At 68.6% G+C, this 45,256-nt stretch carries 40 protein-coding genes; 19 read left to right on the plus strand and 21 right to left on the minus strand.

The genetic code is table 11. The annotated features are described in order from the left end of the window. Window positions 1-137 precede the first annotated feature (137 nt). The 3 genes from H162_RS0122560 (at window position 138) to H162_RS0122570 (ending at window position 3,335) form a co-directional block, all read left to right on the plus strand. Window positions 138-476 (plus strand): hypothetical protein, encoded by a 339-nt coding sequence (locus H162_RS0122560; RefSeq protein WP_026354957.1) that lies wholly within the window; start codon window positions 138-140, stop codon window positions 474-476. Between the two features lie 257 nt (window positions 477-733). Next, window positions 734-1,855, plus strand: coding sequence for a PEP-CTERM sorting domain-containing protein (locus H162_RS0122565; protein ID WP_229452201.1), 1,122 nt, complete (start codon window positions 734-736; stop codon window positions 1,853-1,855). A gap of 328 nt (window positions 1,856-2,183) precedes the next feature. Continuing rightward, window positions 2,184-3,335, plus strand: a complete 1,152-nt coding sequence (locus tag H162_RS0122570; protein ID WP_020655761.1) for a PEP-CTERM sorting domain-containing protein — start codon at window positions 2,184-2,186, stop codon at window positions 3,333-3,335. A 101-nt stretch (window positions 3,336-3,436) separates the two neighbouring features. Here the strand turns inward: H162_RS0122570 and H162_RS0122575 are convergent, their stop codons facing one another. Then, window positions 3,437-4,330, minus strand: a complete 894-nt coding sequence (locus H162_RS0122575; RefSeq protein WP_026354958.1) for an HTH-type transcriptional regulator ArgP — start codon at window positions 4,328-4,330, stop codon at window positions 3,437-3,439. Window positions 4,331-4,487: 157 nt separating this feature from the next. On the opposite strand from H162_RS0122575, the gene H162_RS0122580 reads away from it, so the two are divergent. Both H162_RS0122580 and H162_RS0122585 read left to right on the plus strand, forming a co-directional pair. Beyond that, window positions 4,488-5,132, plus strand: coding sequence for a trimeric intracellular cation channel family protein (locus tag H162_RS0122580; RefSeq protein WP_020655763.1), 645 nt, complete (start codon window positions 4,488-4,490; stop codon window positions 5,130-5,132). Beyond that, entirely contained in the window at window positions 5,132-6,892 is a 1,761-nt protein-coding gene (locus H162_RS0122585) for a peptidoglycan D,D-transpeptidase FtsI family protein (protein WP_020655764.1), read from the plus strand. Before H162_RS0122580 ends, H162_RS0122585 begins: the two co-directional genes overlap by 1 nt. Window positions 6,893-6,894: 2 nt before the next feature. Here H162_RS0122585 and H162_RS0122590 read toward each other — a convergent pair whose 3' ends face one another. Genes H162_RS0122590 through H162_RS0122625 form a run of 8 tightly spaced genes read right to left on the minus strand, consistent with a single transcriptional unit; the run spans window position 6,895 to window position 15,008 of the window. Next, complete coding sequence (locus H162_RS0122590) at window positions 6,895-7,839, minus strand: PDR/VanB family oxidoreductase (protein WP_020655765.1); 945 nt, start codon at window positions 7,837-7,839, stop codon at window positions 6,895-6,897. A gap of 28 nt (window positions 7,840-7,867) precedes the next feature. Continuing rightward, complete coding sequence (locus H162_RS0122595) at window positions 7,868-9,004, minus strand: FAD-dependent monooxygenase (protein ID WP_020655766.1); 1,137 nt, start codon at window positions 9,002-9,004, stop codon at window positions 7,868-7,870. Window positions 9,005-9,038: 34 nt separating this feature from the next. Continuing rightward, window positions 9,039-10,073, minus strand: coding sequence for a 4-hydroxy-2-oxovalerate aldolase (gene dmpG, locus H162_RS0122600; protein ID WP_020655767.1), 1,035 nt, complete (start codon window positions 10,071-10,073; stop codon window positions 9,039-9,041). Window positions 10,074-10,085: 12 nt separating this feature from the next. After that, window positions 10,086-11,036, minus strand: coding sequence for an acetaldehyde dehydrogenase (acetylating) (locus tag H162_RS0122605; RefSeq protein WP_020655768.1), 951 nt, complete (start codon window positions 11,034-11,036; stop codon window positions 10,086-10,088). A 21-nt stretch (window positions 11,037-11,057) separates the two neighbouring features. Next, window positions 11,058-11,849: a 2-keto-4-pentenoate hydratase gene (gene mhpD / locus H162_RS0122610; RefSeq protein ID WP_020655769.1), complete on the minus strand. Its 792-nt coding sequence runs from the start codon at window positions 11,847-11,849 to the stop codon at window positions 11,058-11,060. Continuing rightward, a complete protein-coding gene (locus H162_RS0122615) occupies window positions 11,846-12,679 on the minus strand; it encodes an alpha/beta fold hydrolase (RefSeq protein WP_020655770.1) in 834 nt (277 codons plus the stop codon). Before H162_RS0122615 ends, mhpD begins: the two co-directional genes overlap by 4 nt. Further along, on the minus strand, window positions 12,676-14,043 hold the full coding sequence (locus H162_RS33480; RefSeq protein WP_020655771.1) for an alpha/beta fold hydrolase: 1,368 nt from the start codon (window positions 14,041-14,043) through the stop codon (window positions 12,676-12,678). Before H162_RS33480 ends, H162_RS0122615 begins: the two co-directional genes overlap by 4 nt. Then, entirely contained in the window at window positions 14,040-15,008 is a 969-nt protein-coding gene (locus tag H162_RS0122625; RefSeq protein ID WP_020655772.1) for a VOC family protein, read from the minus strand. The genes H162_RS33480 and H162_RS0122625 overlap by 4 nt, the downstream gene beginning before the upstream one ends. Window positions 15,009-15,220: 212 nt before the next feature. Here H162_RS0122625 and H162_RS0122630 point away from each other — a divergent pair, with 212 nt between their 5' ends. The 11 genes from H162_RS0122630 to H162_RS0122680 all read left to right on the plus strand — a co-directional run bounded on the left by H162_RS0122630 (window position 15,221) and on the right by H162_RS0122680 (window position 29,184). Next, window positions 15,221-16,129 (plus strand): LysR family transcriptional regulator, encoded by a 909-nt coding sequence (locus H162_RS0122630; protein WP_026354960.1) that lies wholly within the window; start codon window positions 15,221-15,223, stop codon window positions 16,127-16,129. Window positions 16,130-16,243: 114 nt separating this feature from the next. Beyond that, window positions 16,244-17,254: an ornithine cyclodeaminase family protein gene (locus H162_RS0122635; protein ID WP_020655774.1), complete on the plus strand. Its 1,011-nt coding sequence runs from the start codon at window positions 16,244-16,246 to the stop codon at window positions 17,252-17,254. 21 nt (window positions 17,255-17,275) lie between these two features. Beyond that, on the plus strand, window positions 17,276-18,295 hold the full coding sequence (locus H162_RS0122640) for a dihydrodipicolinate synthase family protein (RefSeq protein WP_020655775.1): 1,020 nt from the start codon (window positions 17,276-17,278) through the stop codon (window positions 18,293-18,295). 10 nt (window positions 18,296-18,305) lie between these two features. After that, entirely contained in the window at window positions 18,306-19,775 is a 1,470-nt protein-coding gene (locus H162_RS0122645) for an NAD-dependent succinate-semialdehyde dehydrogenase (RefSeq protein WP_020655776.1), read from the plus strand. A gap of 78 nt (window positions 19,776-19,853) precedes the next feature. Continuing rightward, the gene (locus H162_RS0122650) at window positions 19,854-21,506 is read left to right on the plus strand and encodes a DUF1302 domain-containing protein (protein WP_026354961.1); all 1,653 of its coding nucleotides are present in this window, start codon (window positions 19,854-19,856) and stop codon (window positions 21,504-21,506) included. 23 nt (window positions 21,507-21,529) lie between these two features. Beyond that, a complete protein-coding gene (locus H162_RS0122655) occupies window positions 21,530-22,885 on the plus strand; it encodes a DUF1329 domain-containing protein (protein WP_020655778.1) in 1,356 nt (451 codons plus the stop codon). A 14-nt stretch (window positions 22,886-22,899) separates the two neighbouring features. Next, window positions 22,900-23,982: a WD40/YVTN/BNR-like repeat-containing protein gene (locus H162_RS0122660; RefSeq protein ID WP_020655779.1), complete on the plus strand. Its 1,083-nt coding sequence runs from the start codon at window positions 22,900-22,902 to the stop codon at window positions 23,980-23,982. Next, window positions 23,979-26,417 (plus strand): efflux RND transporter permease subunit, encoded by a 2,439-nt coding sequence (locus H162_RS31640; protein WP_020655780.1) that lies wholly within the window; start codon window positions 23,979-23,981, stop codon window positions 26,415-26,417. The genes H162_RS0122660 and H162_RS31640 overlap by 4 nt, the downstream gene beginning before the upstream one ends. After that, window positions 26,414-27,205, plus strand: a complete 792-nt coding sequence (locus H162_RS0122670) for an alpha/beta fold hydrolase (RefSeq protein WP_026354962.1) — start codon at window positions 26,414-26,416, stop codon at window positions 27,203-27,205. Before H162_RS31640 ends, H162_RS0122670 begins: the two co-directional genes overlap by 4 nt. Before the next feature lie 24 nt (window positions 27,206-27,229). Next, entirely contained in the window at window positions 27,230-28,360 is a 1,131-nt protein-coding gene (locus H162_RS0122675) for an FAD-dependent oxidoreductase (RefSeq protein ID WP_020655782.1), read from the plus strand. Between the two features lie 14 nt (window positions 28,361-28,374). Next, a complete protein-coding gene (locus H162_RS0122680; RefSeq protein ID WP_026354963.1) occupies window positions 28,375-29,184 on the plus strand; it encodes an SDR family oxidoreductase in 810 nt (269 codons plus the stop codon). A gap of 51 nt (window positions 29,185-29,235) precedes the next feature. Here the strand turns inward: H162_RS0122680 and H162_RS0122685 are convergent, their stop codons facing one another. The 8 genes from H162_RS0122685 to H162_RS0122720 form a co-directional block, all read right to left on the minus strand. After that, window positions 29,236-30,462 (minus strand): MFS transporter, encoded by a 1,227-nt coding sequence (locus tag H162_RS0122685; protein WP_051109978.1) that lies wholly within the window; start codon window positions 30,460-30,462, stop codon window positions 29,236-29,238. A gap of 83 nt (window positions 30,463-30,545) precedes the next feature. After that, window positions 30,546-31,082: a VOC family protein gene (locus tag H162_RS0122690; RefSeq protein WP_020655785.1), complete on the minus strand. Its 537-nt coding sequence runs from the start codon at window positions 31,080-31,082 to the stop codon at window positions 30,546-30,548. A gap of 19 nt (window positions 31,083-31,101) precedes the next feature. After that, a complete protein-coding gene (locus H162_RS0122695; RefSeq protein ID WP_020655786.1) occupies window positions 31,102-31,614 on the minus strand; it encodes an aromatic-ring-hydroxylating dioxygenase subunit beta in 513 nt (170 codons plus the stop codon). Further along, entirely contained in the window at window positions 31,611-32,975 is a 1,365-nt protein-coding gene (locus H162_RS0122700; protein ID WP_020655787.1) for an aromatic ring-hydroxylating oxygenase subunit alpha, read from the minus strand. Before H162_RS0122700 ends, H162_RS0122695 begins: the two co-directional genes overlap by 4 nt. Window positions 32,976-33,045: 70 nt before the next feature. After that, a complete protein-coding gene (locus H162_RS31645; RefSeq protein ID WP_020655788.1) occupies window positions 33,046-34,077 on the minus strand; it encodes an FAD-dependent monooxygenase in 1,032 nt (343 codons plus the stop codon). Next, on the minus strand, window positions 34,074-34,439 hold the full coding sequence (locus H162_RS0122710) for a Rieske (2Fe-2S) protein (protein WP_040787969.1): 366 nt from the start codon (window positions 34,437-34,439) through the stop codon (window positions 34,074-34,076). Before H162_RS0122710 ends, H162_RS31645 begins: the two co-directional genes overlap by 4 nt. A gap of 14 nt (window positions 34,440-34,453) precedes the next feature. Then, window positions 34,454-35,398: a VOC family protein gene (locus H162_RS0122715; protein WP_020655790.1), complete on the minus strand. Its 945-nt coding sequence runs from the start codon at window positions 35,396-35,398 to the stop codon at window positions 34,454-34,456. Window positions 35,399-35,515: 117 nt separating this feature from the next. Then, window positions 35,516-36,139: a TetR/AcrR family transcriptional regulator gene (locus H162_RS0122720; RefSeq protein ID WP_026354964.1), complete on the minus strand. Its 624-nt coding sequence runs from the start codon at window positions 36,137-36,139 to the stop codon at window positions 35,516-35,518. Window positions 36,140-36,405: 266 nt separating this feature from the next. On the opposite strand from H162_RS0122720, the gene H162_RS0122725 reads away from it, so the two are divergent. Both H162_RS0122725 and H162_RS0122730 read left to right on the plus strand, forming a co-directional pair. After that, on the plus strand, window positions 36,406-37,371 hold the full coding sequence (locus H162_RS0122725) for a Bug family tripartite tricarboxylate transporter substrate binding protein (protein ID WP_026354965.1): 966 nt from the start codon (window positions 36,406-36,408) through the stop codon (window positions 37,369-37,371). A gap of 267 nt (window positions 37,372-37,638) precedes the next feature. After that, entirely contained in the window at window positions 37,639-39,273 is a 1,635-nt protein-coding gene (locus H162_RS0122730) for an MFS transporter (protein ID WP_051109981.1), read from the plus strand. A 9-nt stretch (window positions 39,274-39,282) separates the two neighbouring features. Here the strand turns inward: H162_RS0122730 and H162_RS0122735 are convergent, their stop codons facing one another. Continuing rightward, window positions 39,283-39,489, minus strand: coding sequence for a hypothetical protein (locus H162_RS0122735; RefSeq protein ID WP_020655794.1), 207 nt, complete (start codon window positions 39,487-39,489; stop codon window positions 39,283-39,285). A gap of 238 nt (window positions 39,490-39,727) precedes the next feature. Between H162_RS0122735 and gudD the strand changes: the two genes are divergently transcribed. After that, complete coding sequence (gene gudD / locus H162_RS0122740) at window positions 39,728-41,083, plus strand: glucarate dehydratase (RefSeq protein ID WP_020655795.1); 1,356 nt, start codon at window positions 39,728-39,730, stop codon at window positions 41,081-41,083. 316 nt (window positions 41,084-41,399) lie between these two features. Here gudD and H162_RS0122745 read toward each other — a convergent pair whose 3' ends face one another. From H162_RS0122745 to kdgD, 3 genes are all read right to left on the minus strand, one after another. Next, window positions 41,400-42,482 carry a porin gene (locus H162_RS0122745; RefSeq protein WP_020655796.1) on the minus strand — a complete coding sequence of 361 codons (1,083 nt, stop codon included), beginning with the start codon at window positions 42,480-42,482 and terminating at the stop codon, window positions 41,400-41,402. A gap of 198 nt (window positions 42,483-42,680) precedes the next feature. Beyond that, window positions 42,681-44,264 carry an aldehyde dehydrogenase (NADP(+)) gene (locus H162_RS0122750; protein WP_040787972.1) on the minus strand — a complete coding sequence of 528 codons (1,584 nt, stop codon included), beginning with the start codon at window positions 44,262-44,264 and terminating at the stop codon, window positions 42,681-42,683. 108 nt (window positions 44,265-44,372) lie between these two features. Then, window positions 44,373-45,256 (minus strand): 5-dehydro-4-deoxyglucarate dehydratase (kdgD, locus tag H162_RS0122755; protein WP_020655798.1); only part of this gene is annotated, 884 nt, incomplete at its 5' end.

Consider the following 45,256-nt stretch of genomic DNA (forward strand, 5'->3'; position numbering starts at 1 on the left):
GCTGGCAACGGGTGCTCGACGCCGGTGTCCTGTCGACGCCGGCGCTCCTGCTGCGCGCCGCCCTGCGGCGAACTCAGCAGTAAGCAGTTGGCCGAATCCACAGCCAACGCGAACAGAGCCTTGGGTATAGTAAGGCCATGCCATCCCGAAGCTATCCACGCACGCCGGACGGACGCTACTTCGTTGTCGCGGGCCGTCTCTGGCGCATGAGTAATCCCGCGCTTGCGCCGGAAGAGCGGCAGAAGCTGGTCGACCAGCTCATGCAGGCGCGACGGCAGGTCGGCGCCGCCGTCAAGGCTGGCGATGCCGATGCCGAACGCAGCGCGCGCGCTGCGGTCGATGCGACCAAGCGCGCCCTGGGAGAGCGCGGACCCGTGTGGTGGAGCGATGGCGCTCCGGATTTCAACCGGCGGATGGTCGCCAGCACGCCCTACGCACAGTGGCACGCGACACTGTCGACGAGCGGCTCGACGTGATTCCCGCTTGCCCGATGAGCTTGGCGCACCGGCATCGGCACGCTGTCACGATGTTGCAATTTGGAAAATAATCTTAATGTCGAGAAATTTTACACTACGCACATAAAATTGCTTTGTGTTTACTGATGTTTTCCAAAAGATCAATGAGTTAGCAAACATGGCACAGTCCTTGCATTATTCTCATCAAAACCAAAACACTCGTGTCTTGACGAGATTCTCCGAAATTAATGAAAGTGGCCGCCATGTCCAAGAAATCCATGAATCCCCTCATCCTGGCCGCTGTCGGCGCACTGTTCGCCATGCCGGCGCTGGTCCACGCAGCACCGCAAACGCTGACCACCAGCAACGTCGCATTCAATGTCAACGACCAGCTCTCCGATACGAGTAGTGCGGGCGGTCAGACGGCACTGGACCTGCTGAGTACTGCCCAGATCAGTCAGTTCAACGCGAGCACCGGCGTGCTGACCGGTGTCAAGGTCAACCTGCAGTCCACCCATACGCAGAAGACCGAGGTCAAGACTGTCGCCGGCGGGAACGGTAACGGTGGCGCGGTCGCCAGCGGGACCGGCAGCAGCCATGTCAAGGTCCACCTCGCGCCGACCAGTCAACTGGCCTACAGCGCGGCACGGACAGCGACCGATTCCTGCAGCGGCCCGAAGAAAAGTGCCTGCTCGGATGGCATGACTGCCGCGGGAACGAATACGGGCGCCTACAACCACACGATCATCGCGAACTCCCTGTCGTCCTTCGTAGGCAACGGCACCTTCGGCGTGAATCTCCTCGCGGCGACCTCGGCCACCACGACGCAAAACCAGTTCAACGGCACGGCAACCACGAACTCGACCGTGCTCTGGAATGGCTTCCTGAACGCCAGCTATACCTACCTGCAGCACGCCGCCCAGTCCTTCGACGGTTCGTCGTCGACCAATGTCCTGAACCTGGACTTTGGCTCGATCTTCCTGGGCGATACGGTCGATAGCCAGGCCTTCTCGATCTTCAACCTGGCAGCGGGCGCGGGAGGCGAGCGCGTCGGAATGAAGCTGACGAACATTGCCGAAACCGGCGACAGCAACAACCTGTTCTCGACCAACCTGGCGGGCTTCAGCAACCTGGCCGCCGGCGGGAGCAAGGACTTCAGCGCCTCCTTCCTGGCGAGCATGCTCGGCAGTTTCAACGCCTCCTACGAGCTGACCCTGGCCGACGTGGCGCCGAACGGTTCCTATGCTGCGAATACCTTGGGCTCGGGCTACAAGCTGATCCTGAACCTCAGCGGCAATGTGCTCGAGCGTCCGGCTGAAGTGCCGGAACCGGCTTCGCTGCTGCTGCTGGGCCTGGGCGCCGCGGCCTTCGGCATCAGCCGCAAGCGCCGCCAGGCGTAAGCGCAGGGACCTTCGCAGGCCTGGCCTGCCGGGGCTGTAGTAAAGAAAGGGTTGCATGCTTGCATGCAACCCTTTTTTACTGTGGTGCCGTTCCCATCAGATGGATAAGCCGGCGCAGCAGGGGATGTCACATTGCTGCTCTCAGGAAAGTACACTTATTGTCGAGAAATTTTACAGTATGGCAGGAGATTACTTTTGCATTATTGATATTTCCCAAAAGATCAATCAGTTAGGAAATGTGGCATGGTCCTTGCATAACTATTATGCAAACAATAATACCCAACTCGTGTATTGACGAGATTTTCCAAAACTGATGAAAGAGTCTGCCATGTCCAAGAAATCCATGAATCCCGTCATCCTGGCTGCTGTCGGCGCACTGTTCGCCATGCCGGCGCTGGTCCACGCAGCCCCGCAAACGCTGACCACCAGCAATGCCGCTTTCGATGTCGGCGGCTGGCTCCCCGACACGCTGATCGGGAACACGAATAGTTCGAACAGCGGCGTGTCGGGAACGGGGACCCTCGGCACCGCCCAGCTCAGTCAGTTCAACGCGAGTACCGGCGTGCTGACCGGTGTCAAGGTCAACCTGCAGTCCACCCATACGCAGAAGACCGAGGTCACGACTGTCGCCAGCGGCAACAGCAACGGCAACGCGGCTGCCAACGGTACTGGCAGCAGCAATGTCCGCATGCAGGTGACGCCGAGCAATCAAACGGGCGCCTACAGTGCGACGCGGACGGCGGCCGATGTCTGCAACGGCACCAAGAAGAATGCCTGCTCGGATGGTGTCGCGGCAACGGATGCGGCCGCCTTCAACCAGACGATCATCGCGAACTCCCTGTCGTCCTTCGTCGGCAGCGGCACCTTCGGCGTGAATCTCCTCGCGGCGGCCGCGGCCACCACGACGAAGAACCAGTTCGCCGGCACGGCAACCACGACCTCGACCGTGCTCTGGAATGGCATCCTGAACGCCAGCTATACCTACCTGCAGCACGCCGCCCAGTCCTTCGACGGCGCGTCGTCGACCAATGTCCTGAACCTGGACTTCGGCTCGATCTTCCTGGGCGATACGGTCGCCAGCCAGGCCTTCTCGATCTTCAACCTGGCAGCGGGCGCGGGAGGCGAGCGCGTCGGAATGAAGCTGACGAACATCGCCGAGACCGGCGACAGCAACAACCTGTTCTCGACCGACCTGTCGACCTTCAGCAACCTGGCCGCCGGCGCGAGCAAGGACTTCAGCGCCTCCTTCCTGGCGAGCATGCTGGGCAGCTTCAACGCATCGTACGAGCTGACGCTGGCCGACGTGGCGCCTGGCGTCGCCTTCGCTGAGGGCACGCTGGGATCGGGCTACAAGCTGATCCTGAACCTCAGCGGCAATGTGCTCGAGCGTCCGGCTGAAGTGCCGGAGCCGGCCTCGCTGCTGCTGCTGGGCCTGGGCGCCGCAGCCTTCGGCATCAGCCGCAAGCGTCGCCAGGCGTAAGCGCCGGGGCCTTCACGGGCCCTTGCCGGCCGCGGTGGCAGGGAAAAGGGTGACATGCAGGCATGTCACCCTTTTTTCGATGTGAACGACAGGCCCGCGCACTACGGCCGCAATATCCGCCGCGCGGCCTCGACGATATGCCGCGACATCCCTTCCATGCGCGGCGACTGCACCTTCCAGGTATGCCAGTAGAGGGCCACATCGGTCGGGTGCCTGGGCGCCAGGTCGACCAGGGGATCGTCGCCGCCGGCGGCGGACGGCAGCAGCCATTCCGGAATCATCGCGTAGCCCACGCCGTAGCGGACGGCGGCGAAATGGGCTTCGATTCCGGGCACGTAGTGGCAGGGATAGGCGCCTTCCGGCAATCCCAGGTAGTCCAGCAGGAAGCTCGACTGCAAGGTGTCCTTGCGCGTATACGCCACGACCGGCGCCTGGCGCGCGGCCTCGCGCGTGAGCCCGCCGGCCAGCCAGCGCTGGCGAAACGAGGTGCTGGCCATCAGCCGGTAGCGCATGGTTCCCAGGACTTCGGCGGTACAACCGCGCATCGGCTGCGCCACCGTGCTGACGCAACCGGCCGCCATGCCCGTCTTCAGCAGCTCATACGTGTGGTCCTGGTCCTCGACGATCAGGTCCAGGATGAACTGGTCTTTCACCAGCAGGCTTGCCAGGGCCGGGAAGAACCAGGTACCCAGGCTGTCGGAATTCAGGGCCAGCGCCACCGTGGTCGGGCCGGTCTCCAGGTTCAGCAGGTCGGCCTGCAGGTCGGTCTTCAGCAGCAAGGCCCGGCGCAGGTATTGCAACAGCCGCTGTCCCATCTGGGTCGGACGGCAGGGGCGGGTGCGCAAGACCAGCGCGGCGCCGAGCGCCGTTTCCAGTGCCCGCACGCGCTGCGATACCGCCGATGGCGTCACGCTCAGCCTGGCGGCGGCGCGGTCGAAGCTGCCCAGCTCCACGACTGCCTGGAAAGCATCTGTTTGCTTTGGGTCAAGGTCCATCTCGTACCATAAAAAAGTTTAACTGTAGCGGAGAAATGCTTCAGTTTATTCATGAACGTCCTCCAAGCGGTCAAGATCGGACGTTTCTTGCGTGCCACACCACCGCTTCCTCGCGGCAGAGGGCACGCAAGCGTTGATCACATCTTCCGACCTTGTCATGACCCTGCTTTATATCATCTACCTGATCGCCATCTCCGCCGAAGCCGCATCCGGCGCCCTGATGGGCATGCGCCGCAGGATGGACCTGTTCGGGATCGCGGTCCTGGGAACGGTGACCGCCCTGGGCGGCGGCTCGATCCGCGACATGCTGCTCGGGCATTATCCGCTGGGCTGGGTCGCGCATCCGGAGTACCTGCTGTTCACGACCGGTGCGGCGATTGCCGCGGCCCTGCTGGCGCGCCTGGTGCATCGCCTGAAATCGGCTTTCCTGCTGCTGGACGCCCTGGGCCTGGTGGCGTTCTCGGTCATCGGCTGCGACATCGCCGCCACGACCGGCGCCCACGTCGCGGTCGTCATCCTGATGGGCATGATCACCGGCATCGCGGGCGGCCTGCTGCGCGACGTCCTGTGCAACCAGGTTCCGCTGGTGCTGCGGCGCGACCTGTACGCCACGGTGGCGCTGGTCACCGGCGCGCTGTACATGGGGCTGCTCCACCTGGAGCTCGGCCAGAACCTCGCCACCATCGTTGCCCTCGGCGTGGGATTTTCCCTGCGCCTGGTCGCGATCCGCCTTGCGCTCGCGCTTCCGGTGCTCGAGGCCGATACCCCCGCCTTCGACGAGCTTCCAGGCCGGCGGAGCTGATGGCCAGGCGTCCAGGTTCCCGCACTGCGACCGGCAAGGGCGTGCAGTTCAGCACGAGTCCGGTCCTCGCGCCGGCGCTGCCCGCCTGGCGCTCGCGGCTGCTCATGCTCGCGCTGTTCGCCATGTTCGCCGCACTGGCCGGCCGCGCGCTCTGGCTGCAGGCGATTTCGGATGAGTTCCTGCAAAAGCAGGGTGCCTCGCGCTATGCGCGCACGCTGGAGCTGCCGGCGACCCGCGGCCGCATCACCGACCGCAACGGCAAGGTGCTGGCCGCCTCGCTGCCGGTGAAGGCGGTATGGGCGATCCCGGACGAGGTGACCAGGGCGCCGCCGGAGAAGCTGCGCGAGCTGGCCCGCCTGCTCGCGCTGAGCGTGCACGAGCTGGACCGGAAGCTGGCCTCCGACCGCGGTTTCGTGTACCTGAAGCGCCAGGTCGGGCTGGACCAGGTCGACCGGATCGTCGCGCTGGGCATCGGCGGCATCCATACCAGGAAGGAAAGCAAGCGCTACTACCCCTACGGCGAGGTCATGGCCCACATCGTCGGCTTTACCAATGTCGAGGATGCCGGGCAGGAGGGCATGGAACTGGCCTGGCAAGACAGCCTGGCAGGCAGGAGCGGCAGCCGGCGGGTGATCCGGGACCGGCTCGGCCGCATCGTGGAAGACCTGGGCGCCACCAGGCTGGCGCGCGACGGCCAGGACCTGGCGCTGGCGATCGACCGCAACATCCAGCACATCGCCCATGCGCACCTCAAGGCGGCGATCGACCGGCACCAGGCCAAGGCGGGCGGCATCGTGGTGCTCGATGTGCGGACCGGCGAGGTGCTGGCGCTGGCCAACCTGCCCGACTACGATCCGAACGACCGCCGCCGCCTCACCGGCGCCCAGCTGCGCAACCGCGTGCTGACGGATACCTACGAGCCGGGATCGGTGATCAAGCCGTTCACGATCGCGCTGGCGCTGGAGAGCCGGCTGGTGACGCCCGCGACCCTGGTCGAGACCGCGCCGGGCCGGCTCGCCATCGGGCGCGCCACCATCGGCGACGCCAGGCCGCACGGTACGCTGACGGTAGCGCAGGTGCTGGAAAAATCCTCGAATGTGGGCGTTGCGAAGCTGGCCCTGCGGATGAAGCCGGAGCAGATGTGGACCCTGTTGACGGGCGTCGGCTTCGGGCAGGCGCCGGTACTCGGCTTCCCGGGCACGGCTGCCGGACGGCTGCGCCCCCACGGCTCCTGGAAACCGATCGAGCAGGCCACCATCGGCTACGGCCACGGCATGTCGACCTCGTTGATCCAGATGGCGCAGTCCTACCTGATCTTCGCGCGCGACGGCGACATGATTCCGGTGTCCCTGCTGAAGACCGGGGAGCCCGCGCCCGCCAGGCGCGTGATTTCCAGCAGCACGGCGCGCGCAGTCCGCGCCATGATGGAAATGGCCGCCGGTCCCCAGGGAACCGCCCCACGCGCCCAGGTGCCGGGCTATCGCGTGGCGGGCAAGACCAGCACCGCGCACAAGCCGGTCAACGGCCGCTACACCAATACCTACGTCTCCGGCTTCGTCGGCTTCGCGCCGGCGTCCAGTCCGCGCATCATCGTCGCCGTGATGGTGGACGAGCCGACCGTCGGCGGATACTTCGGCGGGAAGGTCGCGGCGCCGGTGTTCGCCGCGGTCACCCAGGATGTGCTGCGGACGCTGAACGTCGCGCCCGACTCCCCGGTAACCGACATCATCGCTCCGCTCGACGGCCAGCTGGAGGGCTAGCACTACAGGTCGAGCACCAGCTTCTCCGAGGTGCATCCCGAGCAGCACAGCATGATCGCATCGCCGGCGCTCTTCTCGCGCGGGGACAGGTAGGAATCGCGATGGTCCGGCGTGCCTTCCAGCACCCTGGTCTGGCAGGCGCCGCACACGCCTTCCTTGCAGGCGTGACCCACGTCGAGGCCGTCCGCGAGCAGCGCGTCCAGGATGCTGGCGCCCGGCTGGATGCGCAGCGAGCGGCCCGAGCGCGCCAGCACGACCTCGAAGCCGCCCGCCAGCGCGGCGTCCTGCTGGGCGCTGAAATACTCCACATGCACCGTTCCCGGAGGACGAAGCGAAGCCGCTTCCTCGAAGGCATGCAGCATCGGGACAGGGCCGCAGCAGTACAGGTGCGCTCCCGCCGGACTGGCGCCGACCAGCGCAGCGAGATCCGGCAGGCGGCCGCCGCACTCGTCCACGACATGGAAGTCCAGGCGCCCGCAGGGCTCGGCCAGTTCGCGCAGCACGCCGAGGTAGGCGGCCTTGGCGCGGGTGCGCGCGCTGTAGTGCAGGGTCCACGCGCGGCCCAGCGCGTTCAGGCGCCGGATCATGCACAGCAGCGGCGTGATGCCGATGCCGCCGGCGATCAGCACCACGTGCGGCGCGTCCTCGACCAGCGGGAAGTGGTTGCGCGGCGCCGACACCTCGAGCGCCTGGCCGGCCCGCAGCGCCTCGTGGACATGGCGCGAGCCGCCGCGGCTGGCGGGATCGCGGTTGACCGCGACCACGTAGCGGTGGCGCTCCGCCGGGTCGTTCACCAGCGAATAGCTGCGTACCAGCCCCTTGCCCAGGCTGAGGTCGATGTGCGCGCCCGCCGTGAAGGCCGGCAGGGCCGAGCCGTCGGGCGCGGCGAGTTCCAGGGACACGATGTCTTCGGCCTCGGTGGTCTTTGAACGGATGATCAGTTGCATGTTTCCCTCGCTAAGCTTGTCGCCGGTCTCAGATCGGTGCGGCCAGGATCTGCAGCGCGCGCTGGACCACGGCGGTCTGCTCGGCCACCGGCGCGCGCGCCTGTTCCAGGCGTCCGATCTCGATCGAACTCTCCACGATCAGGCGGCAGCGCTCCTCGCGCCGCGCCATGAAGGCCAGCAGCGCTTCGGGAACGCTGGCGGCGCGCGCCACTTCCTCGGCCAGCACCAGCGCGTCCTCGACCGCCATGCCGGCTCCCGACGCCAGCTGCGGGGTGGTCGGGTGGGCCGCGTCGCCGATCAGGAGCACGTGGCCGCAGTGCCAGGGGGGCGGCAGGAAGAAGCCTTCCAGCGGGCGGAACACGATCTCCGATGCTTCGTTCAGTCCGTCGCGCACCTTGCCGACCATGCCGCCGTAGTCCTTCAGCAGCGCCGCCAGCGGTTCATGCAGGCCGGTCTTCTGGCGCCAGACCTTGGGCGACTTCTCGAGCACGAACAGGTACATCTGCTGGTCCGACACCGGCGTGAAGCCGACCTTCAGCGGTCCCCCGAGGTAATAGTGGCGGCGGTCGATCTCGGGCGAGCGCTCGAGGGTGACGCGCCACGAGTTCTGGCCCGTGTACTCCGGCGTGGGGGCGGCCGGGAAGATCAGTTCGCGCACGCGCGACCAGACCCCATCGGCGCCGACCACCAGGTCGTAGTGGCCGGTGCGGCCATCGCTGAAGGCCACGTCGACGCCGTCGCGCCGCTCGTGGAAGCCGTCGACCGTCACGCTCAGGCGCACCTCGACGCCGGCCTCGCGCACCCGCTTGGCCAGGATCCTGTGCAGGCCCGGCCGGGTGAAGCCGCCGCTGCCGGGCACGCCCGCTTCCGGGGGCATGGGCGTATCCAGTTCCTGCAAGGTCCGGCCCTCGACGTCGCAGACCCGGATGCCGTTGCCGGTATAGGCGTTCGCCATGATCTCGTCGAGCACGCCGAGCTGCTTGAAGGCGCGCAGGGTGGGGCCGGTGATCGTGATGCCGGCTCCCGACACGCCCCAGGACGGGTCGATGTCGACCAGTTCCACGCTGGCGCCGATTCCGCGCATCGTGATCGCCGCGGACATGCCGCCGATGCCGCCGCCCACGACCAGTACCTTCAGCGGCTTGTTTTCCAGTGCTGCATTCATGCTGTTGTCTCCTGTTGTTCTCTATCCGGACTGCCTACGCCGCCTGGCCAGGCTGCCGCCCGCGCGCCGCCAGCAGGTCGAGCGCCACGTCCACGATCATGTCTTCCTGGCCGCCCACCATGCGGCGCCGGCCCAGCTCCACCAGGATGTCCACGGTCGGCACCCCGTACTTCTTCGACGCCGCCTCGCTGTGGCGCAGGAAGCTGCTGTACACGCCGGCGTAGCCCAGCGCCAGGGTCTCGCGATCGACCCTGACCGGCCGGTCCTGGAGCGGACGCACGATGTCGTCGGCCGCATCCATCAGCTTGAACAGGTCAGTGCCGTGCTTCCAGCCCATGCGGTCGGCCGCCGCGATGAACACCTCGAGCGGGGCGTTGCCGGCGCCCGCGCCCATGCCGGCCAGGCTGGCGTCGACGCGGTCGCAGCCTTCCTCCACCGCCACGATCGAATTCGCCACTCCCAGGCTGAGGTTGTGGTGGGCGTGCATGCCGGTCTGGGTTTCCGGTTTCAGCACGTCCTTGAAGGCGCGGAAGCGCTCGCGCACGTCATTCATGCCCAGGGCGCCGCCCGAATCCACCACGTAGCAGACGGTGGCGCCGTAGCTCTCCATCAGCTTGGCCTGCCGGGCCAGGCCCTGCGGCGTGTTCAGGTGGCTCATCATCAGGAAGCCGACCGCTTCCATGCCCAGGTGGCGCGCATACTCGATGTGCTGGCGCGCGACGTCGGCTTCGGTGCAATGCGTCGCCACCCGGACGATGCGCGCGCCGGCATCGTAGGCGGCCTTCAGGTCGTGCACGGTGCCGATGCCGGGCAGGAGCAGGGTGGCGATCTTCGCGTGCTTCACCACGCTGGCCACCGCCTCGATCCATTCGAGGTCGGTATGGGCGCCGAAGCCGTAGTTGAAACTGCCGCCCTGCAGGCCGTCGCCGTGCGCGACCTCGATCGAGTCGACCTTCGCTTCGTCGAGGGCGCGCGCGATCCGTTTCGCCTGCTCGACGCTGTACTGGTGCCGGATCGCATGGCTGCCGTCGCGCAGCGTGACGTCCGAGATGGTGATTTTCTTGTCCATGTCTGTGGTTCCTCAGGCCGCCATCGCGGCGCTGGCGAGCAGGCGCGCGGCCATGCGTTCGGCCGTGCGCAGGGCGGCGCTGGTCATGATGTCCAGGTTGCCGGCATAGGCGGGCAGGTAGTGGGCGGCGCCTTCGACCTCCAGGAAGATCGAGGTCTTCAGGCCGGTCATCGAGCGGCCCACGCCGGGAATGTTGATGGGCGTCTCGATGCGGTCGAACTGGACCCGCTGCTTGAGGCGGTAGCCCGGCACGTAGGCCTGCACGTCGGCGACCATGCGCGCCACCGACTCGGCGACTGCTTCTTCCGGCACGAACTCCGACAGGGTGTACACCGTGTCGCGCATGATCAGGGGCGGCTCGGCCGGATTGAGGACGATGATCGCCTTGCCTTTCGCCGCGCCGCCGACGGTCTCGATGGCCTTCGAGGTGGTCTCGGTGAACTCGTCGATGTTGGCGCGGGTGCCGGGACCGGCGCTCTTGCTGGCGATCGAGGCCACGATCTCGGCGTAGTGCACTTTCGCGACGCGCGCCACGGCGGCCACCAGCGGAATCGTGGCCTGGCCGCCGCAGGTGACCATGTTGACGTTGAGCGCGTCCAGGTGCGCGGCGCCGTTCACGACCGGCACGCAGTAGGGGCCGATCGCCGCCGGGGTCAGGTCGATCATGCGGATGCCGGGCCGGGCGGCGCGCAGGAAGGCGTCGTTCCTCAGGTGGGCGCCGGCGCTGGTGGCGTCGAACACGATGTCGATCTCGCCGAACACGGGAAGCCGGGCCAGGCCTTCGGCGCCCTCGTGGGTGGTGGCGACGCCGAGGCGGGCCGCGCGCGCCAGGCCGTCCGAGGCCGGATCGATGCCGACCATCGCGCCCATCTCCACATGTTCGCCGTGGCGCAGGATCTTGATCATCAGGTCGGTGCCGATATTGCCGCTGCCGATGATGGCAGCCTTGAGTTTCTTGGTCATGGGATCTCGCAGTCTGTCGTGTCATTCCTCGCCGAACACCGCCGTCACACTGCCCAGGCCTTCGATCTGGGCGGTGTAGCGGGCGCCGGGGCGTACCGGGGCCATCGGGCCGAGGGCGCCGGACAGCACCAGGTGGCCGGCCCTGAGCGGGGCGCCACGGCGCGCCATGGTGGCGGCCAGCCAGGCGACCGCGTTCAGCGGATGGCCGAGGCAGGCGCTTCCCTGGCCGGACGACACCGGCTCGTCGTTGCAATCCATCTGCATCGCGCAGTTGCGCAGTTCGAGGCCATCCAGCCGGCGCGGCGGGCCGCCGAGCACGAAGGCCGACGAGGAAGCGTTGTCGGCCACCGTGTCGACCAGGCCGATCTCCCAGTTGCGGATGCGGCTGCCGACGATCTCCAGCGCCGGTACGGCGTACTCGATCGCGCGCAGCACATCGGCGATGCTGGGGCGCTCCATGTCGAGGTCGCGCCCCAGCACGAAGGCCACCTCGGCCTCGATCTTCGGCTGCAGCAGCTGCGCCATCGGGATCGGCAAGTCCTCGCCGTAGGCCATGTCGTCGAACAGCATGCCGAAATCCGGCTGGTCGACGCCGAGCTGGCGCTGGACGGCGGGCGAGGTAAGGCCGACCTTGCAGCCGACGATGCGCGCACCCGACGCCAGGCGGTGTTTGGTGTTCAGTTGCTGGATCGCGTAGGCGTCGTCCAGGTCGAGGCCCGGGTAGCTGAGGCGCAGCGGCGCGATCGGTGCGCGCGTCTGGGCGCTCACGCGCAGCGCGACGGCGGCCGCGGCGAGGTCATGGGGCTGGTTCATGCCGCCTCCGGTCGGGATGCGAGGAAATCGCGCACCAGGCTGCAGAAGCGCGCGCCGTGCTCGATCTGGGTCCAGTGCCCGCAACGGGCGAAGACGTGCAGTTCGCTGTTGTCGATCCAGTCCAGCAGGGTCATCGAGGACGACAGGGGGATCACCTTGTCGTCGCGGCCGTGCACCAGCAGGGTCTGGTGGGGCAGGGCGCGGATCGCCTCTTCAGGATGCGACATCGCGTCGACCCAGCGCTGGCGCGGGGCCGGGAACATGGAGGCATAGGCTTCCTGGACGCCGGGCCGGGCGCTGGCCTCGTGGCGCATGCGCACCAGCGCGTCGCCCACCAGCGACTGGTCGTAGGCGAAGACGCGCATGATCGCCTCCATGTTCTCGACCGAGGGCTGGTAGCCCCACACCGCGTCCAGTCCGGGCGTCAGCGCGAAGGGTACGCCGACGCTGCCCATCAGCACCAGCTTGCCGACCCGCTCCGGATGGGCGATCGCCAGCGCCAGCGCCATCGAGCCGCCGAAGGAATTGCCGATCACGTCGACGCGCCCGATATCGAGGGCGTCCAGGAAGCGCACGATCTGCTCCAGCCAGGACTGGCGCGTATGGACCGTGCCTTCCGGCGCCTGGCTGTAGCCGAAGCCGGCCAGGTCCGGGGCCAGCAGGCGGAAGTCCCCCTGCAGGGCCTGCAGCGCCAGGCGCCAGTTGGCCCAGGCGCTGACGCCGGGACCGGAGCCGTGCAGCATCAGCACGGGCCTGCCCTGGCCGACGTCGTGGTAGTTGGTCAGCACCGCGCCGGTGGCGATGGTCTTGCCGATTTCGGGATTGCTCATGCGGCCTCCGTGGCCTTGCCGTCGTGGCGGCGCCATGCCAGGCGCGCGGTGCGCGCCTGCGGCGTGTCGTCCTCGAGCCGGGCCTGCAGCACCAGGGTGCCGTCGTCCTGCAGGGCCCAGCGGCGCTTCTGCACGCCGCCGATCCAGTTCGGGAACAGGCTGGCTTCCACGCTGTGGGTGATGGTGTCGCCCTCGACGTGGTAGCGGCCCGCATAGCTCAGCATCGAGTCGTAGGCGCGCGCCTTGTCCTCGACCGGGGCGTGCCATTGGCCGCCCTGCGCGAAGGGCTTGCGGTCGGCGCGGCTGATCATGCACACCATGTCGCCGTCGGGCAGGTAGCGGATGAAGCCGGACGGCTGCTCGCCCAGCGGCAGTTCGCGCCGGCCGTCGTCGTAGAGCTGTTCCCAGGACACGATGTCCCAGCGCCCCGCCAGGTTGATGGAATCTGTCACACTCTTCTCCTTGTCGTCGTTGTCGGCGGCGTCCTGCAGGAAGCGCAGCACCACCGCGTTGTGTTCGTCCGCGCTCTCGAACTGGGCCCAGTGGCCGGTGTCCTCGGCGCAGTGGAAGCGGCCATCGGGCGCCTGCTGCGCCAGCCTGCGGCCCAGCGCGGGCGGGGTGCGGTTGCGGTCGCCCCAGTACACCAGCACCGGCTGGCGGATGCGCCGCACCTCGGCATCGGTCACCAGATACTTGCGGATGGTCTCGCCGGCCAGGTATTCGCTGATGAATTCCTGCTGGACCGCCGCCAGCGCCGGGTCGAGGTACAGGGCCTGGCGCACCCGGATGGCCTCGTCGGTCAGGCGCTCGGGATGGGCGAGGATGCGCGCCATGCGCGAGCGCACGTTGTCCATGCCGGGATCGCGCAGGACCTCGAGCGAGCTGGGAAGGTTCTGCGACCAGTCGGGTTCCACATAGCCCTCGATGGCGCCCTCGTCCGGCTGGTAGCCCATGGTGGTGGCCAGCACCAGGCCCCGCACGCGCCGTGGATGCGCCAGCGCCAGCCGCATCGCGACCCAGCCTCCCAGCGACTGCCCCTCGACGAAGGCGCTGCCGATCTCCAGGCTGTCCATGACATCGATCACCTGGTCGACCAGCAGGGGAATGATCTCGCGGTCGAAGCCTTCGGTCTGCGAGCGCCCGTGCCACAGGAAGTCGAGGGCGATGACGCGGAAGTGGCGCGCCAGCGGCGCGATGTTGCGGGCGTAGTTTTCCAGGTGGCCGCCGGTCCCGTGCAGCAGGACCAGCGCCGGTCCGCTGCCCGCGCTCAGCACGCGGCTGCGGTAGCGGCCTGCGACGGTCCTGACCTCCGCGCCGAGCAGGTCGACCCAGTAGCCCGGTCCGGTAATGGCTTGCTCGTTCATGGCGTCTCCGTTTCCTTGCTCTGCGAGATAGGCCCGCGCAGGCGCCCGTCCGATTTCTCGAGGCCGAAGGTCCATTCCGAGAAGATGTGGGCGGTGGCCGCGAAATCGGTCGATTCCCAGCTGCCGGTGACGATGTCCTCGTCGGCGGCGTACTCCCAGGCGCAGCCGAGCGGCGTGTTGAAGTACCAGAAGCAGGCGGAGGACACCGCATGGCGTCCGGGGCCGGCGAAGGTCTCCCAGCCTTTCGCGGAGATGGTCTGGCCGCCGCCGATCACTTCGTGCACGTCGCGCACCTTGAAGGCGAGGTGGTTCAGGCGCGTGCCCGGCGCGCGGCCGTTCATCAGGAACAGGTGGTGGTGGTTGCCGGCCGGGGCGCAGCGCAGGAACAGGCCGCGGTTCGCATAGCGGTCCGAGACCAGGAAGCCGAGCCGCTCGAGGTAGAAGGCGGCGGCATCGGCCGCATCGTCGACGCCGATGGCGATATGGCTGATCTCGTGCGGACAGGCCTGGTCGTAGCGCGCCCCGCGGCGGTCGATGCGTTCCGGGTGGCCCGGGCTGTTGTAGCGGGTGGGTTCCAGCGGCAGCCTGTGGCGGCGGGTCAGCCGGAAGGCGATGCGGATGCCGAGGTCGTCGCTGCTGTGCAGGGTGCCCTCGGCGTCGACGCTCACGGCGCGGTCGCGGCCGAGTTCCTCGGCCAGCTCGTCCAGCGCGGCCGGGTCGGTCACGCCCCAGGTGATCTCGCACAGGCCGCTGCTGTTGCCGATCGGGCGCCGCGCCGGATCCTGGTCGTCGGCGCGCAGGATCTCGATTTCCGAGCCGTCCTGGGCGCGGAACAGCCGGCTGTCCTGTCGGGAAGAGGCGACCGGGGCCAGGCCCCAGTCGGTGGCGAAGCGGATGGCGTCGTCGGGCCCGGTGACGCCGAACGTGACCTTGTCGACGCCGCTGATCCGGAAGCGGTTGTGCATGGATGTCTCCCTGTTGTGGGTAATGGCGGGTTCGTCGGGAGTGCGGAACTCCCTGGAGATGGGCTTACTGTAGGGGAGGGGGCGGCGCCGAGCTAGGAGCCGCCAGCGAAAGCAGATATCCGCCAGATAGATAGCTGACGGTGTTGTTTCTTGAAGAAAGCTTCAAATTCCTGCCCGGCCCAGGGCGCGGCGAAACGGCTATCATGACGGCCATGCAATCCATTCTCGACCCGAAGTGGCTGTTTTTCATCAAGGTGGCGGAGCAGGGCAGCCTGACGCGGGCGGCCGATGCGCTCGACGTGCCGCAGTCGATGCTGAGCCGGCATATCAACCAGCTGGAAATCCAGTGCGGGAACCGGCTGTTCCGCCGTACCGGGCGCGGGGTCGTGCTGACCGAGTTCGGCGAGCAGCTGTTCCCGCGGCTGCAGGCGCTGATCGCCGACGCCGACAGCATCACCGATGCGATCCGCACCACGGGCGGCATGCCGACCGGGGAGGTGAGGGTGGGCATGCTGCCCTCGACGGTGCCGATGCTGGCCAGCACGCTGTTCGCGACGGTGCGCGAGCGCTTCCCGCGCGTGAAGCTGCACCTGTCGGACGGTTCCAGCGCCCAGCTGGAGGAACAGCTGCGCGAGGGCCGGGTCGACATGGCGCTGCTGCTGCGCGAGGGGCCGGTGTCCGACGCCGGCGAGTCCGTGCTGGCGCAGACCACCCTGCAGCTGGTCGGGCCGCGTGGCGACGCGGTGCTGCGCGAAGGGACCATCGCGCTCGGCGACCTGCAGGGACTGCCGCTGGTGGTGCCCAGCCATCCCCACCCGCTGCGCGCCCGCCTCGATACGCTGGCCGAGGCGCGCGGCCTGCGCCTGCGCTTCGAGGTCGAAGCCGACTCGATCCGGCTGCAGCACGAGATCGCCGCGGCCGGCGGCGGCTATGCCATCACTTCCGGACTGTTCGAACTGCGCGACGACCCGCGCCTGGGCAGCGCGAGGATCGTCAAGCCCGAGCTGCTGCGCAGCGTCGTCCTGAGCCAGACCATGCGCCGGCCGCATACCCTGGCCACCCGCGAGGTGCAGCGCCTGATCGTGCAGGTCGTGCCGACCCTGCTGCCTGGCGGTCAATGATGGTGCATCAGGCTTAGCGAGCTATCTATCCCGCAGATATCTGAATTCGCTGGCGGCCGCTAGCTCCTCCCCAACCCCTCACATACAGTACAGGCATCTTCAAGGAGCCTGTACATGAGTCAAACCTCTCAGCATCCCCAGGGACCGACCCTGTTCGTCGCCGATGCGGACGTGGCGGCGCTGGCCGAATGGCCGGCCGCCGTCGCCGCACTGCGCGACGCCTATTCCCGTCCGATCGCACCGGAAATGGTGCCGCCCCGCGTCATGGCGCGCGGTGCCGGCTTCTGGCTGCGCGGGCTGTTCGCCGTCTCGCCGTCCGGCCGCTACGTCGGCTGCAAGCTGATTTCGGCCTCGCCCAGGATCCGCCGCGCCAGCTACCTGGTCGCGCTGTTCGACCAGCAGACCATGGACCTGGCCGCGCTGATCGACGGCAGCCGCCTGACCGGCCTGCGCACCGCGGCCACCGCCGCCGTCGCGGTCGACCTGCTGGCGCCGCACAAGCCCCTGCGCGTGGCCGTCATCGGCTCCGGCTTCGAGGCGCGCGGCCTGCTCGAGGCGCTGCTCGCCACCCGCGAGGTGGAATCGGTGCGCGTGTTCAGCCCCACCGACGCGAGCCGCGAGCGCTTCGCCGCCAGCTTCCGCGAGCAGGGCGTCGCGATCCAGGCCGTGCCCGAAGCCCGCGCCGCGGTGGAAGGCGCCGACCTGGTGTTCTGCGCCGCGCGCAGCCGCGACGAGTCGCCGGTACTGCGCGGCGCCTGGCTGGAGCCGGGAATGACGGTCGTCTCGATCGGCTCGACCCTGCCCGAGCAGCGCGAAGTGGACGCGCAGACCATGGCGCGCGCCGCCCTGGTCGTCGCCGACATGCCGGAAGAAGTGCTGCACGAGACGGGCGACGCGCTGGCCGCCGCCGCCGAAGGCATCGACGTCGGCGCCAAGCTGGTGGCGCTGGCCGACGTCGCGGGCGGCAAGCCCGGCCTGCGCCGCCGTCCGGAGGACATCGTCCTCTACAAGTCCGTCGGCGGCGCGCTGCAGGACGTGGTGATCGCCGAAATGCTGCTGCTGAAGGCGCAGGCCGAGGGCCGCTACCTCACCATGCCGGCCACCATCCAGACCATCGACAAATAACACACCCGAAGGAGACATTGCATGGCCAATTACGCCAAGAAGGACGCCCGCGCCTGGGCCCGCGAACACCTGAGCGGCTGCTCGTCGGTGACGATCCCGAGCTACAGCGCCGACCTGAAGCGCCTGAACGAGAAGGGCATCCGGCACGACATCGGGCGCGTCATCGACCATGGCTTCAAGTACACGCTGCTGTGTTCCGAGGTCGCCATCACGGCCGAGGAGAACGCGCGGTTCACGGCCTGGGCCCGCGAGACGGCGAACGGCAGGCTGGGCCTGTTCTTCCACGCCGCCTTCGACACCCTCGAGGAGAACATCCGCGCCGTCAAGCTGGCCGAGAAGGAGGGCGCCGACATCGTCCTGCTGTCCTATCCGGCCCAGTTCTGGCCGACCAGCGAGCAGGAGATCTTCGACTACACCAAGTCCTTCTGCGACGCCACCGACCTGGCCGTGATGCTGTTCCCGATCCCGCTGTGGGGCTTCGAGCGCGTCCACCCGGCCGGGATGCCGGTCGCCCTGGTGCGCCGCCTGCTGGACGCCTGCCCGAACATCGTCGCCATCAAGGCCGAGCAGGGCTTCCCGCTGGTGGCCGGCCTGATGGAGATGTACCGCCACTTCCGCAACGAAGTCGTGATCAGCTGCCCGATCGAGGGCGACGCGCTGCCGCTGATGAGCCTCATGGAGCTGCAGTTCTCGGGCACCAGCTACACCCAGTGGATGGGCGACTACTTCCCGAAAGCCTTCGAACTGGCGCGCCGCGGCGAGTGGGACGCGGCGATGGCGCTGTACTGGAAGGTGCAGCCGGCGCGCCTGGCCTCGGGCGCGGCCACCGCCGCCTATATCCCGGGCACCAACTACATCAACCGCACCAACTGGAAGTACATGGACTGGCTGGCCGGCTTCAACGGCGGGCCGCTGCGCGGACCGGCGATGCGCATCCCGGACCGCTGGATGAAGACCCTGCGCCAGGGCCTGGTTGCCTCCGAACTGCCGGTCACCCCGGATCCGGACAGCCAGTTCATGCTCGGCCGCTTCCCGTGCTGAAGGAGCGAGCATGAAGAGCCTGTTGAAAGATCCGACCCTGTGGCGCGAGGCGGCCCTGATCGGCGGCCGCTGGATCGCGGAGACCCCGCACGGACGCTACGCCCTGCGCAATCCGGCCAACGGCGAGCTGCTGGCCGAACTGCCGCGCTGCAAGGAAGCAGAAACCGACCTGGCGATCACCGTGGCCGACAGCGCCTTCCGCAGCTGGCGCAACACCACCGCGAAGCACCGTTCGGAAGTGCTGCAGCGCTGGTACCAGCTGACCGTCGACAACCGCGACGACCTGGCCACCCTGATCACCCTGGAAGAAGGCAAGCCGCTGGCCGAGGCCCGCGGCGAGATCGACTACGCGGCCTCGTTCCTGCAATGGTTCGCCGAGGAAGCCAAGCGGGTGCGCGGCGACGTGATCGCGGCGCCGAAGGACAGCCAGCGCATCGTGGTGCTGAAGCAGCCGATCGGCGTGTGCGCGGCGATCACGCCCTGGAACTTCCCGGCGGCGATGATCACCCGCAAGGCCGGCCCGGCGCTGGCGGCGGGCTGCTCGATGGTGGTCAAGCCGGCCAGCCAGACGCCGCTGACGGCGCTGGCGCTGGCCGAGCTGGCGCTGCGCGCCGGGGTGCCGGCCGGCGTCTTCAACGTCCTCACCGGCAACGACACGCGCGCCATCGGCGGCGCCCTGACCGCGCACCACCTGGTGCGCAAGCTGACCTTCACCGGTTCCACGGAAGTCGGGCGCGTGCTGCTGGCGCAGTCGGCGGCGACCGTCAAGAAGTGCTCGATGGAGCTGGGCGGGAATGCGCCCTTCGTGATCTTCGACGATGCCGATCTCGATGCCGCGGTCGAGGGCGTGGTGGCGTCCAAGTTCCGGAATACCGGCCAGGCCTGCATCAGCGCCAACCGGGTGCTGGTGCAGGACGGGATCTACGACCGCTTCGCGGAAAAGCTGGCCGTGCGCGTGGCCGGGCTCAAGGTCGGCAACGGGCTGGAAGCCGGGGTGCAGCAGGGGCCCCTGATCGACGAGGCGGCGGTCGCCAAGGTCGAGTCGCATATCGGCGACGCCGTCGCCCATGGCGCCCGCGTGCTGTGCGGCGGCAAGCGGCACGCGCTGGGCGGCTGCTTCTTCGAACCCACCGTGCTGACCGAAGTGACGGGCGCGATGGCGGTGACGCGCGAGGAAACCTTCGGTCCCCTGGCGCCGCTGCTGCGCTTCTTCGAGGATGCCGAGGCGGTGGCGATGGCCAACGACACCGAGTTCGGCCTGGCGGCCTATATGTTCAGCCGCGATGCGGCGCGCATCTGGCGCGTGGCGGAGGGGCTGGAGGCGGGCATGGTCGGCATCAATTGCGGCCTGATCTCGAACGAGGTGGCGCCCTTCGGCGGCGTCAAGCAGAGCGGTCTCGGTCGCGAAGGCTCGCAGTACGGCATCGAGGAATTCCTCGAGATGAAGTACCTGTGCTGGGACGGCATCGCGCCGCAGTAAGACGGCAGCACCGGACGCGCCCTGCAGAAGGCGCGCCGGCGCTGGCAGGCATTCCAACAATCACCAAGGAGACTAGCCGTGAAATCACTCACCCCGCGCGTGCTGGCGCTGGCCGCGGCCATCGCAGCGATACCGCAGGCATGGGCCCAGGAAGAGCCGGAAGCCGGCGAGGGCGTCAGGTTCAGCTGGACCAATACCCTGCGCTACGGCGCCGCCTTCCGCGCCGAAAAGCCCGAACCGGCGCTGCTGGCCAATCCCAACACCGACGACGGCAACCGCAATTTCAGCCGGGGCCTGGTGTCGAACCGCATCGAGCTGCTGAGCGAACTCGATGCCGTGCTGGCGTCCGGATTCGGCGCCCGCGTCAGCGCGCTGGGCTGGTACGACCCGGTCTACCGCCGCCATAACGACAACCCCGGCTTTGCCGGCGGCGCGGCGCCGAACCACGCTTCGACATCGTTCGATGCATTCCCCGAGCGCACCCGCGACCTGCATGGCCGGCGCGGCGAGCTGCGCGACGCCTTCGTCTTCGGGAAGGTCGACCTCGGCAAGGTGCCGTTGACGGTGCGCCTGGGCCAGCACGCCGTGGTCTGGGGCGAGAGCCTGTTCTTCGCGAATAACGCCATCGCCGGCGGCCAGAACGCCTTCGACATCGGACGCCTGCTGGCCGACCCGACGGCCCAGGCCAAGGAATTCGTGCTGCCGGTGCCGCAGCTGTCGGCGCAGGCCCAGCTCAGCGCCACGCTGACCCTCGGCGCCTATTACCAGTTCCGCTACCGCTCGAACCGTTTCCCCGCGGTCGGCAGCTACTTCTCGATCAACGACACCAACGTCGACGGCGCCGAGCGGCTGCTGCTTGGCCCCACTGCCTTCGCCGTGCGCGACCCCGACCTGCTGCCGCGCGACGGCGGCCAGTTCGGCCTGCAGCTGCGCTGGCGCGTGGCCGAGACCGACCTGGGCCTGTACGCGATCCGCTTCCATGACAAGGATTTCCAGCAGGTGATGCGTCTTGGCGCGACGCCGGTTGGCGTCCTGCCGACCAGCTACTACCTGGCCTACAACGAGGACACCAGCGCCTACGGCGCCAGCGCCAGCTTCAGCATCGGCGAGGTCAACCTGGCGCTGGAAGCCTCGCTGCGCACCAACCAGGCGCTGGCCTCGACCCACGCGGCCGATGCCTCGGCGCTTGCACCGGGCTTCATCGCCCCAAGCGACAACAACGACAATCCGGCCTATGCGCGCGGCAGGACCGCCCATGTGAACGCCTCGATGATCTGGGCGCTCTCGCCCTCGCTGCTCTGGCGCGAGGCGAACTTCATCGGCGAGCTGGCGTGGAACCGCCTGCTGGGCTGCCGCCAGCACTGCGGCGCGGGGGGCGCGCCGTCGCCGCTGGATCCGAACGCCTCGCGCGACGCCTGGGCGCTGCGCGCCGTGTTCGAACCGACCTACCGCCAGGTGGTGTCGGGCCTGGACCTGGGCGTCCCGGTCGGCATCGGCTGGACGCCGAAGGGTTCGCGCCCGGTGCTCGGCCCGGCCTTCCCGGCCGAGAACGGCGGCGACCTCACGCTCGGCCTGAACGGCGTCTACAACCAGGTGTGGCGCTTCAGCCTCGCCTACACCCACTTCTACGGCAAGGCCGCGCCGATGCTGGACGCCACCCAGTCGTTCAGCTACCAGCAGGCGCGCAAGGACAGGGATTTCGTGGCGTTCAACCTGCGCCGCAGCTTCTGACCCAACCAACAAGGAGACAAGACATGAGCAAGCATATCGGAAGCATCCTGGCGGGCGCGCTGCTGGCGGCGGCGCTGCCGGCCGGCGCCGCGACGGCCGACGAGGCGGCGAAGCTGAAGGGCGAACTGACGCCGCTGGGCGGCGAGCGGGCAGGGAACAGGGATGGCAGCATCCCGGCCTGGAACGGCGGCTTCACGACGCCGATCGCGGGCGACAAGGCGGGCGGACGGCGCGGCGATCCGTTCAAGGACGAGAAGCCGGTCCTGACGATCACCGCGAAGAACGCCGAGCAGTACGCCGAGCGCCTGACCGACGGCACCCGGGCGCTGCTGAAGAAGTACCCGGACAGCTTCCGCGTCGATGTCTACAAGACCCACCGCACCGCGGCGGCGCCGCAGTGGGTGTACCAGAACACGCTGCAGAACGCCACCCGCGGCAGGATCGAGGACGGCGTGCCGCGCGGGGTGTATGGCGGAATTCCCTTCCCGGTACCGAAGACCGGCGAGGAGGTGATGTGGAACCACATGCTGCACTGGCGCGGCACGTCCTGGAAATTCGCCAACACCTGGTACCAGCTGACCGCCGACGGCCGCCCGGTGCAGGTGTCCGACACCGAAGGCGCCCAGCAATTCCCCTACTATTACCAGGACCGCACGCTGGAAGACTTCCAGAAGGGCGACGGGGTGTTCTGGACGGTCCGCATCCGCAACATCGGGCCGGCGATCCGGGCCGGCGAAGCCCTGCTGGCGCACGAGAACCTGGATCCGGACAAGCTGCAGACCTGGGTCTACCTGACCGGCCAGCGGCGCGTGCGCAAGCTGCCGAACGCCTGCTGCGACGCGCCGACCCCGGCCGCCGCCGGGGTGATGAGCTTCGACGAGATCTATACCTGGACCGGCCGCCTGGACCGCTTCAACTGGAAGATCCTCGGCAAGAAGGAAATGTACATCCCGTACAACAACAACCGCTTCATGCAGGCGCGCACCGACGCCGAAGTGCTGGGCAAGAACCACTACAACCCTGACCACATGCGCTGGGAACTGCACCGGGTCTGGGTGGTCGAGGCGAGCCTGCGTCCGGGACAGCGCCACCAGGCCCCGCGCAGCCGCTACTACTGCGACGAGGATACCTGGATCTGCGTGCTGGGCGACCGCTGGGACGCCAGCGGCCAGCTGTGGAAGACCTTGTGGTCGCAGGTCTTCGTGGCGCCCGACATGCCGGGCCTGGTGATCGGCTCGAACGGCTTCAACGACCTGCTCAGCGGCGCCGCCTTCGTGGGCCAGCTGTACAACGCCAAGCCGAGCCAGGTGGCCCTGCAGAAGCGCCTGCCGGACAGCCACTTCAGTCCCGAGGCGATCGCGGGCGAGAGCCTGCGTTGACGGGAGCGACGGCGATGATGAAGCATGTATTTGCCGGCGCCATGCTGGCCGGCCTGTCGCTCGCACTCCATGCGGCGACGGTCTTTCCCGCGCTGTCGCGGCCCGCGCTTGCCGTGCGGGCTCCGCACACCCAGGTATTGCTGGCGGCGGCGCAGGCGGGCCAGCGCATCGTCGCCGCCGGCGAGCGCGGCATCGTCGTGCTGTCGGACGACGGCGGCGCCAGCTGGCGCCAGGCCAGGCAGGTGCCGGTCAGCACCACCCTGACGGCGCTGAGCTTCGCCGGCGCCGGCCTTGGCTGGGCGGTCGGCCATGGCGGCGTGATCCTGCATACCCGCGACGGCGGCGACACCTGGACCCGCCAGACCGACGGCGCCGGGCTGGCCCAGGGCGCACTGCACGCGGCCGACCAAGCCCTGCAAGCCGATCCGGGCGACCCGGCGGCGCAGCGCGCGCTGCGCGACGCGCAGATGCTGGCGGCGGACGGGCCGGACAAGCCGCTGCTCGACGTGCACTTCCGCGACGCCCGCAACGGCTGGGCCGTCGGGGCCTACAACCTGTTCGTCGAGACCAGCGACGGCGGCGCCAGCTGGCGCAGCGTCGCCGCGCGCCTCGACAATCCCAGGGCGCTGCACCTGTACACGATCCGCAGCGTCGGCCAGGCCGTGTTCATCGCGGGCGAGGGCGGCCAGCTGCATCGTTCGCTGGACGGCGGGCGCAGCTTCCAGGCGCTGCCGAGTCCCTACAAGGGCAGCTGGTTCGCGCTGGGAATCCGCGGCGACGGCGTGCTGGTGGCGGCTGGCCTGCGCGGCAACGCCTGGCAGTCGCGCGACCGCGGCGCGACCTGGGAGCGCCTCGCGGGCGCGCCGCCGGTGTCCTTCGTCAGCGCGGCGCCGCTCCAGGACGGCGCGCTGCTGCTGGCCAACCAGGCGGGCCAGCTGTTCGCCAGCCGTTCCGGCGCGGCGCTGGCGGCGCTGCCGGCGCCGCGGCTCCCGCCCCTGTCGGCGGTCATGGCGCTGCCTGACCACACATTGCTGGCCCTCGGCGCGGGTGGCGCGCAGCGCCTGCCCAAGGGTCCCCGGAAGGAGGCAACACGATGAAACCATCCGATTCGAGCGAACCGGTGGTCGCGGACCTGGCGGCGTTCGACCGCTCCTCCGGTTCGGCCATCGAGCGCGCGCTGTTCAACCACCGCGGCCTGGTGGTCCTGCTGTGCATGCTGGTCACCCTGGCGCTGGGCTGGCAGGCGACCCGCCTGCAGCTCACGGCCAGCTTCGAAAAGACGATCCCGGCCTCGCATCCCTACATCGTCAATTACCTGGCCCACCAGAACGAGCTGCAGGGGCTGGGCAATGCGGTGCGGATCGCGGTGGCGAACCCGAAGGGTTCCATCTACGAGGCCGGCTACCTGCAGACCCTGCGCGACCTGAACGACGAGCTGTTCCTGCTGCCGGGCGTGGCGCGCGGCGGCATGAAGAGCCTGTGGACCCCCGGCACGCGCTGGACCGGGGTCACCGAGGACGGCCTGGAAGGCGGGCCGGTGATCCCGGACGGCTACGACGGTTCTGCCGCCAGCCTGCAGCGGCTCCAGGAAAACGTGGCCCGCTCGGGCGAGATCGGGCAGCTGGTGGCGCGCGACGCCCGCTCCACCGTGGTCTATGTGCCGCTGCTGGCGCGCGACCAGCACGGCGCGGCGCTCGACTACGCGGCCTTCGCGCACAAGCTGGAACGGCTGCGCGCGAAATACGAGGTGCAGGGCGTCACCCTCCACATCACCGGCTTCGCCAAGCTGGTCGGGGACCTGATCGACGGCGTGCGTTCCGTGCTGCTGTTCTTCGCCCTGGCCGTGCTGATCGCGGGCGCCGCGGTGTACTGGTACACCCGCTGCGTGCGCTCGGTGCTGCTGGTGGTGGCCAGCTCGCTGGTGGCGGTCGTGTGGCAGCTCGGCCTGCTGCCGCTGCTGGGCTATTCGCTCGATCCGTATTCGATCCTGGTGCCTTTCCTGGTGTTCGCGATCGGCATGAGCCATGGCGCGCAAAAGATGAACGGCATCATGCAGGACATCGGACGCGGCACCCATCGCCTGGTGGCGGCGCGCTACACCTTCCGGCGCCTGTTCCTGGCCGGCCTGACCGCGCTGCTGGCCGACGCCGTCGGTTTCGCCGTGCTGCTGGTGATCGACATCCAGGCGATCCGCGAACTGGCGATCGCCGCCTCGCTGGGCGTCGCGGTGCTGATCTTCACGAACCTGATCCTGCTGCCCATCCTGCTGTCGTACACCGGCGTCAGCCCGAGGGCGGCGGCGCGCAGCCTGCGCGCCGAGGCGAGCGGGCGCAGGCACGCGCTGTGGGCCTTCCTCGACCGCTTCACCGGACGGCGCTGGGCGACGGCGGCGGTCGTCGCCGGCGCGCTGCTGCTGGCCGGCGGCTTCGCCGCCAGCACCCGGCTGTCGATCGGCGACCTCGATCCCGGCGCGCCGGAACTGCGCGCCGACAGCCGCTACAACCGCGACGCCGCCTTCCTGAACGCGGCCTATGGCGCCTCCAGCGACGTGCTGGCCGTGATGGTGACCACGCCCGACGGCGCCTGTACCCAGGTCGCCACGGTGCTCAAGGTGGACGAGCTGGAATGGCGGCTGCGCCAGCTCGACGGGGTCGAGTCGAGCAATACCGTGGCCCTGCTGAACCGCCGGGTCCTGACCGGCCTGAACGAAGGCAATCCGAAGTGGTACGAGATGCTGCCGAGCCAGGACATGGTCAACTCGATCGTCTCGAACGCCCCGCGCGGACTGTACAACGATTCCTGCAGCCTGCTGACCCTGTACGTCTACCTGCGCGACCACAAGGCCCAGACCCTGGCGCGCGTGGTCGGCGAGGTCGAGCGCTTCGCGGCCGCCAACGACACGGAACAGGTGAAATTCCGGCTCGCCGCCGGCTCGGCCGGCATCGAGGCCGCCACCAACATCGTGGTCAAGGAGGCCTGGAACCGGATGCTGTGGCTGGTCTACGGCGCGGTGGTGGTGCTGGCCTTCATCACCTTCCGTTCCTGGCGCGCGGTGGTGGTGGCGGTGCTGCCGCTGGTGGTCACCTCGTTCCTGGCCGAGGCCCTGATGGTGGCGCTGGGCATGGGCGTCAAGGTGGCGACCCTGCCGGTGATCGCGCTGGGCGTCGGGATCGGCGTCGACTATGCGCTGTACATCCTGTCCGTGATGCTGGCGGCGCTGCGCCAGGGCGCCAGCCTGTCGGAAGCCTATTACCGGGCGCTGCTCTTCACCGGCAAGGTCGTGATGCTGACCGGCGTGACCCTGGCCGCGGGCGTCGTCACCTGGGTCTTCAGCCCGATCAAGTTTCAGGCCGACATGGGGATCCTGCTGGCCTTCATGTTCCTCTGGAATATGCTCGGCGCCCTGATCCTGCTGCCGGCGCTGGCCCACTTCCTGCTCCGCCCCAGGGCCGCCGCGCCGGCGGCGCAGACCACCCCGCACGCGGCGCCGGCCGACCTGCAAGCTGCCATCAACCTTCATCCACATTCATGAACACTCTGCCATCATTGAGCTACAAGGTATCGGGCCTGGCCCGCGCCCCCTGGCTGACCTTCATTCCGGGCATCGGCAACGACGCCAGCTTCTGGGACGCCCAGGCGGCGGCGCTGGGCGAACGCTTCCGGATCCTGCAATTCGATCCCTGGGGCCATGCCGCCAGCCCGGCGCCGCCGCCCGGGTGCCGCTTCGAGGACGTGGTCCGGGGAGTGGTCCAGTTATGGGACGCGCTCGGGATCGGGCGCTCCGCCGTGGCGGGACTCGGCTTCGGCGGCTCGGTGGCGCTCGCGCTCGGCCTCGGGCATCCGGACCGGGTCGAACAGGTCGTGGCCTGCTGCTGCCGGCCGCGCCAGCCCGACGACCGGCGCGATTTCTGGCGTGCGCGCCGCGCCGCCGCCGGGCTGGGCATGGCGCCCCTGGTCGAGGCGACGGTGGACCGCTGGCTCGGCGCCGACTTCCGCGCCGCCCACCCGGAAGTCGATGCGCGCCTGCGCGCCATGATGCGGCGCACGACGCTCGCCGGCTACCAGGCGGCCCTCGACGCCTTCATCGACATGGATTTCGAGGACGCGCTGGAGAAGATCGAGGTGCCGGTGCTGCTGGTCGCGGCCGAGCATGACCACGGCGGCGGCCCGGTGCAGGCCATGCGCGCGATGGCGCAGCGCATTCCCGGCGCCCGGCTGGCGATCGTCCCGGACAGCGGCCATATCTGCAACCACGAGGCCCCCGAGGCCCTGAACGCGATCCTCGCCGGCTTCCTCGGCGAGCCCGCCCTGGCGCGCTAGCGCCCTAGCAAAAGGAAAAACAAGATGGAGACATGCATTGACAAGGCGCTGGTGGTCGGCGGGGGATTCTCCGGCATGGCCGCCGCCATCGAGCTGCGCAAGCGCGGGATCGCGGTCGACCTGGTCGAGATCGATCCGCACTGGCGCAACTATGGCGCAGGCATCAGCATCGGCGGCCCGACCTTGCGCGCACTGCGCACGCTCGGCGTCCTCGAGCGCTTCGTGGCCGAGGGCCACGCCTGCGACGGCATCGACATCTTCGCGCCGGACGGCCGCCTGATCGCGCAGATGCCGACCCCGCGCATCGCCGGCGACGAGGTTCCCGGCAGCGGAGCGATCATGCGCCCGGTACTGGCGCGCATCCTGGCGGACGCCACCCGGGCCTCGGGCGCCACGGTGCGGCTGGGCTGCAGCGTCGCTTCGCTGCGCCAGGACGAGGCCGGGGTGGATGTCGTCTTCACCGATGGACAGGCGGGGCGCTACGACCTGCTGGTCGGCGCCGACGGGCTGTATTCCGCCATGCGCCGGATGCTGCTGCCGGACGCGCCGGCGCCGCGCTACAGCGGCCAGGGAGTCTGGCGCGCGGTGCTGCCGAGGCCGCCCCAGGTGGTGCGCACCATGTTGTGGAACGGTCCCGGCCTGAAGGTCGGGCTGAACCCGGTGTCGCAGGACGAGATGTACCTGTTCATCAACGAGCACCGCGAGCACAGCGACTACGTCGCGCCGGAGACCTTCCTGGCCCGGCTCAAGGCCCTGCTGGCGCCGTTTCCCGATCCGCTGCTGCGGGAAGCGGGCGCGCAGCTCGATGAGCGTTCGCTGGTCGTGTTCCGTCCGCTGGAAGGCTTGCTGGTGCCGCAGCCGTGGTATCGTGGCCGCGCCGTCCTGATCGGCGACACCGTGCACGCGACCACGCCGCACCTGGCCTCGGGCGCCTGCATCGGCATCGAGGATGCGATCGTGCTGGCCGAGTCGCTGGAGACGGCGCGGGACGCCGGCGCCGCGCTCGCGGCCTTCCAGCAGCGGCGCTGGGAACGCTGCCGCATGGTGGTCGAGAATTCCTGGCGCCTTGGCGAGATCGAGATCCGCCGGGGCGACCTGGATGAACATGCGCGCATCATGCAGGCCTCGTTTGCGGCCCTGCTGGAACCGGTTTGAACATGGAGGAGAACGTGCAGATACTTGAAGACCATACCGTCCTGGTGACGGGCGGAGGTTCCGGGCTGGGCCTGGGCGTGGCGCGCCATTGCCGCGCTGCCGGCGCACGGGTCGCGATCATGGAGCTGGCGCATGACAAGGTGGCGCGCCTGCGCGAGGAATTCGGCGACGCGGTCCTGGTCGTCCAGGGCGATGTCACCAGGCTGGCCGACCTGCAGGCCTGCCGCGATGCGGTCGTCGCACGCTACGGCCGGCTCGACGCGCTGATCGGCACCCAGGGCATCTTCGACGGCAATGTTCCGCTGCTGGAGACCGCGCCCGAGCGGCTGGACGCGCTGTTCGACGAGATCTTCCACGTCAACGTCAAGGGCTACGTGCTGTCGGCGCGGGTGTTCCACGAGCTGCTGCGCGCCAGCGGCGGCGCGATCGTGCTGACGACGTCGACGGCCGCCTATGCCGCGGACGGCGGCGGCGTGACCTATACCGCCAGCAAGGGTGCGATCCGCAGCCTGGTCGGCCAGCTGGCCTTCGAGTTCGCGCCGCACGTGCGCGTCAACGGCGTGGCGCCGGCCGGCATCGCCAACAGCCAGCTGCGCGGCCCGCGCACGCTCGGGCTCGAGGGACAGCAGCAGTCCGACATCCCGAAGGACGCCTTCCTCGGCATGTTCCGCTCGCTGAGCCTGATGCAGGAACTGCCGACGCCGGAGGAGCATGGGCCGCTGTATGCGTTCCTGGCCTCGCGCCACAACACCATCATGACCGGCCAGACCGTGGTCGCCGACCAGGGCCTGCTGAACCGCGCGGTCCTCACGCGCCAGGCCTGATGTCCGACACCGGCCCGCGCCGATGGCGCGCGGCCGGTTTCTCATTGTCGGTCAATCGTGCGCCGTCACGCCGCGCGTCATCCTGTAGAAGCAGGCTGCGGCGATCATCCCGAAGAGCACCACCCCGATCCCGAGTCCGCGATAGCCGACCGTGAGCACCAGGGTGCCGCCCAGCAGCGGACCGACGGTCGAACCGATCATCACCATGGCCGGCGTCGCCGCGACGGCGCGTCCGCTGGGATCGAGACGGGCCAGCAGCCCGAACAGGAAGGTGTGGACGAACAGCAGGGGCGTCGCGATCATGGCGACGCCGGCAGCGTAGGCCTGCACGCCCGGGACCTGGGTGATGACCAGGATGATCGCCGCATGCACGGCGATGCCGGCCAGGATCGCCAATTCGGCCCGCACTTTCCGTTCGAGCGCGGCGGCGATCGGCGTCGGGACCAGGTTGGCGAAGCCGATCGCCATCAGCACCGCGGCGACCATGGCCGCGGAGTAGCCGCGCTCGGCACCGATCCTTTCGACGAAGGGAAAGATCATCGACTGGGCCAGGCAGAACACGCCCATGCCGGCCATGCCGAACCAGATCCGTGGCGACAGGGGCGCGCGGGCGGCCTGCTGGTCCGCGGCCCGGAGCGGGAGCTGCGGGAAGGCGAGGGCGCACAGCAGGGCGGCGCCGGCCATGATGCCGGCAAAGACCAGGAACAGCGCATGGCCGCCGGAATCGGCGATGATCGCCTTGCCGCTGCCCAGCACCGCGATCGCGAAGCAGCCCAGGGTCAGGCCGGCGCAGGCGAATAGCCGGTGCGGCCGGGCGCTGCGTCCCATGGTGCCGTGCACCATCGTCAGGGCGCAGCCGGCGCCCAGGCCGCCGATGAAGTGCAGGGCGGCCATGACGGGATACTCGGCGCCGCCCAGGGCCAGGGCGAGGAAGGCCGCGCCGGCGACGCCGTAGCCCGCGACCGCAAGCAGGCGCGCGGGCAGGGCGCCGAAGCGCGGGGCCAGCACCAGGCTGCTGACCACTTCGCCCAGCAGGAACAGCGTGGCCAGCAGGCCCGCCTGCTGGGGATCGAGCTGGAAGAAGCCGACCAGGCAGGCGCCGACCCAGACCGGCAGGCCGACCAGGTCGAGCATGCCGGCGCAGTGGCCGACCATCAGCGCGGCCATGTTCGGGACCGACAGCCTGGGTGCGCTGGATGCGGAAGGATGCGGGGGAGCGTCGAGGGACGCGGATGGGGAATGCGGGGCGCCAAGCGGCGCCGCGGATGGATTTTTCATGGGAGGCTTTCGGCGATGCCGCGCGCTTGCCGGACCCGCCCGTGCCGGCGGCGCGCGTTGCCGCCGGCACTCCGGCAGGGGACTCAGGAGGTGATGCTGACGTTCTCGCCGCGCTTCAGGCGTTCCATGCGCGCGGCGATCTCGCCATCGACGTAATACAGCTCGGTATAGCAGCCGATGCTGGCGCGGGTGTCGAAGTAGGCCCAGCGGCAGTTGCCGAACGGTCCCTGGAACAGGCCCGCCATCGACTTCTCGATGCCCAGCTCCAGGTAGTGCGCCTCGGCCTGGCGGTATTCGGCCTCGCTGTCGAGACGAAAGCCGATGTGGTGGGGACCCGAACCCTTGGCCTCGAGCCAGTCGTTGTAGACGCTGTCGCCGCCGTCGTGGCGCGCCAGTTCGACCAGGGTCTCGCCGGCATAGCCGTAGGCGCAGCTGAACTGGAAGTCGCCGGGCTTGCCGCGGTATTCCTTCTCGGTCTGTTCCCGGGCCAGGCCCTCGGCCACGTTCCAGGCCTCGATGCCGTTGGTGCGGCGCCAGAAGTCGATGGCCGCGTCGAGGTCCCTGACGACGAAGCAGATCTGGTCGAATTTGCGGCCGAGGATGGTCTTGATGTCTTGCATGGTGTCTCCGTTGTTGTCGTTACAGGAACACGCCCAGGTTGGGTGTGCTCAGCACGGCTTCCGCCAGCAGCGCGTTGCGCTTCAGCAGGCGCAGGCCGCCGTCGGTGATGCGCAGCAGGTCCTGGCGCCGCACCGGGATCACGTCGCCGCGTTCGTCATGGCCGCGCTGGCGGTACAGCAGCAGCGCGCTCTCGACGGCGATCACGTCCTCGCGTTCGGTAGGGGCGACCAGCACGCTGCCGACCACGCGCAGGGTGCGCGAGGGCGGCGTCTCGGCCCAGCCGGCGCCGGAATCGACACGCTTGATGCGGACGTGGATGTGCTGCTTGTTGTCGCTGATGCGGTAGGAGCCGGCTTCGACTTCGTCGCCGAAGGCCAGGCGCGACTGGCGGATCGGCACGTAATACTCGAGCGCGTCGTCGAGCAGGGCGTACCAGTCCCAGAAGCGGCGCTCGTCCAGGAACTTCGCTTCCCGGGCCAGGAATTCCTGGGCCATGGCCATCAGTTCGAGTGTGGATGCGGGCGCGTTCATGCGGCACCTCCCTGGCTGGCTTCGCCGCGCATGTCCTTGACCCAGCGCCGCCAGAACAGCTCCTGCAGGTATTCGCCGTAGATCGACTTGTGGAACTTGCCGGGACCTTTCCAGTCGGGGTCCGGGCCGGTGCGCTTCTGCTGGTAATGCAGCATGACGCCGTCGCGCCGGTTCCACGGGCTGGCCGCGGCCTTGGCGATGCCTTCCCAGACCGCGGTGTCGTCCTGCTCGAAGATGCCGCCGGAGCCGAAGCCGAACTGCGCGGCGAGGTAGGCTTCCTGCGCCTGTTCCTCGGAGACGCAGGCGTATTCGAGCTGCCAGGTCCACAGTTCCATCACGCCCGGCGCCACCGGCTGCCACATGCGGATCATCGTGAACGGCACCGGACGCCCGCCCAGGGTGGCCGGCTGCGGGAAGCGCAGGTAGCTGAGATTGGGGAAGATGGTGCCGATGGTGGGCGGCGTATTCCTGATCATGTCGAGCTGGACCTCGTCGAGCTTCGACAGGTCGAACTGCTCGCGCACTTCCTTCGGGTAGGCCCACATCTCGAAGTCGGGACCCCACTGGGTGAGCTGGTGGCCGATGAAGCTGTGGCCGTTGTCGAACTCGTAGCCGCGCGCGATGGTGCTGACCTGGCGCACGTCGGGAATGAACTCGGTCAGGCCGGCGGACAGGTGGGCGGTGCTGACGTGGTAGGCGTCGCCGCAGAAGTTCTCGGCGCCGCTCTTCCAGTCGGCACGCACCTGGAAGCGCTCGGGCACGCCGAGCACGCGCATGCCCTGCGGATGCAGGCCGACGATCGCCTCCAGCGCCCAGGCGGCGTCGCCCAGGTAGTCGCGCAGGGTGCCGCCGTCGGTGGACAGCGAGGCGAAGATGAAGCCATGGAAGCTCTCGACCTTGGGCGCGCGGCGCAGGCCCCATTCCTTGCGGTCGAAGTTCTCGTAGGCGTCGTTGAAGTGCGGTGCCCCGGCGAACTCGCCTTTCAGGTTGTAGGTCCAGCCGTGGTAGGGGCACTTGAAATGGCGGGTATTGCCCTTGTCCTCGTGGCACAGTTCCGTGCCGCGGTGGCGGCAGTGGTTCAGCATGACGTTGATGCCGCCTTCGGCGTCGCGGGTGACGATCACGGAGTCGAGGCCGATCTTGCGCTGGACGAAGTCGCCGGCCTTGGGAATCTCGGTCTCGTGGCCGATGAAGACCCAGGCCTGGCCGAAGATGCGCACCATTTCGGCACGGAACACGGCGTCGTCGCAGAACACGTCCACCGGCAGCAGGCCTTCGTCCATGCCTGATTCGACCCGGTCGACCAGGGCCGCCAGGTCGTCCGTCTGTCCGCCCGATGAGATGGGAATGAACTTGTACATGGTGCTCGTCTCCTTGAGTGCCGCCTGTACCTGCAGGCGGCTTGATAAAAAAATGTCGGTTGATGCGATGTCAGTACGGATCGGAGCGGGGGGCGTTGCACGGGTTCCAGCGCCGGTGCTGGAACCGCTCCAGGGCTTGCGCGACGCTGGACGCGCCGGCGAGCTCGCGCGCCAGCAGCACGGCGTCCCCCATGCCGCGGCTGCCCCCGACGCCGTAGCGGCCGACCGTGCCATGGACGGCGTCGCCGGCCAGCAGCACCCGCCCGCTGTGCCATGGCGCGCCGAGCTCGATGCGTTCCAGCGCGCGGCAAGCGGCCTGCGAGCGGCCATCCAGCGCGGCCGCGATGGCGCGCACGGGAGCGGCCGGGAAGCGCGCCAGCAGGCCGCGCAGCATGGGCAAGACCTGTGCTGCCGGCACCGGGCCCGGGGCGCCGTCCTGGCGGAGCAGCAGGCAGGCCTCGTCCGCCGCGACCGGATGCAGCGCGAGCTCCAGGTCGCCGCCCTGCCAGATGGTGGCGCGCGCCAGGGCCGGCGGGCGAGGCAGGCGCGCATGCCACAGCGCCTGCCCGCTGAACGCCGGCTGCGGCGCGCCGCGCCAGGCCAGTTCGCGCAGCCGCGAATGCACGCCGTCGGCCCCGACCAGCAGGTCATAGCGGGCGCCATGCGTATCCGAGAATTCCACCTCGACGCCATCCGCATCCTGGCGCAGCGACCTGACGGTGGCGCCGAGGCGCACCTCGACGCCGGCCGCCAGGGTGGCGTCGGCCAGCAGGCGCGCCAGCGCCGGGCGCAGCATGAGGGCGCCGCGGGTGTCGCGGGCCATCCCTGCCGGGTCATGCGCGAGGAGGGCGCCCGAGGCCGACCTCAGGTCGATGCCGTCGGCCTCGCGGATGGCGGCCAGGCCGGCGCCGTCGATGCCCAGCGCCTCCATGGCCTGCAGCGCCGCGGCGTCGATCCGCACCGGCCCCGTGGCCGGGCGCCAGCCCGGATCGATCTCGACCAGGTCCACGCGCACGCCCAGCCTGCTCAGGCAGATGGCGGTGGCCATGCCCGACAGTCCGGCGCCGGCCACCAGCGCGTTCGCGAGCGGCGGCCGCTTCATGGCCGCCCCGCCGCGCCGGGATCGAGATCGGCCAGGACCTCGCCCGCGCTGCCGACATGCAGGGCGACCCGGGTCAGTGCCAGCCCCAGGCAGGGCCCGGCCAGGCCTTGTCCGGTCGCGATGTCGAACTGTCCGCCATGGGCGAAGCAGACGATGCGCGTGCCGTCCCGGTTCAGGTAGCCATGCCGGCGGTAGGGCAGCGGGGTGTCGCCTTCGTGCGGACAGCGGTCGAGCCAGCCGTGCAGCTCGCCGTCGAGCCGCACCAGGAACAGGGCGTCGCGCCCGCTCTGCTGCGGATCGAAGCCGCGCGCGCAGCGCTCCTGCAGCTCGTCCACGTGGCACAGGCGTACGGATCGCGTCATGGAATCCGCCGTCCTCAGGCGTGCTGCTGGCCGGCGGCTGGCGGCGGGCCGCCTACCGGCGCCCACTTCTCGCGGGCCTGGAACAGGAAGACCTGGGTGGAATCCGCCTTGGCCGGCAGCTCGCGCGGAATCCAGGTGTCGTCGTGCAGGTCCATGTCGGCGTCGTATTCGAAGCGGCAGCCCAGCGGGCTGTTGAAGTACCAGAACCAGTTCGAGCCCATCGTGTGCCGGCCCGGACCCCAGAAGCTCTGGTAGCCCCTGGCGGCAAAGCGGGTGCCGGCCATGAAGACCTCGTTCGGACCGCCGAGGTGGAAGGCGAGGTGCTCGATGCCCTGCATGTGCGGCGGGGTCTGGATCAGGAACAGCGTGTGATGCTCGAGGGTGCCGGCGGGCTGGAGGAAGGGGCCGGCGCCGACCAGGCGGTCGGTGCAGCGGAAGCCGAGCCGCTCGATATAGAAACGCTCGCCCTTCTCGGTATCCGGCACGAACAGGGCGATGTGCGACAGGGCGCGCGGCAGCGGGCGCGCTTCGGTATCCACGCCCAGCTGGTTCGGGGCGCGCTGCGGCGCCGCGCCGGCCGCGTTGATCGCTTCGGCCCCGAGTCCGATGCTGCGGCGCACCGCCACCTTGAAGCCCAGGCAAAAGCCCAGGTCGTCCTCGGCTTCGATCGAGCCGTCGGGAAGCCGGCGCACCTCGCGGTCCGTGAGCAGTTCGGCGGCGATGGCGTCGAGGGCGGCCGCGTCAGGCACGCCGTAGATCGTCTTGCGCAAGGCGTTGCCGCTCGCGAGAGGGCGGGGCAGCTGCGGATCGTCGCGCTGGGCGATCACGATGGCGGTGCCGTCCAGCGCTTCGAAGCGGCCGGCGCCGGCAGGCAGCAGGCCGTAGTCAAGCAGGTAGGTCGCGGTGGCGTCCACCTCATCGACGGCGAACACGAGCGTGTCCAGTCCAGTGATGTTCATTCTGTCTCCTTCATGTCCGGTTGTTCTTGTGCCGCCGGCCCTCGTCACCGGGCGGCTGGCCAGGTATTACTCTAGGTGAGCGCCTGCCGGCGAGCTAGAAGTCGGGAGCGAAAGCAGTTATCTATCCGGTAGATAGCCGGGCGGCCCATAGGCGGCGAGGAAGACGCCGACCGCGCGTTCCACGATGGCGGCGATGTCGGCCTCGGTGACCGGGCCGAGGGTATGGAACAGGTATTTTTCGGCCAGCTCCGCTTCCAGCAGGCCCCTCAGGTGGACGCTGGCGATGGCCGTATCGGCCGGGCGCAGCTTGCCCTGGGCGATGGCCTGCTGCAGGAAGCTGTCGAGCATGGCCAGGCAGCGTGCGGGCGCCATCTCGTAGCACTTCCGTCCCAGCCCGCCGCGGCCGCCTTCCGCGATCACGAGGCGGCGCGCCGCCTGCACGTCGGGCGAGTACAGCATCGCCAGGAAGCGTTGCCCGAACCGTTCCAGCGCCACGCGCAGGTCCGGCTCGCCGCTGTCCAGCGCCGCCTCGGTCGCCGCCAGCTGGACCTCGGCCGCGCGGTAGACGACGTCGAAGAACAGCTCCTCCTTGCTGGCGAAGTAGTTATAGATGGTGGCCTTCGAGCCGCCGCCGCGCTGGCTCACTTCATCCATCGAGGCGCGTTCGAAGCCCGTCTCGCGAAATACCTCGGCTGCGACATCGAGGATCTTCTGACGCCGGGATGCTGTCTTTGCTTTCATCGTTGTACCTAAACTGAACCGTATAGTTTAGTTTAGCGGGCGGGCTGCCGATGTCAATACCCATGTCAGTGCTTACTGATAGGATGTCTGACAACCATCCCGGCCGGCGACACACGATACTGTCGTGCCGATGCCACTTCGAGCGCATGGCCGGAGGCGGCGCATGAAAAGAGTGATTGCCCTCCTCGTACAAGTTGATATACTAATGTCAGTCATCAGACGACTGACCACGCTAAGCAAGCACTACCATTATCAGGAGACAGAAAATGAAGACCAGAAAGTTGCTGTTGGGAGTAGTCATGGGGATGTCGGTCGCGTTCGGCGCGCAGGCAGCCTATCCGGAACGCCCGATCACCGTTGTCGTGCCGTTCCCGGCGGGCGGCTCGACGGACGCGATTGCGCGCGCAATCGGACCGAAGATCAGCGCCAAGTTCGGCCAGCCCTGGGTCGTCGATAACCGCCCGGGCGCCACCGGTGCGATCGGCGCCGCGATGGTCAAGCGCTCGGCGCCGGACGGCTACACGGTCCTGGCCGCGTCGATCGGTGTCTACGCGATGAACCAGTGGCTGCAGAAAAAGCTGCCCTACGATCCAGCCAAGGACTTCGACCTGCTGACGGTGGCGGTGCGCGCGCCGAACGTCCTGGTCGCGAATCCGTCGGTGCCGGCGAATACCGTGTCGGAGATCGTCGCGTACCTGAAAAAGAATCCGGGCAAGATGACCTTCGCATCGTCCGGCAACGGCAGTTCCGACCACCTGACGGCCGAACTGTTCTGGCAAAAGACCGGCACCAGCGGCCTGCACGTGCCCTACAAGGGCGGCGCGCCGGCGATCACCGACCTGCTGGGCGGCCAGGTCGAAGTCTCCTTCGTCAACATCAACACTGCGCTGCCTTACCTCAAGACCGGCAAGCTGAAGGCGCTGGCGGTGACCGGCGAGCATCGCGCGGCGATCCTGCCGAAGGTGCCGACCCTGACCGAAGCAGGCGTGCAGGGCGTCGACATCTATTCGTGGCAGGCCTTCGCGGCGCCGAAAGGGCTGCCGAAGGACGTCAAGGCCAAGCTCCACGGTGCGATCGTCTCGGCCCTGAACGAACCGGACATCAAGAACAAGCTGGTGGAGCAGGGCTTCGAGGTCGTGGCGAATACGCCGGAAGAGTTCGAGAAATTCCAGCTGATGGAACAGGCCCGCTGGAAGAACGTGATCGAGGTCGGCAAGATCACCGCCGACTGATCGTTCCCGGCGCCGCCGTCCATCCGCCTCGCGGCGCGGCGGACGGCGCACCGATCGCATGGACATCGACCATCGCCAGGATTGCCAGGCCGGGCTCCCGTTCGCGGAGTCCGGCCTGTTTTTTTGCGGCGCCGGACCCTTGCGCGACCGGCTGCGCGAGGACGCTCCGGTTGCCGAGCTTCGTCGCGGGGCCTATGATGGAGGAAATCCCCGGTGCGCGCCCTCCGGTCCAGGCGCCAACAGACGTTCCATGAAGAGCAGGAGACCGTGACCCGCAACGCTGATCCGCACAACCCGCCGCCGCGCCCCGCCGCCGCGGCCGACAAGGCCTCGCTGTCGGCGCTGGCGCCGCTCGCCAATCCCGCCTACCGCAAGCTGTGGGTCATCTGGCTGACCGCGAACATCTGCATGTGGATGAACGACGTCGCCGCCGCCTGGATGATGACCTCCCTGCAGACTTCGCCGTTGTGGGTGGCGCTGGTCCAGACCGCGTCGACCCTGCCGATGTTCCTGCTTGGCCTGCCGAGCGGCGCGATGGCCGACATCCTGGACCGCCGCCGCTACTTCATCGTCACGCAGTGCTGGGTCGCCGCCGTGGCGCTGCTGCTGTGCCTTGCGGTGCTGTCCGGCGTCCTCACGCCGGCCTTGCTGCTGGTGCTGACGGCGGCCAACGGCATCGGCCTGGCGATGCGCTTTCCCGTCTTCGCGGCCCTGGTGCCCGAGCTGGTCCCGCGCGCCCAGCTGCCGGTCGCGATCGCGCTGAACGGGGTGGCGATGAATTCCTCGCGCATCGCCGGTCCCCTGATCGCGGGTGCGCTGATCGCCAGCGTCGGCAATGTCTGGGTGTTCGTGCTGAACGCGCTGCTGTCGATCTGGTCGGCGGTGCTGCTGGTGCGCTGGCGCCGCGAGCATGTCCAGAGCGAGCTCGGTCGCGAGCGGCTGCGCAGCGCGATCCGGGTCGGCATCCAGTTCGTGCGCCAATCCGAGCGCGTCAAGCTGACCCTGGTGCGCACCGTGGTCTTCTACTTCCATTCGATCTCGATCCTGGCGCTGCTGCCGCTGGTGGCGCGCGGCTACGGTGGCGGCGCGGCGCACATCTTCACGCTGCTCCTGGCCAGCATGGGCGCGGGCTCGCTGATCGGCGCGCTGATCCTGCCGCGCCTGCGGGTGCGCCTGAGCCTCACCAATGAATGGCTGGTGCTGTCCGGCGCACTGCTGCTGGGGGCGTCGATCGCGGCGGTCGCCGCCGGCTCCTCGCTCTGGCTGGCCGTTCCCGCCATGTTCCTGGCCGGGATGGGGTGGCTCATCGCGGCCAATGCGCTGACGGTGTCGGTGCAGCTGGCGCTGCCGGACTGGGTGCGGGCGCGCGGCATGTCGATCTTCCAGATGGCGATGATGGGCGCCAGCGCCGTGGGCGCCGTGGCATGGGGCCAGCTGGCCACCAGCACCAGCGTCCAGGCCAGCCTGCTGGCGGCCGGCGCCAGCACGGCGGTGGCGACGCTGGTCGCCCACTGGCTGGGCGGCGAGCGCAGCATCGAGGAGGATTTCACGCCCTCGAAGGAATTGCAGGCCCCGGTCGCCGCGGCGCCGGTGCGGCCGGGAAGGCTGCAGATAAGCATCGAGTTCCGGATCGATCCGGAGCGCAGCGAGGAGTTTCGCGCAGTGATGCAGGAGAGCCGGCGCAGCCGCCTGAGGCAGGGCGCCCTGCGCTGGGAGCTGATGCACGACGCCACCGATCCGGGGCGCTTCATCGAATGCATCGTCGATGAATCCTGGACCGAGCACCTGCGCCGCTTCGACCGCGTCAGCCGCGCCGACGTCGCGCTGCGCGACCGCAAGCGCGCCTTCCACATCGGCCCCGAGCTGCCGCAGGTGACGCGCTACTTCATCGATCCCGACTAAAGCGGCGGCTCATTCCTGGACGATGCGCTCGGCCAGCAGTGCCGGATCGACGCTGTTCACGCCGCCGCTCAGGCGGAGCAGGTTGAAGAAGGCAGAATGCGGCATCGGCACGCCCGGGGCGGGCGCCGCCGGCGCTGCCGCGAGCGCCGCGACGAAGCGCGCGAGGTGGCCGAACACGGGCGATGAAGGTGGTGCGGCAATGGTGGTGGTCGACATAAGTATCCTGATAGCAATAAATCCAGGCTGAAGTATGCCGCCGGTGGGTCATCAAATCCAATGATGAGTTCTCATATCGATCATGCGCAAAGCGCATAAGTGTTCAGACGTCTGACGAGATGTCCCTTTCCGACACGGCGGCCCCAGATTCTTCGTTCTTCTGGTTGCATTCGTGATTACACCGCCATATACTCATACCATGTTGTACGACGACTGATAACTAACAGGAGACTCACTTATGTCCAGCACGAATTCCCAGGCAGTCCGCCAGAGCGCGCCCATCGTTACCGACATGCGCGTTGTGCCGGTCGCGGGCCGCGACGGCATGCTGCTCAACCTGAGCGGCGCGCACGGGCCATATTTCACCCGTAATATCGTGATCCTGACGGATAACGCGGGCAATACCGGCGTCGGCGAGGTGCCGGGAGGCGAGCCGATCCGGCAGACCCTGGAAGACGCGCGCCAGCTGATCGTCGGCCAGTCGATCGGCAATTACCAGGGCATCCTGAACAAGGTGCGCTCGACCTTCGCCGATCGCGACGTCGGCGGGCGTGGTCTGCAGACCTTCGATCTGCGCATCGCCGTCCACGCCGTCACCGCGATCGAATCCGCGCTGCTCGACCTGCTCGGCAAGTTCCTCGGCGTGCCGGTCTGCGCACTGCTGGGCGAAGGCCAGCAGCGCGACAAGGTCGAGATGCTGGGCTACCTGTTCTACGTGGGCGACCGCCTCGCCACCGACCTGGAATACGCGAGCGAGCCTGACCAGCAGGATGACTGGCTGCGTGTTCGCCACGAAAAGGCGGTGACGCCGGAAGGGGTGGTGCGCCTGGCTGAAGCCGCGTACAAGCGCTACGGCTTCAAGGACTTCAAGCTGAAGGGCGGCGTATTCCGCGGCGACGAGGAGATCGAGGCCGTGACCGCGCTGGCCGAGCGTTTCCCGGATGCGCGCGTGACCCTGGATCCGAACGGCGCCTGGTCGCTCAAGGAAGCGATCCGCCTGTGCCGCGGCAAGGGCCACATCCTGGCCTACGCGGAAGACCCGTGCGGCGCCGAGGAGGGCTACTCGGGACGCGAAGTCATGGCCGAGTTCCGCCGCGCCACCGGCCTGCCGACCGCGACCAACATGATCGCCACCGACTGGCGCCAGATGGGCCATGCGATCCAGCTGCAATCGGTCGACATCCCGCTGGCGGACCCGCACTTCTGGACCATGCAGGGTTCGGTCCGGGTGGCGCAGATGTGCCACGACTGGGGCCTGACCTGGGGTTCGCACTCGAACAACCACTTCGACATCTCGCTCGCCATGTTCACCCAGGTCGGCGCCGCCGCACCGGGCAAGATCACGGCGCTCGACACCCACTGGATCTGGCAGGACGGCCAACGCCTGACCAGGGAGCCGCTGCAGATCAAGGAAGGCATGATCGAGGTGCCTGCCAAGCCGGGTCTCGGCGTCGAGATCGACATGGACGCCCTCGAGGCCGCGCACCAGCTCTACCTGAGCAAGGGCCTGGGCGTGCGCGACGACTCCGTGGCGATGCAGTTCTTCTACCCGGGCTGGAAGTTCGACAACAAGCGTCCGAGCTTCGTACGCTGACCGTCGACGCCCAGGCTGTCCCGATGGGATGGCCCGGTGCGGGGCAATAAAGAACACCACCGGATGCGTCCGGTGGTTTTTTTTGCGCTGTCGCCGGAGCGAATCGGCTCGTCCGAATCACGACGATCGAGCGCACGACGCAACAGGCAGGGGAGGGTGGTGCAGCATTCCGAAGCGGCGCTTGCGTGCCGGTGCGCAGCCTGGCAACGAAGCTCCGGAAGCACAAAAACGTCGTTCCCGCGCAGGCGGGAACGACGTCTTGAAGATGCGGGGCCGTCGCTGGCGCTTGATCAGCCGCGCCGCGACAGCCGCCCGGTCAGAAGGTGTGGCGAACGCCCAGGTTGAAGGCGCGGTCGCCCGAACCGGTTTCCGTATTGTTGGCCACGGTGTAGCCTGCGCCGTTCTCGTTGTCGATGGCGCCGTAGACTCCGTACAGGCTGGTGCGCTTGGACAGCGAATACAGGTAGCCCAGGCCGACCGAGCGCGCATCCTGGTTGCGGAAGGTCTTGTCGTCCTTGCGCATCAGGGTGACCACGACGTTACCCGGGCCGGCCGGCACCACGGCGCCCAGCAGGATTTCGTTGCCATCAAGGGAGGCGGTCGGTGCGACGCCGCCGAACGGGTTGTTGTTATTGCCGAGAGGCGCGCTGCCGAAGCCCTTGTCGACGCTGAACGCCAGGTAGGCCTTCAGCACCTTGAAGTCGTAGTTGGCGGCCAGCAGCTTGTTGCTGCCGTTGCCGCGCGTGACAGGGGGCACGCCCGGCGCCGCGGCGACGTCGGAATTCTTGTGGTTGTACGCGAGGCGCACATTCAGCGGTCCGGCCACGTAGCCCAGCGAAGCGCCCATCTGGCGGCCCGATTTGCTGCTGCCGGCCTGCTCGCCGGCGCTGTAGGCCACGTCCGCGGTGAATCCGCTCATGACCGGCGTCGTGTAGATCACCGTATTGCTGGTGCGGACGTTGGTGCCGAAATCCGGGAACAGGTTCTTCGAGCCGCCGGCGTAGCCGGTGCTGAACGGATCGCCGACCTGGGCCAGGGCCTGGTGCCACGGCGTGTACTGGCGGCCGAGGGACAGCGAGCCGGCCTTGCCCTTGATGCCGACGAAGGCCTGGCGGTTGAAGATGGTGCCGGCCGCGTCGACTTCACCGGTATCGAGACGGTTGCCATTCTCGAGCGTGAAGTAGACCGAGGTGCCGCCGCCCAGGTCTTCGGTGCCGCGGAAACCGATGCGGGAGGCCGAGCCGACGCCGCTGGTGATCTTGTTCACGCTGCCGGCCACGCCGCCGCTTTCATGCACGAAGCCCGCATCGACGATGCCGTAGATGCTGACGTTGGTCTGGGCCTGAACTGCCCCGGTACCGGCGGCCAGGACGGCTGCGGCGATGATCGTTTTTTTCATTATGTCTCCTGGAGGCAGGCCGTGAGGCCTGCTGTTGGTATGTCCCGCTGGGGGCCTTGCTGCTTTAGGGGACCTCGAAAAACCTGCTGCGCGTTGCACTGTTGGCCTGCGATGCTCGCTGTACTCCCGTACAGCTGCGCTTCTCGGCCAACATTGCTGCCGCTCGCTACGGTTTTTCGAGGCCCCTTTACTGCTGGATTAGTGTTGCGCCAGGCTGCCGTCGCGGACGCGCCACAGCGCGAGCGGATTGTCGTCCTGGAGTTCAGGCGCTAGGAGATAGGAAGGCAGGTCCTGGTAGCTGACCGGGCGCAGGAAGCGGTCGATCGCGCCGGCGCCGACCGAGGTGCTGCGGCTGTCCGAGGTGGCCGGGAACGGGCCGCCATGGACCATCGCGTGCGAGACTTCGACGCCGGTCGGGAAACCGTTGGCGAGCACGCGGCCGGCCTTGCGTTCGAGGACCGGCAACAGGTCCAGCGCAGCGGCGCGGTCCGCTTCGGTCAGGAACAGGGTCGCGGTCAGCTGGCCGTCGAGATGCTCGGCGATCTGGCGGAACTCGGCCAGGTCGCGGCAGCGGATCAGCAGCGACGCGGCGCCGAAGATCTCGTCCTCGAGGGCCGGATTGGCGAGGAAGGTGGCGGCGTCGGTGGCGAACAGGGCGGGCTGGCCGGCGCATGCCGTGGTGCCGCACTCGCCGCGGGCCAGCAGCTGCACGCCTGCTTCCTTGCCGAGTTTCTCGACACCCTGGTTGAAGGCCTTGTGGATGCCCGGCGTCAGCATGGTCGCGCCGACCTTGCCCTGCAATGCGGTGCTTGCGGCGCCGATGAAGGTGTCGAGGTCTTCGCCTTCGAGCGCGATCACCAGGCCCGGGTTGGTGCAGAACTGGCCGGAACCGAGCGTCAGCGAATCGACGAAGCCGGCGCCGATGCCCGCGGCGCGCTGCGCCAGGGCGCCCGGCAGCAGGAAGATCGGGTTGATGCTGCTCATTTCGGCATACACCGGGATCGGCTCCGGACGGCGCGCGGCGGCCTGCACCAGCGCCACGCCGCCCTGGCGCGAACCGGTGAAGCCGACGGCCTTGACCGCCGGGTGCGTGACCAGGGCCTGGCCGATGCTGCGTCCATCGCCGTGCAGCATCGAGAACACGCCTTCGGGCAGGCCGCAGGAAGCCACCGCCGCCTGGATCGCCTTGCCCACCAGTTCGGAGGTGCCGGGATGGGCGCCATGGGCCTTGACGATGACCGGGCAGCCGGCTGCCAGCGCCGACGCGGTGTCGCCGCCGGCGACCGAGAAGGCGAGCGGGAAGTTGCTGGCGCCGAAGACGACAACCGGACCGAGGCCGATCTTGCGCAGGCGCAGGTCAGGGCGCGGCGGGGCGCGTTCCGGCAGGGCCGCATCGAGCGCCGTGCCGAGCCAGCGGCCGTCGCGCACCACTTTTGCGAACAGGCGCAGCTGGTTGACCGTGCGTCCGCGCTCGCCTTCGAGGCGCGCTTGCGGCAGGCCGGATTCCTGCATCGCACGCTCGATCAGGGCCGGGCCCAGACCGAGGATGTTTTCCGCGATCTGCTCGAGGAACTGGGCGCGCTGCTCCAGCGGGACGGCGCGGTAGGTGTCGAAGGCCTGCTCGGCCAGTTCGCAGACGCGCTCGACGTCGTCGAGGGTGGCGCTGCCGAAGGCGGGTTCGATCTCGCGTCCGGTCGAGGGATCGACTGCGCGGAATTGTCCGGATGCCCCGGCCTGGACCGTAGCCCCGATCAGCAAATGGCCATTGAGTGTAGTTGTCATATCACTAAATCATACAGATGAGAGCGGTGACGCGCCAGCAAATGCAAGGCGCGTCGGGGAAATTGCGGTTACTACTTAGTACACATTTACAACATATTTACAGCGCATTTACTGCGGGCCGAGCTTCTTGATCAGGGCGTTCAGCTGTTCGCATTCCTGCGGGTTCAGGTCGATCAGCGGGGTGCGCACCGGGCCTGCGGTGTGGCCGACCAGGGTGGCGCCGGCCTTGACGATGCTGACGGCGTAGCCGGCCTTCTTGTTGCGGATGTCCAGGTAAGGCAGGAAGAAGGTGTCGATCAGGCGTTCCTGGGTCGCCACGTCGTCAAGGCGGATCGCTTCGTAGAACTCGATCGCGGTCTTGGGGATGAAGTTGAACACGGCCGAGGAGTAGACCGGCACGCCCAGCGCCTTGTAGGCGGCGGCATACACTTCCGCGGTCGGCAGGCCGCCCAGGTAGGTCAGGCGGTCGCCCAGCTTGCGGCGGATGGTGACCATGGTTTCGATGTCGCCGACGCCATCCTTGAAGCCGATCAGGTTGGGGCAGCGGTCGGCCAGTTCGAGCAGCGCCTCGGCGGTGAGCTTGCAGACGTTGCGGTTGTAGACCACGACGCCGAAGCTGACCGAATTGCAGACGGCGGCGATGTGCTCGACCAGGCCGTCGGTGCTCGCCTCGGTCAGGTAGTGCGGCATCAGGAGGATGCCGTGGGCGCCGAGGCGCTCGGCTTCCTTGGCATAGCGAATCGCGGTGCGGGTCGGGCCGCCGGCGCCGGCCAGGATCGGCACCTTGCCGCGGCAGGTTTCCACGGCGACCTTCACGACCTGGGTATAGTCTTCCGGGGTCAGCGAGAAGAACTCGCCCGTGCCGCCGGCGACGAACAGCGCCGAGGCGCCGTACGGGGCCAGCCATTCGAGGCGGTCGGCGTAGGCGGTCGGGACGAAGTCGCCCTGGGCGTCGAAGTCGGTGACCGGGAAGGACAGCAGGCCGGAGGAAA

It is taken from the genome of Massilia niastensis DSM 21313 (assembly GCF_000382345.1).
GTDB classification, from domain to species: domain Bacteria; phylum Pseudomonadota; class Gammaproteobacteria; order Burkholderiales; family Burkholderiaceae_D; genus Telluria; species Telluria niastensis.

Coding starts and splice junctions, on each gene's coding strand:
- H162_RS0122645 (WP_020655776.1), top strand. CDS start 18,306: ATGAAGAGCCTGTTGAAAGATCCGACCCTGTGGCGCGAGGCGGCCCTG.
- H162_RS0122725 (WP_026354965.1), top strand. CDS start 36,406: ATGAAGACCAGAAAGTTGCTGTTGGGAGTAGTCATGGGGATGTCGGTC.
- H162_RS0122580 (WP_020655763.1), top strand. CDS start 4,488: ATGACCCTGCTTTATATCATCTACCTGATCGCCATCTCCGCCGAAGCC.
- dmpG (WP_020655767.1), bottom strand. CDS start 10,073: ATGGACAAGAAAATCACCATCTCGGACGTCACGCTGCGCGACGGCAGC.
- gudD (WP_020655795.1), top strand. CDS start 39,728: ATGTCCAGCACGAATTCCCAGGCAGTCCGCCAGAGCGCGCCCATCGTT.
- H162_RS0122615 (WP_020655770.1), bottom strand. CDS start 12,679: ATGAGCAATCCCGAAATCGGCAAGACCATCGCCACCGGCGCGGTGCTG.
- H162_RS0122640 (WP_020655775.1), top strand. CDS start 17,276: ATGGCCAATTACGCCAAGAAGGACGCCCGCGCCTGGGCCCGCGAACAC.
- H162_RS0122605 (WP_020655768.1), bottom strand. CDS start 11,036: ATGACCAAGAAACTCAAGGCTGCCATCATCGGCAGCGGCAATATCGGC.
- H162_RS0122735 (WP_020655794.1), bottom strand. CDS start 39,489: ATGTCGACCACCACCATTGCCGCACCACCTTCATCGCCCGTGTTCGGC.
- H162_RS0122670 (WP_026354962.1), top strand. CDS start 26,414: ATGAACACTCTGCCATCATTGAGCTACAAGGTATCGGGCCTGGCCCGC.
- H162_RS0122630 (WP_026354960.1), top strand. CDS start 15,221: ATGCAATCCATTCTCGACCCGAAGTGGCTGTTTTTCATCAAGGTGGCG.
- H162_RS0122675 (WP_020655782.1), top strand. CDS start 27,230: ATGGAGACATGCATTGACAAGGCGCTGGTGGTCGGCGGGGGATTCTCC.
- H162_RS0122625 (WP_020655772.1), bottom strand. CDS start 15,008: ATGCACAACCGCTTCCGGATCAGCGGCGTCGACAAGGTCACGTTCGGC.
- H162_RS0122710 (WP_040787969.1), bottom strand. CDS start 34,439: ATGACGCGATCCGTACGCCTGTGCCACGTGGACGAGCTGCAGGAGCGC.
- H162_RS0122590 (WP_020655765.1), bottom strand. CDS start 7,839: ATGCAACTGATCATCCGTTCAAAGACCACCGAGGCCGAAGACATCGTG.
- H162_RS0122715 (WP_020655790.1), bottom strand. CDS start 35,398: ATGAACATCACTGGACTGGACACGCTCGTGTTCGCCGTCGATGAGGTG.
- H162_RS31645 (WP_020655788.1), bottom strand. CDS start 34,077: ATGAAGCGGCCGCCGCTCGCGAACGCGCTGGTGGCCGGCGCCGGACTG.
- H162_RS0122635 (WP_020655774.1), top strand. CDS start 16,244: ATGAGTCAAACCTCTCAGCATCCCCAGGGACCGACCCTGTTCGTCGCC.
- H162_RS0122585 (WP_020655764.1), top strand. CDS start 5,132: ATGGCCAGGCGTCCAGGTTCCCGCACTGCGACCGGCAAGGGCGTGCAG.
- mhpD (WP_020655769.1), bottom strand. CDS start 11,849: ATGAACCAGCCCCATGACCTCGCCGCGGCCGCCGTCGCGCTGCGCGTG.
- H162_RS0122565 (WP_229452201.1), top strand. CDS start 734: ATGAATCCCCTCATCCTGGCCGCTGTCGGCGCACTGTTCGCCATGCCG.
- H162_RS0122700 (WP_020655787.1), bottom strand. CDS start 32,975: ATGTACAAGTTCATTCCCATCTCATCGGGCGGACAGACGGACGACCTG.
- H162_RS0122575 (WP_026354958.1), bottom strand. CDS start 4,330: ATGGACCTTGACCCAAAGCAAACAGATGCTTTCCAGGCAGTCGTGGAG.
- H162_RS0122595 (WP_020655766.1), bottom strand. CDS start 9,004: ATGAATGCAGCACTGGAAAACAAGCCGCTGAAGGTACTGGTCGTGGGC.
- H162_RS0122720 (WP_026354964.1), bottom strand. CDS start 36,139: ATGAAAGCAAAGACAGCATCCCGGCGTCAGAAGATCCTCGATGTCGCA.
- H162_RS33480 (WP_020655771.1), bottom strand. CDS start 14,043: ATGAACGAGCAAGCCATTACCGGACCGGGCTACTGGGTCGACCTGCTC.
- H162_RS31640 (WP_020655780.1), top strand. CDS start 23,979: ATGAAACCATCCGATTCGAGCGAACCGGTGGTCGCGGACCTGGCGGCG.
- H162_RS0122655 (WP_020655778.1), top strand. CDS start 21,530: ATGAGCAAGCATATCGGAAGCATCCTGGCGGGCGCGCTGCTGGCGGCG.
- H162_RS0122660 (WP_020655779.1), top strand. CDS start 22,900: ATGATGAAGCATGTATTTGCCGGCGCCATGCTGGCCGGCCTGTCGCTC.
- H162_RS0122750 (WP_040787972.1), bottom strand. CDS start 44,264: ATGACAACTACACTCAATGGCCATTTGCTGATCGGGGCTACGGTCCAG.
- H162_RS0122570 (WP_020655761.1), top strand. CDS start 2,184: ATGTCCAAGAAATCCATGAATCCCGTCATCCTGGCTGCTGTCGGCGCA.
- H162_RS0122690 (WP_020655785.1), bottom strand. CDS start 31,082: ATGCAAGACATCAAGACCATCCTCGGCCGCAAATTCGACCAGATCTGC.
- H162_RS0122685 (WP_051109978.1), bottom strand. CDS start 30,462: ATGAAAAATCCATCCGCGGCGCCGCTTGGCGCCCCGCATTCCCCATCC.
- H162_RS0122745 (WP_020655796.1), bottom strand. CDS start 42,482: ATGAAAAAAACGATCATCGCCGCAGCCGTCCTGGCCGCCGGTACCGGG.
- H162_RS0122695 (WP_020655786.1), bottom strand. CDS start 31,614: ATGAACGCGCCCGCATCCACACTCGAACTGATGGCCATGGCCCAGGAA.
- H162_RS0122560 (WP_026354957.1), top strand. CDS start 138: ATGCCATCCCGAAGCTATCCACGCACGCCGGACGGACGCTACTTCGTT.